General features: G+C 71.7%; 55 protein-coding genes (1 of these 55 cut by a window edge). 22 read left to right on the top strand and 33 right to left on the bottom strand.

Features of this window, described 5'->3' with window-relative positions; translation table 11 throughout:
- Positions 1-11: 11 nt before the first annotated feature.
- Positions 12-1697: a tetratricopeptide repeat protein gene (locus tag DMB42_RS43790; RefSeq protein WP_125645551.1), complete on the bottom strand. Its 1686-nt coding sequence runs from the start codon at positions 1695-1697 to the stop codon at positions 12-14.
- 457 nt (positions 1698-2154) lie between these two features.
- Here DMB42_RS43790 and DMB42_RS43785 point away from each other — a divergent pair, with 457 nt between their 5' ends.
- From DMB42_RS43785 to DMB42_RS43740, 10 genes are all read left to right on the top strand, one after another.
- On the top strand, positions 2155-2694 hold the full coding sequence (locus tag DMB42_RS43785; RefSeq protein ID WP_125645549.1) for an RDD family protein: 540 nt from the start codon (positions 2155-2157) through the stop codon (positions 2692-2694).
- Positions 2695-2810: 116 nt separating this feature from the next.
- The gene (locus DMB42_RS43780; RefSeq protein WP_125645547.1) at positions 2811-2936 is read left to right on the top strand and encodes a lasso RiPP family leader peptide-containing protein; all 126 of its coding nucleotides are present in this window, start codon (positions 2811-2813) and stop codon (positions 2934-2936) included.
- A gap of 23 nt (positions 2937-2959) precedes the next feature.
- Positions 2960-4774, top strand: a complete 1815-nt coding sequence (locus DMB42_RS43775) for an asparagine synthase-related protein (protein WP_125645545.1) — start codon at positions 2960-2962, stop codon at positions 4772-4774.
- Positions 4771-5049, top strand: coding sequence for a lasso peptide biosynthesis PqqD family chaperone (locus DMB42_RS43770; RefSeq protein ID WP_221762631.1), 279 nt, complete (start codon positions 4771-4773; stop codon positions 5047-5049). The genes DMB42_RS43775 and DMB42_RS43770 overlap by 4 nt, the downstream gene beginning before the upstream one ends.
- The gene (locus tag DMB42_RS43765; protein ID WP_125645541.1) at positions 5046-5459 is read left to right on the top strand and encodes a lasso peptide biosynthesis B2 protein; all 414 of its coding nucleotides are present in this window, start codon (positions 5046-5048) and stop codon (positions 5457-5459) included. The genes DMB42_RS43770 and DMB42_RS43765 overlap by 4 nt, the downstream gene beginning before the upstream one ends.
- A 67-nt stretch (positions 5460-5526) precedes the next feature.
- Complete coding sequence (locus DMB42_RS43760) at positions 5527-6843, top strand: hypothetical protein (protein ID WP_125645539.1); 1317 nt, start codon at positions 5527-5529, stop codon at positions 6841-6843.
- A 97-nt stretch (positions 6844-6940) separates the two neighbouring features.
- A complete protein-coding gene (locus DMB42_RS43755; protein WP_125645537.1) occupies positions 6941-8098 on the top strand; it encodes a cupin domain-containing protein in 1158 nt (385 codons plus the stop codon).
- Positions 8095-8937, top strand: a complete 843-nt coding sequence (locus DMB42_RS43750) for a fumarylacetoacetate hydrolase family protein (protein WP_125645535.1) — start codon at positions 8095-8097, stop codon at positions 8935-8937. Before DMB42_RS43755 ends, DMB42_RS43750 begins: the two co-directional genes overlap by 4 nt.
- The gene (locus DMB42_RS43745) at positions 8937-9647 is read left to right on the top strand and encodes a maleylpyruvate isomerase family mycothiol-dependent enzyme (RefSeq protein WP_125645533.1); all 711 of its coding nucleotides are present in this window, start codon (positions 8937-8939) and stop codon (positions 9645-9647) included. Before DMB42_RS43750 ends, DMB42_RS43745 begins: the two co-directional genes overlap by 1 nt.
- A gap of 26 nt (positions 9648-9673) precedes the next feature.
- The gene (locus tag DMB42_RS43740; protein ID WP_125645531.1) at positions 9674-10948 is read left to right on the top strand and encodes an FAD-dependent oxidoreductase; all 1275 of its coding nucleotides are present in this window, start codon (positions 9674-9676) and stop codon (positions 10946-10948) included.
- A gap of 13 nt (positions 10949-10961) precedes the next feature.
- On the opposite strand, the gene DMB42_RS43735 is transcribed toward DMB42_RS43740, so the two are convergent.
- The 9 genes from DMB42_RS43735 to DMB42_RS43705 form a co-directional block, all read right to left on the bottom strand.
- Positions 10962-11792 (bottom strand): CU044_5270 family protein, encoded by an 831-nt coding sequence (locus DMB42_RS43735; RefSeq protein WP_125645529.1) that lies wholly within the window; start codon positions 11790-11792, stop codon positions 10962-10964.
- Positions 11785-12357 carry an RNA polymerase sigma factor gene (locus tag DMB42_RS43730; RefSeq protein ID WP_125645527.1) on the bottom strand — a complete coding sequence of 191 codons (573 nt, stop codon included), beginning with the start codon at positions 12355-12357 and terminating at the stop codon, positions 11785-11787. The genes DMB42_RS43735 and DMB42_RS43730 overlap by 8 nt, the downstream gene beginning before the upstream one ends.
- A gap of 105 nt (positions 12358-12462) precedes the next feature.
- A complete protein-coding gene (locus DMB42_RS43725; protein WP_125645525.1) occupies positions 12463-13566 on the bottom strand; it encodes an acyltransferase family protein in 1104 nt (367 codons plus the stop codon).
- Positions 13563-13739 (bottom strand): hypothetical protein, encoded by a 177-nt coding sequence (locus tag DMB42_RS53790; protein WP_185845176.1) that lies wholly within the window; start codon positions 13737-13739, stop codon positions 13563-13565. Before DMB42_RS53790 ends, DMB42_RS43725 begins: the two co-directional genes overlap by 4 nt.
- Positions 13740-13826: 87 nt before the next feature.
- Positions 13827-14495 carry a DUF305 domain-containing protein gene (locus DMB42_RS43720; protein WP_125645523.1) on the bottom strand — a complete coding sequence of 223 codons (669 nt, stop codon included), beginning with the start codon at positions 14493-14495 and terminating at the stop codon, positions 13827-13829.
- The gene (locus tag DMB42_RS43715) at positions 14492-15103 is read right to left on the bottom strand and encodes a DUF3105 domain-containing protein (protein WP_125645521.1); all 612 of its coding nucleotides are present in this window, start codon (positions 15101-15103) and stop codon (positions 14492-14494) included. Before DMB42_RS43715 ends, DMB42_RS43720 begins: the two co-directional genes overlap by 4 nt.
- A gap of 107 nt (positions 15104-15210) precedes the next feature.
- Entirely contained in the window at positions 15211-15348 is a 138-nt protein-coding gene (locus tag DMB42_RS53785) for a hypothetical protein (protein ID WP_185845175.1), read from the bottom strand.
- 16 nt (positions 15349-15364) lie between these two features.
- Positions 15365-15721: a BlaI/MecI/CopY family transcriptional regulator gene (locus DMB42_RS43710; RefSeq protein ID WP_125645519.1), complete on the bottom strand. Its 357-nt coding sequence runs from the start codon at positions 15719-15721 to the stop codon at positions 15365-15367.
- 56 nt (positions 15722-15777) lie between these two features.
- On the bottom strand, positions 15778-16692 hold the full coding sequence (locus tag DMB42_RS43705; RefSeq protein WP_125645517.1) for a LysR family transcriptional regulator: 915 nt from the start codon (positions 16690-16692) through the stop codon (positions 15778-15780).
- Positions 16693-16857: 165 nt separating this feature from the next.
- Here DMB42_RS43705 and DMB42_RS43700 point away from each other — a divergent pair, with 165 nt between their 5' ends.
- On the top strand, positions 16858-18600 hold the full coding sequence (locus DMB42_RS43700) for an adenine deaminase C-terminal domain-containing protein (RefSeq protein ID WP_125645515.1): 1743 nt from the start codon (positions 16858-16860) through the stop codon (positions 18598-18600).
- A 33-nt stretch (positions 18601-18633) separates the two neighbouring features.
- Complete coding sequence (locus DMB42_RS43695) at positions 18634-19302, top strand: YitT family protein (protein WP_125645513.1); 669 nt, start codon at positions 18634-18636, stop codon at positions 19300-19302.
- Positions 19303-19305: 3 nt separating this feature from the next.
- On the opposite strand, the gene DMB42_RS43690 is transcribed toward DMB42_RS43695, so the two are convergent.
- The gene (locus DMB42_RS43690; protein ID WP_125645511.1) at positions 19306-19908 is read right to left on the bottom strand and encodes a hypothetical protein; all 603 of its coding nucleotides are present in this window, start codon (positions 19906-19908) and stop codon (positions 19306-19308) included.
- Positions 19909-19970: 62 nt separating this feature from the next.
- Positions 19971-20141, bottom strand: coding sequence for a hypothetical protein (locus DMB42_RS53780; RefSeq protein WP_185845174.1), 171 nt, complete (start codon positions 20139-20141; stop codon positions 19971-19973).
- 209 nt (positions 20142-20350) lie between these two features.
- On the opposite strand from DMB42_RS53780, the gene DMB42_RS43685 reads away from it, so the two are divergent.
- Together DMB42_RS43685 and DMB42_RS43680 are read left to right on the top strand one after the other, a co-directional pair.
- Complete coding sequence (locus DMB42_RS43685) at positions 20351-20911, top strand: RNA polymerase sigma factor (RefSeq protein ID WP_125645509.1); 561 nt, start codon at positions 20351-20353, stop codon at positions 20909-20911.
- Entirely contained in the window at positions 20908-21594 is a 687-nt protein-coding gene (locus DMB42_RS43680) for a hypothetical protein (RefSeq protein WP_125645507.1), read from the top strand. Before DMB42_RS43685 ends, DMB42_RS43680 begins: the two co-directional genes overlap by 4 nt.
- 287 nt (positions 21595-21881) lie before the next feature.
- Here the strand turns inward: DMB42_RS43680 and glpK are convergent, their stop codons facing one another.
- Both glpK and DMB42_RS43670 read right to left on the bottom strand, forming a co-directional pair.
- Positions 21882-23393 (bottom strand): glycerol kinase GlpK, encoded by a 1512-nt coding sequence (glpK, locus tag DMB42_RS43675; protein WP_125645506.1) that lies wholly within the window; start codon positions 23391-23393, stop codon positions 21882-21884.
- A gap of 21 nt (positions 23394-23414) precedes the next feature.
- A complete protein-coding gene (locus tag DMB42_RS43670; RefSeq protein ID WP_260478300.1) occupies positions 23415-24260 on the bottom strand; it encodes an MIP/aquaporin family protein in 846 nt (281 codons plus the stop codon).
- Positions 24261-24330: 70 nt separating this feature from the next.
- Between DMB42_RS43670 and DMB42_RS43665 the strand changes: the two genes are divergently transcribed.
- Entirely contained in the window at positions 24331-26013 is a 1683-nt protein-coding gene (locus DMB42_RS43665; RefSeq protein WP_260478299.1) for a glycerol-3-phosphate dehydrogenase/oxidase, read from the top strand.
- Positions 26014-26020: 7 nt separating this feature from the next.
- On the opposite strand, the gene DMB42_RS43660 is transcribed toward DMB42_RS43665, so the two are convergent.
- The 3 genes from DMB42_RS43660 to DMB42_RS43650 form a co-directional block, all read right to left on the bottom strand.
- Positions 26021-27007: a S66 peptidase family protein gene (locus DMB42_RS43660; protein WP_221762630.1), complete on the bottom strand. Its 987-nt coding sequence runs from the start codon at positions 27005-27007 to the stop codon at positions 26021-26023.
- Positions 27008-28165, bottom strand: a complete 1158-nt coding sequence (locus tag DMB42_RS43655; protein WP_125645502.1) for a ThiF family adenylyltransferase — start codon at positions 28163-28165, stop codon at positions 27008-27010. It lies immediately after the preceding gene.
- Between the two features lie 152 nt (positions 28166-28317).
- A complete protein-coding gene (locus tag DMB42_RS43650) occupies positions 28318-29598 on the bottom strand; it encodes an MFS transporter (protein ID WP_125645500.1) in 1281 nt (426 codons plus the stop codon).
- Positions 29599-29744: 146 nt separating this feature from the next.
- On the opposite strand from DMB42_RS43650, the gene DMB42_RS43645 reads away from it, so the two are divergent.
- Positions 29745-30263 carry a hypothetical protein gene (locus DMB42_RS43645; RefSeq protein WP_185845173.1) on the top strand — a complete coding sequence of 173 codons (519 nt, stop codon included), beginning with the start codon at positions 29745-29747 and terminating at the stop codon, positions 30261-30263.
- Positions 30264-30291: 28 nt separating this feature from the next.
- Positions 30292-31056: a cation diffusion facilitator family transporter gene (locus DMB42_RS43640; RefSeq protein WP_125645496.1), complete on the top strand. Its 765-nt coding sequence runs from the start codon at positions 30292-30294 to the stop codon at positions 31054-31056.
- Here DMB42_RS43640 and DMB42_RS43635 read toward each other — a convergent pair.
- The 5 genes from DMB42_RS43635 to DMB42_RS43615 are packed head-to-tail and all read right to left on the bottom strand — an operon-like array spanning position 31029 to position 34756.
- Entirely contained in the window at positions 31029-31757 is a 729-nt protein-coding gene (locus tag DMB42_RS43635) for a hypothetical protein (RefSeq protein ID WP_125645494.1), read from the bottom strand. The genes DMB42_RS43640 and DMB42_RS43635 overlap by 28 nt on opposite strands.
- A complete protein-coding gene (locus DMB42_RS43630) occupies positions 31754-32596 on the bottom strand; it encodes a hypothetical protein (RefSeq protein WP_125645492.1) in 843 nt (280 codons plus the stop codon). Before DMB42_RS43630 ends, DMB42_RS43635 begins: the two co-directional genes overlap by 4 nt.
- On the bottom strand, positions 32593-33432 hold the full coding sequence (locus DMB42_RS43625; protein ID WP_125645490.1) for an ABC transporter ATP-binding protein: 840 nt from the start codon (positions 33430-33432) through the stop codon (positions 32593-32595). The genes DMB42_RS43630 and DMB42_RS43625 overlap by 4 nt, the downstream gene beginning before the upstream one ends.
- Positions 33429-34232 (bottom strand): zf-HC2 domain-containing protein, encoded by an 804-nt coding sequence (locus DMB42_RS43620; RefSeq protein WP_125645488.1) that lies wholly within the window; start codon positions 34230-34232, stop codon positions 33429-33431. Before DMB42_RS43620 ends, DMB42_RS43625 begins: the two co-directional genes overlap by 4 nt.
- Positions 34229-34756 carry an RNA polymerase sigma factor gene (locus DMB42_RS43615; RefSeq protein WP_260478298.1) on the bottom strand — a complete coding sequence of 176 codons (528 nt, stop codon included), beginning with the start codon at positions 34754-34756 and terminating at the stop codon, positions 34229-34231. The genes DMB42_RS43620 and DMB42_RS43615 overlap by 4 nt, the downstream gene beginning before the upstream one ends.
- 94 nt (positions 34757-34850) lie before the next feature.
- On the opposite strand from DMB42_RS43615, the gene DMB42_RS43610 reads away from it, so the two are divergent.
- Positions 34851-35822: a nucleoside hydrolase gene (locus DMB42_RS43610; protein ID WP_260478297.1), complete on the top strand. Its 972-nt coding sequence runs from the start codon at positions 34851-34853 to the stop codon at positions 35820-35822.
- On the opposite strand, the gene DMB42_RS43605 is transcribed toward DMB42_RS43610, so the two are convergent.
- From DMB42_RS43605 to DMB42_RS43580, 6 genes are all read right to left on the bottom strand, one after another.
- A complete protein-coding gene (locus tag DMB42_RS43605) occupies positions 35773-36696 on the bottom strand; it encodes an ABC transporter ATP-binding protein (protein ID WP_125645482.1) in 924 nt (307 codons plus the stop codon). The genes DMB42_RS43610 and DMB42_RS43605 overlap by 50 nt on opposite strands.
- Positions 36696-37637, bottom strand: a complete 942-nt coding sequence (locus DMB42_RS43600; protein WP_125645480.1) for an ABC transporter ATP-binding protein — start codon at positions 37635-37637, stop codon at positions 36696-36698. The genes DMB42_RS43605 and DMB42_RS43600 overlap by 1 nt, the downstream gene beginning before the upstream one ends.
- A complete protein-coding gene (locus DMB42_RS43595; protein ID WP_125645478.1) occupies positions 37634-38599 on the bottom strand; it encodes an ABC transporter permease in 966 nt (321 codons plus the stop codon). The genes DMB42_RS43600 and DMB42_RS43595 overlap by 4 nt, the downstream gene beginning before the upstream one ends.
- A complete protein-coding gene (locus DMB42_RS43590; protein ID WP_125645476.1) occupies positions 38596-39513 on the bottom strand; it encodes an ABC transporter permease in 918 nt (305 codons plus the stop codon). Before DMB42_RS43590 ends, DMB42_RS43595 begins: the two co-directional genes overlap by 4 nt.
- Positions 39514-39547: 34 nt before the next feature.
- Positions 39548-41185 (bottom strand): ABC transporter substrate-binding protein, encoded by a 1638-nt coding sequence (locus DMB42_RS43585; RefSeq protein WP_221762629.1) that lies wholly within the window; start codon positions 41183-41185, stop codon positions 39548-39550.
- A 77-nt stretch (positions 41186-41262) separates the two neighbouring features.
- Positions 41263-43782 carry a collagenase gene (locus DMB42_RS43580; protein ID WP_260478296.1) on the bottom strand — a complete coding sequence of 840 codons (2520 nt, stop codon included), beginning with the start codon at positions 43780-43782 and terminating at the stop codon, positions 41263-41265.
- Positions 43783-43936: 154 nt separating this feature from the next.
- Here DMB42_RS43580 and DMB42_RS43575 point away from each other — a divergent pair, with 154 nt between their 5' ends.
- The gene (locus DMB42_RS43575) at positions 43937-44893 is read left to right on the top strand and encodes a LysR family transcriptional regulator (protein ID WP_125645472.1); all 957 of its coding nucleotides are present in this window, start codon (positions 43937-43939) and stop codon (positions 44891-44893) included.
- A gap of 8 nt (positions 44894-44901) precedes the next feature.
- Here the strand turns inward: DMB42_RS43575 and DMB42_RS43570 are convergent, their stop codons facing one another.
- The 4 genes from DMB42_RS43570 to DMB42_RS43555 are packed head-to-tail and all read right to left on the bottom strand — an operon-like array spanning position 44902 to position 50972.
- Positions 44902-47898: a glycoside hydrolase family 38 C-terminal domain-containing protein gene (locus DMB42_RS43570; protein WP_125645470.1), complete on the bottom strand. Its 2997-nt coding sequence runs from the start codon at positions 47896-47898 to the stop codon at positions 44902-44904.
- 24 nt (positions 47899-47922) lie between these two features.
- Positions 47923-48801, bottom strand: a complete 879-nt coding sequence (locus DMB42_RS43565) for a carbohydrate ABC transporter permease (RefSeq protein ID WP_125645468.1) — start codon at positions 48799-48801, stop codon at positions 47923-47925.
- A gap of 1 nt (position 48802) precedes the next feature.
- A complete protein-coding gene (locus DMB42_RS43560; RefSeq protein ID WP_125645466.1) occupies positions 48803-49675 on the bottom strand; it encodes a carbohydrate ABC transporter permease in 873 nt (290 codons plus the stop codon).
- Between the two features lie 7 nt (positions 49676-49682).
- Positions 49683-50972, bottom strand: coding sequence for an ABC transporter substrate-binding protein (locus DMB42_RS43555; RefSeq protein WP_125645464.1), 1290 nt, complete (start codon positions 50970-50972; stop codon positions 49683-49685).
- A 99-nt stretch (positions 50973-51071) separates the two neighbouring features.
- On the opposite strand from DMB42_RS43555, the gene DMB42_RS43550 reads away from it, so the two are divergent.
- From DMB42_RS43550 to DMB42_RS43540, 3 genes are all read left to right on the top strand, one after another.
- On the top strand, positions 51072-52097 hold the full coding sequence (locus DMB42_RS43550; protein ID WP_125645462.1) for a LacI family DNA-binding transcriptional regulator: 1026 nt from the start codon (positions 51072-51074) through the stop codon (positions 52095-52097).
- Positions 52098-52202: 105 nt separating this feature from the next.
- Entirely contained in the window at positions 52203-53438 is a 1236-nt protein-coding gene (locus tag DMB42_RS43545) for a glycosyl hydrolase (protein WP_125645460.1), read from the top strand.
- A 14-nt stretch (positions 53439-53452) separates the two neighbouring features.
- A complete protein-coding gene (locus tag DMB42_RS43540; protein WP_125645458.1) occupies positions 53453-55852 on the top strand; it encodes an endo-beta-N-acetylglucosaminidase in 2400 nt (799 codons plus the stop codon).
- 40 nt (positions 55853-55892) lie between these two features.
- Here DMB42_RS43540 and DMB42_RS55590 read toward each other — a convergent pair whose 3' ends face one another.
- Positions 55893-56064 carry the final stretch of an ABC transporter ATP-binding protein gene (locus DMB42_RS55590; RefSeq protein ID WP_125645456.1) on the bottom strand. 1820 nt of this gene lie beyond the right edge of the window, so the window shows 172 of its 1992 coding nt (coding positions 1821-1992); its start codon lies beyond the right edge, outside the window — the gene reads right to left on this strand; the stop codon is at positions 55893-55895.

Here is a 56064-nt window from a genome sequence, read left to right as displayed (position 1 = left end):
GTGCGGGTGGGTCAGCCGGAGAGGGCGCGGCGGCAGCGGGTGAGCTCGGCGCGGAGGTCGCGGCGGAGGGCCCGGTCCAGGCCGGGCTGGGCGAGCGCGTCCGTGAAGTCGCGGGCCGCCTCCTCCCAGCGGCCGAGCCGGGCCAGCGCGGTGCCCCGGTTGTAGCGGGGCTCGGGCGCCGGCGACAGGGCCACCGCCCGGTCCAGGTCGGCCACGGCGGCGGCCACCTCACCACGTTCGAAGCGGACGGCGGCGCGATTGGTCCACGCCTCGACCAGGGTCTGGTCACCCTCCAGAGCCTGCGTGAACAGGTCCTCGGCCGGTTCGCCGCGTTCGGAGCGGATCAGGCCGAGCGTGCACAGCAGCGCGGGCTCCTTGGGGGCCAGGGCGAGCCCGGCCAGCGCGTCCCGTTCGGCCGCGTCGAGCGCGCCGCGCTCCAGATGGGCGTTGACCAGGGCGATCCGGGCGTCGAGGTGGCCCGGGTCGATGGCGAGCACGTGCTCCAGGTCCTCGCGGGCCCGGTCGTCACGGCCGCGTTCCAGATGGAGGACGGCACGGTTGTAGTACGCCTCGGGCAGGTGCGGTCCGAGGCGGATGGCGGTGCCGTAGTCCTTGATCGCGGACTGGACGCGGCCGGCGGCCCGGTGCAGGGCGGCCCGGTCCACGTAGTACTCGCAGTTGCCCGGATCGTGGTCGATCACGGTGTCGAGGTCGGCCAGGGCCCGTTCCGGGTCGCCGAGGGCCAGGTGCACCTGCGCGCGGTTGTGGCGCAGGCGGGCCAGGTGCTGCGGGTGCTCGCCCGGCGCCAGCGCCGCCGTCAGCCTGGCCAGTCCGTCGTCGATCAGCCGCAACGCCTGGGCGGGCGCGCCGGACTTGGCGTCCAGCAATGCCAGGCCCTGCTCGTAGAAGACGGTGGAGATCACCTGGTGGCGTGGGTCGTCCACGTGCTCGGCCAGGCGGAGTGCCTGTTCCAGCCAGTGCCGCGCCTGGGCCGGGTCCTGGTCGGCGGCCGAGAGGTGGCGGGCGTACAACATGGCGGTGGCGTACGCGGCGGACATGTTGATCTTCGGGTCGTCGGTGGCCGCGCGTGCCTCGTCGTAGAGCTCAAGTGCCTCGCCGGCGCGGTCCAGCGCGGCCAGGGCGGTGGCCAGGCCGGTGGTGCAGGCCCACCATTGCCGCAGGTCGCCGTCGGGGGTGACGACGGTACGTCCGTGGGCGGCGACGCGGGCCGCGTGGTGGTAGAAGCCGCGGGCCAGGCTGTCGCCGATGGCGGCGCGTACGGCGTCCGGGGCCGAGGGGAGCGGCGGAGGGGCGTCGGGACCGTCGTCACGCAGGTCCAGGCTCAGCGGGGTGCCGGCGATGCGGGGAAGCAGGGTGTCCAGCAGTTCGGCGGTGGTCTCGTCGGCGTCCGCGACGTGGTCGAAGGTGACGGTGACCGGGCGGCGGAGGGTGCCGGCCCAGGAGGCCGCGAACTCGGCCGCGCCGTACGCCAGGCAGGCGGTGCGGCGGGCGGGATGGAACCTGATCGGCTCCTCCTCGGCGGCCGGCCGCGCAGTGCGGTCGAGCGAGGGGACGATCGCGTACAACTCGATCTGGTGGCGGGCGGCCAGGCGGGGGCGGTCGGCGGCGATCGCGGCGAGAAAGCCGGCGACGCCGGCGTAGGGGCCGTGCGCGCGGTGACAGTCGAAGCGGTTCATGGCCGGGACCGCAGGGGCGGGCACCCGAGAGCGCCCGCCGTCTCGGCACTTACCAGCACCACTCGATCCAGAGCCGGCGGGCACCGGACATCAGGCGCTGCGTGCTCTTGCGGCGGATGGTCATCTTCTTCATTGACGCCTCCCGGGGGGGTGATCCATTTCAGGATGACCAGAGCATAAACCGGCGTGTCCGAAATAAGTAGACCCTTCGTGATCTTAGATTTCCGGTGTCCGATGCCGGAGCTGCCTGTCCACGCGAGATCCTGCCAGCTGGAGCCGGGGATGGGCCGTGCGGGCCGCCGGTCGCCGGATCGTCGCGGGTCCGTCCGTTCGCCGGTCCGGCCGCGATTACGGTCGGAGGGCCGGGCCGTATCGGCAGGTGACGGACGACGCGGGCACGGCCCGCGGCCCCTTCTCCCCCGGGTGGAATCATTGTGCTGATCAAGGAGGCAGACGCATGGTGAACGAGCTGGAGAAGACGCGAACCGGCCGGGCGGCGTTACGGCCGAGGCTGGTGGCGGCCGGCTGGGACTATCTCGCGATCGCCGGCTGGCTGACCCTGCTGGCCGTGGTGTTCGTCCCGCTGCGCCTGGCGGGAGCGGGGGTGTTCGACGGGCTCGGTCTGGTGGCCACCGACCTGCTGATCACCGCGCTGAGCGCGCTGCCCGTCGGGGTGTACCTGGTCGCCGGGGAGGCGGGGCGGCGGCGGGCCACGTGGGGCAAGAGGCGCGCCGGGCTCGTCGTGGCCACGGTCGCGGGGGAACGCCCCGGTACGGCACGGATCGTGGTGCGTGACGTCGTGAAGCTGCTCCCGTGGCAGTGCGGCCACATGGCGGTGTCCCGGCTGGTACGCGGCCAGGAAACGGCCTTCGCCATGCCCCTTCTGGTCGCCGCGTACGTATTGGCCGGGGTCTCGATCGTGCTCCTGCTGGCGCGCCGCGACCGGGCCCCTCTGCACGACCTCGTGGCGGGCACCCGCGTCGTGCCGTCGCCGTGACGTCGCCGGGTGCCCGAGGCTGTCCGAGTGTGTCCCAACCCCTGTTGGACAGCCGGTACACGGGCCTTCACTGACCGTGACGCGGCGATCGGCCGCCCGGGAAGAAGGGACCCATCATGACCGACAACGAGCGCCACGAACCGTACGAGCCCCCGCACCTGCTCGACCTCGGCGACTTCGGCCAGCTGACCCGCGGCTACGGGATGCTCAACATGGACCACGCCTACTACTTCAAGCTCTAGCGAAGGCGCGAGGCGAGGGTCCGGTGCGTGAGCTGAGCGGCGAGGAGTTCGCGGTGCTGCCCGACAGCGCCGCCGGCGAGGCCCTCGCCGGAACGCTGAACGGCGTGGTGATCCTGGGTTACGCGTCCGGGCGGCCGTGCCTGCTGGCCGCCTCGACCGGCGGGATCGTGCACGCGGAGGCGGGTCAGGCCCGGCTGGCGGTGATCGGCACGTGCCCGGTCACCGCCGGTCGGCTCCGGCGGATGGCGGCGCGGCTGACGTGCCTGGCGGACGCCGACGCGGTGGCCGCGGCGCTGCCCGGCAGTTTCCATCTGGTCGCGGTCGTGGGCGGGCGGGTCCGGGTGCAGGGCACCGCTTCGGGCACGCGGCGGGTGTACTACGCGCGGGCCGGCGGGGCGGTGGTCGCGTCCGGCCGGGCGGCGGTGCCGGCCGCGCTGACGCGGGCCCCGGTGGACCAGCGGGCGCTGGCGGCGCGGTTGCTGATGATCGTGCCGCCGGTGCTGGCCGAACCGCTGTGGGAGGGGGTCGCCGTGGTGCCGCCCGGCGAGGCGGCCCACCTCGACGCCGACGGGGTGCGCCTGCGTTCCTGGTGGCGGGCGCCGGAGCCGGAGGTGCCGCTGGAGGAGGGCGCCCCCGCGGTACGGGCCGCCCTTGAGGAGGCCGTGGCCGCCCGGATCGGCACGGGCTCGGTGGTGGCCGCCGATCTGTCCGGCGGGCTGGATTCGACGCCGGTCAGTTTCCTCGCCGCCGCGGCGGCCGGGGAACGGTCGGCGAAGCTGATCACGTTCGTACTGGCCGTCGACGATCCCGAGCACGACGACCCCGCGTGGGCCGAACGGGCGCGGGCGCACCTTCCGGGCGAGCACGAGGTGGCCCGGCCGGACGACGTGCCCAAGTGGTTCGCCGACGCGGCTCGGGCCGTTCCCGGGCTGGACGAGCCGACGCGGTGGCTGCGCGCGCTGGCCCGCGAGCTGGCGAGCTCGGCGCTGCTCGGCGGGCGGGGAGCGGCCGTGCGCCTGACCGGGCACGGCGGTGACGAGGTCACCCTGCTGCCCGACTGCTACCTGCACGACCTGGCCCGTCGCCACCCGGCGGCCCTCTGGCCCCACCTGCGCGAGCAGCGGTCGAGGGCCCGGTGGCCGCTGCGGGCGTGCGTGCGCGCGCTGGCCGACCGGCGGCCGTACGCCGCCTGGCTGGCGGATCAGGCGGCGACGCTCGGCGCGCCGCTGCCCCGCTTCCTGCCGGACTTCGGGTGGGAGCAACCGCTGCGCCTGCCCGGCTGGACGACCGAGGCCGCGGCGGACGCGGTCCGCGAGGCGCTCGCCGGGTGCTCGGCCGAGCCGTACTCCCCGCTTCGGGCCCAGCACCAGAGCCTGTCGAGCGTCCGTTCCATCGCCGCCGCCGTCGATGGCGTACGGGTCCTGACAGGCCGTGTGGGCGCCGCCGTGCACGCCCCCTACCTGGACGACCACGTCGTCGCCGCCTGCCTGGCCGTACGGCTGGACCAGCGGGCGGCGCCCGGCGCGTACAAGCCGCTCACCAGGGCCGCGATGCGCCCGGTCATGCCGGCCGAGTGCCTGGGACGCAGCACCAAGGGCGAGTTCTCGGCCGACATCTACCAGGGGCTGCGCCGCCACCGCGACCAGTTGCTGGCGCTGCTCGACGGCTCGCTGCTGGTGGAGCGCGGTCTGGCCGACGCCGCCACCCTGCGCCGGGCCTGCGTGCGGACACCGGCCGAGGGCGGGCCCGGCGTCCTCGCGCTCGACGTCTTCATCGCCGCCGAGAACTGGCTGCGAGCCCTTCCCGCCCATCCCGTTCAGGAGGAGTCGTGCGCGTGAGTCTTCGCCCCGGCGTCACCCTCACCCCGATCGACGAGGTCGCCGTGCTCCTGGACGAGCACACCGGCCGCTACCGCCAGCTCAACGCCACCGCCGTGCTCGTCCTGCGCAGCCTGCTGGCGGGACGCGGCCCGGACGGGGCCGTCCGCGACCTCGTCCGGGCCCATCCGGCGGCGACGCCCACCGCCGAGGCGGACGTCGCCGAGCTCGTCGCCTGCCTGCGTGCCGCGAACCTGATCGTCGATGCCGGCGCCGGGCCGGAGCGGCCGCGATGAGCGTGTCCATGGTGCCCGCCGACCGGCCCCGCCTGCCCTGGCGCCGCCGCCTGCCGGCGCTGGCCGCCGTGGCCGCCGCGCACCTGATCGCCCGCCGGCCGCCGGCCCGCATCCGCGCGGTGCTCACGCTCGCCCGGCGTGGCGCCGTGCCCGCCACCGTCGAGCAGGCCAGGGCGGCACGGGACGCGGTCATCGCGGTCAGCCTGTCGTGCGCCGGGGAAGGCTGCCTGCCGCGTTCCATCGCCGCCGCCCTGTTGTGCCGGACGCGCGGATCGTGGCCCACCTGGTGCGCGGGCGTACGGGTGCACCCGTTCGGCGCCCATGCCTGGATCGAGGCCGAAGGCCGTCCCGTGGACGAGCCGCCCCATCACTACCGGGGCACGATCGTGGTCGCCCCGTATCAGGGCTGAGCCGCCGCCCCTCCGGGACAGGGCGGAGCACCCGCGTTGCACGGCGATCGAGGAGAAGAGGGCGACCATGCCGATCGACTACACCTTCGAGACATTCAACGACCTGGGCCTGCCGCAACCCCTGAACGCGGACGTCGCCGCGTCGATGGTCAAGCACAGCGGCCTCACCTCGGCGGACGTCGTGTTCGCGGCCGGTGGCGGGACCGATGCGGAACGCCACGCCCTGACCTGGCTGCTCGCCACGTACGTGCCGCAGCCGTACAAGAAGGCGACCAACCACCAGATCCTGCCCCTCACGGCCACGTCCGTCGGACAGGTGGTCCTCGCCTACGACGCGAACCGGCGCGCGACCGCGACCCTGGTCGGCCGCGGCCTGCCGGCCGGACTTGAGCCGCCGTACCGCGAGCCGGCCCAGTTGACGCAGTGGCTCAAGGACACCTACGCCCTCGCCGGGATCACCGGCCAGTGGACCGGCGAGCAGTTGGTCAAGCTCCACACGGCCCTGGGTCTGGTCCCCGAGGCCGACCGTCCGGCGCTGCGCGGCGTCCTGATCCAGCGGGTGGCCGCCCTCCAGTCCCAGGACGGTCACGACAAGGGGAAGTTCAGCTACGAAAGAGGCCCCTGGGCCGGATCCCTCGGCACGCTCAAGCTGGCGGACGCGATCTTCGCGGAGGACGGGATCGGCTTCTTCGGCGGCCTCACCTCGCGGGCCTGCCTGCCGAGCGTGCGCGGCATCCTGCACGAGGTCGGCCACGCCGTGGAGAGCGCCTCGTGCCGGACCGAGGCCAGGAACAACGCGGCCTGGGTGGTCGAGAGCACCGGCGGGCGGCAGTATCGCGCATCCGAGCACGTCCCGGACAACCTGGTGACCGAGGCCATCCAGCTCGACACGGACAACGAGGCGCTGGGCAAGCTCGGCACCGGGCTCCCCAACGCCGCCGCCCGGGCCGAGTTCGAGACCCTGTGCGACACGATCGAGAAGATCCAGTCGTGGATCACGTCCGCCGAGAACGGAACGTTCCAACAGGAAGGGGTGTTCTCGGAGGTCAAGAGCCACCTGGCGCAGGCGCTCACCCTGAACATCTGGCAGACCTACCGGCAGGAGATCGTCCGGTGGTGCGACGCGCAGATCCGCGAGGCCCGCTGGCGGACGAAGTTCGTGACGCCGCGCGGCAACAACATCACCCCGTGCCTGCGGGACTTCGTCCAGTTCGTACACGACGGCGGCGTGGGCACGAACCTCACGCCGTACGCGCAGACGTCGTACGGTGAGTTGTTCGCGGAGGCGTACTCGTTCTGGCTCGCCGACCCCGACGCCGTGGAACGGCACGACCGTCGGCTTCGCCAGTACTTCGACAAAGCCGCCTACCGGGTCGGGGACTGACTCGCCGATCGAGCAGGCCGGCGGCCTGTCCGTTGGGTAAATTCCGCAGAGCAGAATTACCGTTTCTCCAAAGCGTGACAGCCGCACCATTGACCGTATGAGCATCCCAACCTCCCCCGTACGGCTCCGCGCGGCCGACGCGCCGGACCAGCCCGCCGTCACCCCCGCGCTCGAAGAGCTCTACCGCGGTTTCGAGCAGGAACTGCTCGTACCGCTGTGGACGGAGATCGGCGACCTGATGCCGGCTCATCCGCGTTCGCGCGCGGTGCCGCACGTGTGGCGCTGGGAGAACCTGCGGCGGCTGGCCGCCCAGGCGGGCGAGCTGGTCCCGGTCGGCCGCGGCGGGGAGCGGCGGGCGATCGCGCTGGCCAACCCCGCCCTGGGCGGACGACCGTTCGCGACGCCCACGCTGTGGGCCGCGATCCAGTACCTGATGCCCGGGGAGGACGCTCCCGAGCATCGCCACACCCAGCACGCCTTCCGCTTCGTCGTCGAGGGCGAGGGCGTGTGGACGGTCGTCGGCGGCGACGCCGTGCCGATGCGGCGCGGCGACTTCCTCCCGCAGGCCGGCTGGAACTGGCATGCCCACCACAACGCGACTCTCGAACCGATGGCCTGGCTCGACGGCCTGGACATCCCCTTCCAGTACCTCACCGAGTCGCAGTTCTTCGAGTTCGGCCGCGACGAGATCAGCGACGCCGAGCGCGTCACCCCCGAGCGGTCCCGTTCCGAGCGGCTGTGGGCTCATCCCGGACTGCGCCCGGTGTCGGCCGGCGAGCTCGCCCCTGGCACGCCGCTGCTGTCCTACAAGTGGGAGTTCACCGACCGCGCCCTGGCCGACCAACTGGCCCTTGAGGCCGAGGGCCACGGCGGCGTCGTCGAGCCCGGCCACGCCGCCGTCCGCTACACCGACCCCGCCACCGGGGCCGACGTGCTGCCCACGCTGCGCGCCGAGATGCACCCCGTCGCGGGCGGCGCCGAGACCGCCCCGGTACGCGAGACCGGCTCGTCGGTCTACCAGGTCTTCGACGGCTCCGGCAGCGTGACCGTCGGCGACCGGACCTGGACGGTCACCCGCGGCGACCTGTTCAGCGTCCCGTCCTGGCAGCCCTTCTCGGCCCGGTCGGAGGCCGGCTCCACCGACTCCGACTCCGGCGCCCTGGACCTGTTCCGCTTCAGCGACAGCCCGGTCTTCGAAGCTCTCCGGCTCAACCGCACCCACCGTGACCCCCGTACCGAAGGAAACGCCCGATGAAGCTCGCCACTGTCCGCGTCAACGGCTCGACCCGCGCCGTACGGCTCGACGGCGACCGGCTGGTCGACCTCGGCGCCGCCGATCTCGGCGCGTTCCTGGCCCAGGACGACTGGGCCGCCAGGGCCGCCGCCGCCGACCCGGCCACGACCTACCCGGTCGCGGACGCCGACTTCGCGCCGGTCGTCCCGAAGCCGTCCAAGGTCGTCTGCGTGGGCCTGAACTACCGCAACCACATCCAGGAGATGGGCCGCGACCTGCCGCAACACCCGACGCTGTTCGCCAAGTTCGCCGACTGCCTCGTCGGGGCCACCGACGACATCGCCAGGCCCGAGGAGACCGCGGAGTTCGACTGGGAGGTCGAGCTGGCCGTCGTGATCGGAAAGCCGGTCCGCCGCGCCAGGGGCGCCGAGGCCGAGGCCGCGATCGCCGGGTTCACCGTGCTCAACGACATCACCTGCCGCGACTGGCAGTTCCGCACCCGCGAGTGGTTGCAGGGCAAGATGTGGGACTCCTCCACGCCCGTCGGCCCCTACCTGGTCACGCCGGACGAGCTGCCCGGCGGCGTACGTCCCGAGCTCGACGTCACGCTCAGCGTCGACGGCACGGTCATGCAGCAGGACAACACCGGCGACCTGCTCTTCGACCCGGTGGCGCTGGTCGAGTACGTCTCCACCGTCGTGCGACTCAACCCGGGCGACCTCATCGCCACCGGCACCCCCGGCGGCGTCGGCCACGCCCGTACCCCCAAGCTCTACCTGACCGGCGGCGAGCGTGTCGTCACCGAGATCCAGGGCATCGGACGGCTCGACAACACCGTGGTGAAGGACGGAGGCGCCTGATGCGCCGTACCTTCGACGACACCCTGAGCTGGACCGCGACGGGCACCGCGCTGCTGCTCGACGCCGTCGCCGGGTGGGGCGAGGAGCAGTACCTCGCCCCCTCCGGGCTGCCCGGCTGGACCCGTAAGCACCTGGTGGCGCACGTCGCGGCGAACGCCGACGCCCTGCGCAACCTGGTGCGCTGGGCGGCAACCGGCGAGCGCACCCCGATGTACTCCTCGCGCCGGCAGCGGGACGCCGACATCGAGGCCGGCTCCCGCAAGCCGGCCGCCGAGCTGGACGCCTGGCTGCGCTCGTCGGCGGAACGGCTCGGCGCGGACGTCGCGGAGCTGGACGGCGACCGCTGGAGCGCCGAGGTGGTCACCGCGCAGGGGCGGACCGTCCCCGCGACGGAGATCCTTTGGCTGCGCTCCCGCGAGGTCTGCGTCCACGCCGTGGACCTGGCCGCCGGGCTCAGCTTCGCCGACCTGCCGGCCGGGTTCCTGGCCGCCCTCGCCGACGACGTCGCCGCCAAGCGCGCCGCCGCCGCCGGGCCCGCGGTCGTCCTGTCGGCCGCCGACACCGGCGACCGCTGGGAACTGCCCGGCGAAGGCGGGCCCGCCACCGTCGAGGGCCCGCTCGCGGGCGTCGCGGCGTACCTGGCGGGCCGGCCGCACGACCTGACCGACTCCGACGGCTCGCCCGCGCCCTCTCTGCCGGCGTGGTTGTGAACGTCCCGGCTTCGAAGGAGAGCACCGTGGCCACCTCCCCCGTCTCCGCGAACCCCGCCGACCCCGCCGACGTCCTGGTCGTCGGGGGCGGCATCGGCGGCCTGAGCGCGGCCTTCGCCCTGGCCCGCGAGGGCCTGCGGGTGCGCGTGCTGGAGCAGGCCCGCGAGTTCGGCGAGGTCGGCGCCGGTCTCCAGATCGCGCCCAACTGCACCCGGATCCTGCACGACTACGGCCTGCTGGAGGAGGTCAAGAGCCTCGGCGTGCTGCCGCGGAGCATGGTGATGCGCGACGCCGTCGACGGCGGTGAGCTGACCCGCCTGGACCTGGTGGACCTGGAACGCGAGTACGGCTTCCCGTACATGGTGGTGCATCGCAGCGACCTGCACGGCGTCTTCCTGCGCGCCTGCCGGGCCGCGGGCGTCGAGCTGGTCACCGACGCCCGCGTCGACGGGTACGAGAACACCGCGTCCGGCGCCCGGGTGCTGCTGGCGGACGGCCGTACGGACGAGGCCAGGATCGTGATCGCCGCCGACGGCCTGCACTCGGTCGCGCGCCGGCTCCTGATCGAGGACGAACCGGTCAACTCCTCCTACGTCGCCTACCGGGCCGCGGTGCCCATCGGGCAGGCCGGCCGGGACGTGGACCTCAGCGAGGTCTCCGTCCACGTCGGCCCGCGCTGCCACTTCGTCCAGTACGGCCTGCGCGGCGGCCAGATGCTCAACCAGGTCGCGGTCTTCGAGTCCCCCAAGGCCCTCGCGGGCGAGGCGGACTGGGGCACCCCCGACGAGCTGGACGCCGCCTTCGACGCGACCTGCCGGGAGGTCCGGGCCGGCATCCCGCTGATGTGGCGCGACCGCTGGTGGCGGATGTTCGACCGCGACCCGATCATGACCTGGGTGGACGGCAACATCGCGCTGCTCGGCGACGCCGCCCATCCACCGCTGCAGTACATGGCACAGGGCGCGATCATGGCCATCGAGGACGGCTGGGTCCTCGCCAGGCACGTCGCCGCCCGCCGCGCCGCCGACGGCTCGATCGACTGGCGGGGAGCCCTGGCGGCCTACGATGCCGTCCGCCCCGAGCACTGCCGCCGCGTGCTGACCACGGCCCGCGCCTGGGGCGAGTTGTGGCATCTGGACGGCGTCGCCCGCCTCCGGCGCAACACGCTCCTGCGCGGCCGCGACACCTACGACTACTCCTTCACCGACTGGATCTACGGCCCCACGGCGCTGACGCCGGAGGAGGAGCCGCCGATGTTCACGCCCATCCCCCTGGACCCCGTCACGGCCCTGAACGGATGAGGCCCGGCCCGTCCTAACGAGGAGGCTCGTCCGTCCAGCCGGTGGTGACCGCGATCCATCCGTTGGAGAGGCTAAAGCTTCCGTTGCCGCCGAGGAGGAAGTTGGTACGGGTCACCCGGGCCGTCCCGGGATCGACGACCAGCTTGATCGGCCTGATCTCATCAGGGATCAGCAGTCTCTGACCGCCTTCGACCGTGCCCTCGCTCCGCACGCCGGGCATCTCGGCGAGCAGCCGGAACGCCGTCGAACGGACCTTCGGCGGCGCGGGCAGCTCGGAGATCAGCGCGATCAGCGGGAGGAGGGGATCGCCCCGCTGTTCGGACGGCAACATCGCGCGCTCGTCACCCTGGAGCCCGGCGATGCTGGCCTTCAGCTCCTCCGGATCGGTCGGCAACCCTTCGAGGTAGGCGAGGTCCACCTTCGCGCCCTTGAGCGAGAAGGCCGGCGCGACGACGGCGAGAGGGGAGCCCGGCCCGTCCTTGGACCAGCACCGTCCGTCGCGGGTGGTCCAGCTCTCCGTCACCGTCGGGTCCCGTCCCTCCATCGTGCGGCTGACGTGCCAGTACGTGCCGGAGCCTTGGGGGGTGCGTTCCGCGCTGACGGCGGCCATGAGCAGCACCTCCCTGCCGGAGGCGGCCGGTACGCCTTCGGGCGCGGCCACGCCCGTCACGAGCACGGCGGCGACCGCCGCCGCGGTGGCGGCCAGGCCGAGCCCCGGCGCGAGCCACCTGGAGCGGCGGCGGCCCCGCATCCGTTCCTGGAGCCGTCTCCTGCTGCGGCCGGCGGCCTCGGCGGACGGCTCGGGCTTGGTCAGCAGGGTGGCGAGGGCGTCCAGGTCATCCATGGGCTGTCTCCTTGTCGACGATGGCGAGGATCTTGCTGCGCGCCCGGCTGAGCCTGGATCCGACCGTGCCGGTGGCGATGCCGAGCGCGTCGGCCACCTCGTCGTAGTTGAGCTGGCCGAGTGCTACGAGAAGCAGGACGTCGCGCTCCCCGTCGGACAGCGCGGCGAGGGCCTTGGCCAGGTACGGCCGCATGCGCTGTGCGGCGACGGAGGCGACGACCCGGTTCTCGTGGCCCTCCGCGAGGGGTTCGGGAGCCAGCCGGGCCAGGGCCCGGTAGTGGCGCATCTCCTTGCGCCGGTGCCTGGCGATCAGGTTGGTGGCGATGCCGAACAACCAGGGCCGCATGCTCTCGTGTCCCGGGTCGAACCGGTCGCGCCGGTCGAAGGCCAGCAGGAACGTCTCGGCGGTGATGTCCTCGGCGATCTGGGTGTCCAGCCGGCCGGCCACGTACAGGTAGATGTCCCGGTGGTAACGGTCGTGCACGGCGGTGAACAGCTCAGGGTCGCTCCGGCAGGCGGCGGCGAGTTCGGCGTCGGTCACCTGTCCGACCGCTCGGGCGGTCACGTTGTCGTCTCCGGCATGGTCCGCCTTATCGGTGATGGGTGCGGTCACCCATACTTCGCCGCAGGGCGGAATCGCCTTCCGTGGAGCCCGGACCCCACTGGAGGGCTACTTCGAGGGGCGCCGGTAGAGCCAGGTCAGGCGGGGTTCGAGCACCCACTTGAACAGGTCGCGGGTCTGCGGCAGGCACAACACGATGGTCAGGGCGAAGCAGCTCGACAGGATGGCCAGGGCGCCGAGCGGGCCGAAGAGCCAGGGGAAGGACAACCACCCCTGCTCCTTGGCGACGAGGACGACCACGCCGTGCAGCAGGTAGCAGTACAGCGTGCGGGTGCCGAGCTCGGTGAACCAGGTCTCGCGCCTCGGCACCAGCGCCAGCACGGCCAGGCACATCGCCAGCGCGCAGACCAGGAGCGCCGCGCGCAGGCCCAGCCCGGTGTACCAGGACAGGTCGAGCGTCTTGAAGCTGGCCTTGTAGTAGAACGGGCTCAGCTTGGCGCGCGGCGCGACGTACAGGGCAACGGCAGCCGCGCCGGCCAGGACCGCGACGCCGACGGGCTTGACCCACCGCCTGCCGAGCAGGTCGAAGTGCTCCGGGCGCATCACGAGCCCGATGACGAAGAAGGGCATGAGCCCGAAGAAGCGGTCCATGCTGAAGTCACCGGAGATCTCCGAGAACCCGGCCACCAGGTAGATCACGATCGCCACCGGCGCCGGGTACTTCATCCGCTTCCACACCGGGGTGGACAACCGCCAGAACAGCAGCGCCAGCAGGTACCAGTTGAGCCAGGCCGGATCGATGATCGTCAGGCTCCACTTCTGGCCCAGTGCGTAGCGGAGCGCGGCGTAGCCGACCTCGACGATCACGTACGGCACGACGAAGGTGTCGACGAGCTTGTTGGTCTTGGCGTCGGAGTTCCAGAAGTTCCTGGACAAATAGCCGCTGACCAGCACGAACAGCGGCATGTGGAAGGTGTAGATGAAGATGTACATGGCCCGCGCCGAGTCGGCCGCCAGCGTCGGCACGAGCGCGTGGCCCGTCGGCACGAGCGCGATCACCAGGAACTTGACGTTGTCGAGGAAGGGGTCGCGCTTCTTGATCGGCACGACCCGCTCGGCCTCCGGCACCGCCTGCCGGGGGACGGCCGCGACCGGGCCGGACCGCGCGGTGAGGGCCGTCCGCTGCTCGCCCGGCGTCGCGTCGCCGGTCATGGGGTGGATCGTGCCGGGCCGTCGCCCTGGCCTTCCTCGGGACGTACGACGTCCGCGACGCGGCCCTCGGTCTCCTTGGCCCGGCTCTCGGAACGCACCAGACGGACGACCCCGGCGATGAAGGCGCCCCCGACCACGATGGGAGGCACAAGAGCGGACACGATCTCGAACACGGAGACACCTCTTTCGGGGCCCGACGATACACCAGCTTCTACGGCACGTAGAAACGGCCTCGGCCGTCACGACCAGGGTGACGGCTCTCAGCCGGAGGGGGAAGGACTCTCGGCCGCGCCGCGTGCCGCCAGCATGCCGCGCATCAGCTCGACCTCCGCCTTCTGGGCCGCCAGGATCGACCCCGCCATCCGCCGCACCTGCGGCTGGCCGCTCCCCTGCGCCGCCTGAGCCATCTGCACACCGCCCTGGTGATGCGGGATCATCAGCCGCAGGAACAGGATCTCCGCCTCCTTGCCACTCGCCTGCTCCAGCTGCTTGAGCTGCTCACGGGTGGCCATGCCGGGCATCTGCACCGACCCCTGCCCCATCTTGGACATCTGCGCGGACCCCATGCCGGGCATGTTCTGGTGGCCCTGCCGCATCCACGCCATCCGGGGCTCCGCCGACGCCTGCGGCAGACCCCATACGTCCAGCCAGGCGTACATCTGCCCGATCTGCTGCTGCTGGGTGGTCGCGATGTCATAGGCCAGCGTCCTGACCTCACGATCGGTGGTCCGGTCCCGGACGATCAGCGCCATCTGCACGGCCTGCGCGTGATGGGCCTGCATGTCCCGGGCGAACCCGGCCTCCAGCGACTCGTCCCCCGGCGGACCCGCGGACCACAACCGCACGCCGAGCCCGGACACCGCCAGCGTCAGCACGGCGATCACCGCCACCAGCACCCCGCGCCGCCACAACACCGCCGGGAACCTCATGCCGACGGCTCCCCGACCCCGCCGCTGCACGACGCGCCCGGCTCGGGCGTGCCGGGGCCGTTGATGTTGGCACGCAGGAACGCCGTCAACCGCGGGTCGTCGGCGTTGTCGAGCTTGAGCTGCCTGCCCCACGCACTGAGCACGACCGGCGCGCTCAGCCCCGTGTACGGCGACACCACCACGAAATCACGCCCCTGGGCCTGCTTGAGCAGCACGTCCAGCTGCTCCTTGGGCAACCCCGGCCGGAAGGCGATCCAGACGGCCCCGTGCTCCTGGCTGTGCACGACGTTCTCGTTCCGCAGAGGCTTGGTGTAGATGCCGCAGTTCTGCCACTCCGGCGCGTGGTCACCGCCGACCGGCGGGGCCTGCGGGTAACTGACCGCCTTGTCGGTGTGGACGCGGCTGCTCACGTTGATCGTCTGGACCGCGTCCAGTGACCGGCCGGCCCGGTCGGCCAGCACGAACGCCGTGCCCGCCGCGGCCACCCCGGCGGCCACCACCACCGAGGCGCTGATCATGACGACCCGCCGCCGGCGCTCCGCGCGCCGCTGCTCGGCCTGCAGCGCGGAGAGCCGCTCCTTGAGCGTGCCCTCGGCGTTCTTGCCCATCCGCCTACCTCCGACCACGTGCTTCTCGCGTACGTAACTTCTACAGCACGTAGAATATGGAAGCCGTAAGTACGCGTCCCATCAGCGGCCGGCTCGGTGGCGCGTGCCTAGAGCGTGACGCACACCACCGGCGCGACCAGCACCGCCAGCGGCCCGCTCAGTTGCAGGACGGCCGCCGCGTAGACCGCCGCCGGCACCCATCCGAGCCGGCCGCGACCGTCGAGCAGGCGCTGCAACCGCTCCACCAGACGAACCAGGCGATCACCGCGTGGATCCGCTCTGCCCCTCCAGCGCCTCGCGCAGGGCGGCGGCCACCTCGGGCGTCACCGTGCCGACGAACCGCTGCACGGCCGCGACCACGTCGCCCGCCTCGTCGAGCGCCGCCCGCATGGTCTCGGCGACGAGCACGTCCTTGCTCTCGGTCGCCTTGTACAGGTGGGCCCGGCCGACGCGCTCGCGGGAGACCATGCCCTTGTTCGTCAGGCGCATCAGCACGGTCAGCACCGTCGTGACAGCGGGACGGGACGGCAGACCGGCCGCCAGATCGTGCGCGAACACGCCCTGCGGCTGCCGCCACAGAGCTTCCATGATCGACCGTTCGAGGTTGCCGAGCTGCATCTCACCCTCCTCGCGCCTTCTACCCCAGGTAGAAGGCTACTGCCTGCGGACTCGGCTCAGCCGGCCGTGTCGGCGACGAGGGACTCCAGCGTCCGGACGATCTCCTCGGCGAACAGCAGGCCGGCCAGGCCGTGCCCGTGCTTCTCGCGGCGGACGAGGGAGAGGATGTTGTTGCTGAACGCGCGGTCGCGGACCGGACGGTAGGCCAGCACGTCGTTGCGGTGTTCCTCGGCGATGTCGAACCTGCTCAGGAAGGCGATGGCCTCGCCCCCGGCGGCCAGCCGTTTCATCGTCTCGATCGAATTGGTGTGGAAGGCGGGCTCGACCTTGAGCCCGGCCTCGGCGAACGTGTCGGCGATGATGCCGTGGATCACCATCGACCGGTCCGCGAAGATGAGCGGATAGGCCGCACACTGCGCCAGCGGGATCGACTCCAGGCGGGCCAGCGGGTGTTCCGGCGCGATGACCGCCCCCAGCCGGGTGTCCATCTGCCAGCAGATCTCGACCTGCGACGAGGACGGGATGTTGAACCCCAATCCGAGGTCGGCCTCGCTGTCCGCGACCGCGCGCAGGATCTCGTGGGTGGACAGCGCGCGGATCGAGATCCGGACCTCGGGGTGGCGGGCGTAGAAGCTCACGGTGGCGGCGGAGACGATACTGCTGGCCAGACCGGTCATCGTGGCGATCACCACCTCGCCGCTCGGCAGCGACTGCAGGTCGCGGATCTCCGTCACGGCCTCGCGGTAGTCCAGGAGGGTCCTGCGTACGTGCGCGAGCAGGACCTCGCCGGCCGGCGTGGGCCGCATGCCGCGCGGCAGGCGTTCGAACAGCGGCTCGCCGAGCTCCTCCTCCAGGAGCAGGATCTGCCGGTTGATGGCCGAGGGCGCGACGTGCAGCCTCGCCCCCGCGGCCCGGATGGAGCCGTAGCGCGCCACCTCGTCGATGTAGTGCAGCAGGCGTGAGTGAAGCATGGGGGCCTCCCTGGCTGGACCGTGCTCAAAAAGCGTACAGTCCGTGCGAAAACGGCTGCTTGTCAGCAACGGTGCCGTGCCATTTCATAGCCACATCGCGTACGAGCGACGCACGGCCACGACGGCCGGCTGTTCATAGCCGGCCGAGAACGAAGCGAGGAAACCATGCTCCAACAGGAGAAGACCAGCCGGGTCTCTGATCACTACGACCACGTCCGGGCGGTCTTCGACATCCTGAGCGGGGAGGGTGAGGCAGACCTGCTGCTGCGGAACCTCAACATCCTGGATGTCCACAGTGAGACGGTCTACCAGGGTTCGATCCTCGTCTACGGCGAACGCATCATCGCCCTGAACCCGGACGAGTCGATCGTCCGGGTCCGTGAGGTCTTCGACGGCAAGGGCCTCTACGCGATCCCGGGCCTGATCGACGCGCACCTGCACTTCGACGCCCAGCTCGCCCACCCCGCGGCGTTCGGCGAGGCGATCGTGCCGAGCGGCACGACCACCATCTTCGCCGAGACCCTCGACTTCGCCAGCGCCGCCGGCGACGAGGCCGTCGAGGCCGCCCGAGCGCTGTTCAAGGACCACGAGAAGCTGCCCTACCGGATCTACGCCTTCGCGCCGGGGAAGAAGACGTCGGTCGAGGTCACCGACGCCATGCTGAAGATGGACCCGGTGATCGGGCTGGGCGAGCTCGCCCACCTGTCGTACATGACCGGTGACGAGGACGACTTCCGCAAGTCCGCGCTCGGCCGCGCCAACGGCGGTTTCGTGAACAGCCACTGGGGTGTGACCGCGCTGCCGGACATGTTGCTGAACTACATGCCCGCGATCGGCGCGCACAACAATCACGATGTCTGGAACGAGGACGACATCGAGAAGAGCATCCGGTACGGCTTCCAGACCCAGATCAAGTTCGGCGTCGGCAGCCCCGAGGTGATCAGGACCATGCTGCGCGCCATCGTCAAGCGCCGCTGGCCGGCCGAGAACTTCCAGATGTGCGCCGACAACATCTCCGTGGACCGCGTCCTGACCAAGGGGCACATCGACTGGGTGATCTCCCTGGCCGTCGAGATGGGCATGAACCCGATCCAGGCCATCAAGATGGGCACGCTCTACTCCGCGCGCTCCTTCCACATGGACCACGACTTCGGCTCGCTGGCCCCGGGCCGCTTCGCCGACATCGTGCTGACCGACAGCCTGTCGAAGATCAACCCGCTGTACGTGTTCAAGGGCGGCGAGCTGGTCGCCCAGGACCGCAAGCTCCTCAAGCCGGTCGGCCTCGACTATTCGGGCATGGTGCAGCAGCCCGTGCCGGGCCTCGCCGACCTGGCCCCCGGACAGCTCGACCTCACCCCGATCGAGGTCTCGGCCGACGGCGGCCGGGCGAAGGTGCTGCTCTTCGACGTCTACGGACGCGGCCACCTCAAGTTCGCGCAGGAGGTCTGGGTCCCGTTCCGGGACGGAGTGGTCGTGCCCGAGGTGGACGGCGTCACGCTGAACCGCATCTCGGTCGTGCAGCGGTACGCGGACGGCGCCCGCCATGTCGTCAACGGCCTGTTCAAGGGGGTCTCGATCGAGCGGGGCGCGGTGTCGACGTTCTGGCCGGCGCCCTTCGCGTACTTCGTGGTGGTCGGCACCGACAGCGGCGAGATGTGCGACAACCTCAGGAAGCTGGACGCCTACGTCGGCGGCTGCCTGGTGACCGACGACCGTCAGGAGCGGGCCTCGCTGCCCCTGGACATCTACGGCGTCATGGCCGACATGAGCCTGCCGGAACTGGTGGACGCGACCCGGTCGATCGACGCCGCCCTTGAGGAGCTGGGCAATCGCAACGAGGGCGAACCGGTCGTCAACAAGCTCCTGACCCTGTTCATCTCGCTGGACCGCTTCGGGTTCATGGTCTGAGGCGAACGACGGCGAACCGCCTCGGAGGCGATTGTGCTACAGCATGAAAAGGACGCCGGAGTCGCCGACACCGGCAGTCTGGTGCGGCGCTGGGTGACGTACGGCGCCGGCATCTACCTGTTGACCCTGGGGGTGAGCCTGGCCATCAGGGCCGGCATCGGCATCTCCCCGCAGAGCAGCCTCACCCGCACGATGACCCTGGTGTTCCCCTCGGTCAGCCAGGGCACGTTCAATTTCGTCCTCGAACTCCTGATGCTGGGGCTGACGTATCTCGTCCTGCCGAAGGACTTCAAGCTCAGGAACTTCCTGGCGCTGATCCCGGCCCTGGTCCTGGCCACGTTCCTCGACCTGAACCTGATGCTGACGAGCTGGATCGTGCTCGACGCGTACGTCGCCAAGTTCCTCCTCCTGGTGCTCGCGGACGCGACCCTGGCGTTCGGCCTGTTCCTGATGATCCGGGCCAATCTGGTGCTCATGCCGATCGACATGTTCGTCAACACGGTCTTCAGGCGGACGGGCTACAAGTGGGGCAACATCAAGACGGTCTTCGACTGCACGCTGCTGGTCGTCTCGGCGGCGATCGGCCTGATCTTCCTCGGCGCCCCGAACTTCATCCGTGAGGGCACCATCATCAACGGCATCCTCGTCGGGCAGTACATCAAGCTCTACTTCTTCCTGTTCAAGAAGTTCTCCCGGAGCTGACGCTCATCCGCCGGCGGCGGGCCGCGCGAGACGTTCCAGGACCGGCCGGCGACGGTGGCCGGGGATCTGGCAGGCGTCCATCGCGCGGCCCAGCAGCGCGCGGTCGAACCCGTACGCGCCCAGGTGGGCGATGAGCGGATCGGACCGGTCCGGCCGGTCCCGCAGGAGTTCCGTGGCCAGCCGGAGCTCCAGCCGGACCGCCGGCACCTGGTGGGAGCCGCAGGCGATCAGCACGTGATGCCGCCACGGCCCGGCGCCGACGCATTCCAGGGCGTCGGAGTCGGTCTGCCGCTCGACGGTGCTGAGCTCCACCTCGACCCCGTTCACCACGTACCTGGTGAAGAACTGGGCGGATGCGGGCATCCAGGACGCGGCATGCGGGCACGGGAACGACGACAGCGCCGCGGCGAAGGCCCGCAGATCGTCCCGGCCGGCCAGCAGGATGTCGATGTCACCGGCGGGCAGCGGGACACCTTGGAGGAGCGCGGCGGCCGTGCCGCACACCCGGTAGGGCACGCGGGTGCCGGCGGCTTCGAGCGCGTCGAGCGTCGTGGCCAGCGTGGCGGTCACATCCGCCCGGTCGAGTGATCTGGTGTCGTGGCCCATGCCGGTCAACATAGTGATCGCGCGGGCGCTCGCGTCAGGGGTCGGGAGAGCCGGATCCGGCGCTAGTCCTTGTCCCGTTCGTGCAGGAACTGGGCGATGGAGACCCAGGAGTCGGCGAGGCGTTCGAGCCGTTCCATGAGCGCCAGGTCCGTGATCGTCTCCGCGTTGTAGAGGAGACGGGCGGCGTTCGCGATGGCGATGTCCACCGTGGTGGTGACGTCTGGCTGGTTCACCGTGTGTTCCGTCCGTCTTGCTGCTCGGGGGTGGCCGGCGGCTTGGCGCGGCATGAGGAGCATAAGCCACGGTCACGCCGGGTGTCCTCCCGGTTTCGGCTCCCCCTCCTCTGTACGGGCCCGCGGCCGGCCGTCCGTCCGGCGGCTCTCATAACGTTTTCCCGGCCACTTACCAAGAAGGGATGTAATCGACGAAGGGAGCACGGCCGGTGCGTCTCAGACAGGCGGGCATCGCTACGGACACGGACGCCTTCGAAGCGTTCTACCGACGCCATGTCGACGCGGTCACCTCGTTCCTCGCGCGCCGGGTCGACGACCCGCACACGGTCGCCGACCTGGTGGCCGAGGTGTTCGTCGCGGTGCTCGACTCCGCCCACACCTACCGGCCCGGCCGCGGCAGCGAGATCGCCTGGCTGTACGGCGTGGCCCGCAACGCCCTCTCGGCAGAGCGGCGGCGGGCGTTCAAGGAGACGAGACTGGCCGGTCGGGTCGGCGGACGAAGGCCGCTCGACTCCGACGACATGACCGACCTCGTGGCCCGGATCGATGCCGAGAACCTGGCCAGACGGGCCTTCCTGGCCATGGCCGGACTGCCCGACGGTGATCGCGCGATGCTCGAACTGGTCGTCATCGACCAGCTCACGATCGGCGAGGCGGCCACCGCCCTGGGCATCCGGCAGGGAGCCGCCCGCGCCAGGTTACATCGCGCCCGCCACGCGCTCAGAGACACACCGGAGATGGCTCCCTTCGTCCTGGAAGGAATCCGATGAACTTCAGGGAGAACGTGCTGATGGAACTCAAGGCCGAGATCGAGGCCCGCAACGGGGTGCGACGCCGTACCAGGCGGCGGCTGTTCATGGGAGCGGCGGTGGCCGCCGTCGCGGCCGCGGCGGCCGTCGTCACGCCGTTCCTCAACGGCTCGGACGCCCCGGCCTACGCGGCGTACGCGGTCACCAAGAACACCGACGGCACGATCACGTTGAAGATCAACGAGCTCAGGAACCCCGCCCAGGTGGAGAAGGACCTGGCGGCGGCCGGCCTGGCCGCGGACGTCTCGTACCTCAAGCCCGGCACCCGCTGCGCCCCCGACCGCAGGACCACCGACCCCGGCCCCTCCTTCACCAAGGAAGAGCTTGAGAGCAAGGACCCCGCGGTCCACAAGCGGATCAGGGAGGCGATCGAGAACTCCCCCAACGCGAAGGCGCTCCAGATGCGCGACGGCCAGGTCCGGATCAACCCGCGGCACATCAGGCCGGGTCAGACCGCCGTCATGGAGTTCATCGAGAACGGCGACCGGACCTCGGGGCCGGAGCAGCCCAGGGCCCTGTGGGAGTTCGGCGGATACCTGGTCAACGGGCCGGCCAAGCCCTGCAAGGTCGTCGACGACCCGTCCTGGGACAAGTTTCCCGACCCCAAGGAGCACCCCGAGGCGTACCCGCCGGCCGGTAGCTGAGCGATCGTGACGACGTGACCGCCATACCGCGGATGGCGGTCACGGGCCCGGTGACGGCGGGCTGAAGGGGCACGAAAGCGTATCCATAGCGGCGTCGCCTAGCGTCGTGACGGTCGCCGCGCGGTAGCCGGGGCGGCTGAACCGCCGGCCCGGGGCGGTGGACGGGGGTGCGGACGGGATGGCCGGCCACTGGGGCGCCGGCTTCTCCGAGGTGCCGAAGGACGCCGGCGACGGCTCGGCCCGGCGGCCCCTCGGTGCGCTGCGGCCCGGGGGTCCGCCGGGGGCGGTCAGGTCTCCCAGTCGAGAGTGCGGCTCACCGCGCGCTTCCAGCCCGCGTACCCCTTCTCGCGCTGCTCGTCGTTCCACTCCGGTTCCCAGCGCCGGTCCTCGGCCCAGTTGGCGCGCAGTTCGTCGGTGTCCTTCCAGTAGCCGACGGCCAGCCCGGCGGCGTACGCGGCGCCGAGCGCGGTGGTCTCGGCCACCACGGGACGGCTGACCGGCACGCCCAGGATGTCCGCCTGGAGCTGCATGCACAGGTTGTTCGAGGTGACGCCGCCGTCGACCTTCAGCACGTCCAGCACCACTCCGGAGTCCTGCTGCATGGCCTCCACGACGTCCCTGCTCTGGTAGCAGATGGCCTCCAGCGTGGCCCGCGCGAGATGGGCGTCCCGGTTGTAGCGGGACAGGCCGACGATCGCGCCGCGCGCGTCCGGCCGCCAGTACGGCGCGAACAACCCCGAGAACGCCGGGACGAAGTAGACCCCGCCGTTGTCGGCCACCTGCCTGGCCAGGTCCTCGCTCTGCGCGGAGGAGCGGATGATGTGCAACTGGTCGCGCAGCCACTGCACGGCCGACCCGGTCACGGCGATCGAGCCCTCCAGCGCGAACACGGCCGGCTGGCCGGCGAACTTGTAGGCGACGGTGGTGAGCAGGCCGCGCTCGGAGCGTACGAGCTCGGTGCCGGTGTTGAGGAGCATGAAGTTGCCGGTGCCGTAGGTGTTCTTGGCCTCGCCCGGCGAGAAGCAGACCTGGCCGACGGTGGCCGCCTGCTGGTCCCCGAGGATCCCGGTGATGGGCACCTCGCCGCCGAAGGGGCCGTACGCGGTGGTGCTGCCGTACGAGGGCGGCTCCGATGACGGGCGGATCTCCGGCAACATCTCGCGCGGGATGCCGAAGAAGGACAGCAGCTCGTCGTCCCACTCCAGCGTCTCCAGGTCCATGAGCATCGTGCGGCTGGCGTTGGTCACGTCGGTGATGTGCACGCCGCCGCGCGCGCCGCCGGTGAGGTTCCACAGGGTCCAGGTGTCGGTGTTGCCGAAGACGGCCTCGCCGCGCTCGGCCGCCTGACGTACGCCGTCGACGTTCTCCAGGATCCACTGGATCTTGCCGCCCGAGAAGTACGCGTCCGGCCGCAGGCCCGTCTTCCTGCGGATGACCTCGCCGCGACCGTCCCGCTCAAGCTGGGCGGCGATCTTGTTGCTCCTGGTGTCCTGCCACACGATGGCGTTGCAGTATGGGCGGCCGGTGCGCGGGTTCCACACGACCGTGGTCTCGCGCTGGTTGGTGATGCCCACGGCGGCCAGGTCGGTGTCGTGCAGGCCGGTGCGCTGGAGCGCGGTCTCGATCACCGCCGAGGTCCTGGTCGAGATCTCGATCGGGTTGTGCTCCACCCAGCCCGCCCTGGGGAGGATCTGCTCGTGTTCGAGCTGGAACTTGCACACCTCCAGGCCGTTGTGGTTGAAGATCATGAAACGGGTGCTGGTGGTGCCCTGGTCGACGGCCCCCACGAAATCGGGCATGGTCGTTCTCCTCCGTTCGGGTCAGACTCGGCCCGCGTCCTCGATGTCGGGCTCGGGCTCGGGGAGGAACCGGGCGATCATCAGCTGGTAGAGCCCGGCGCCGGTCAGGCCGCCGATCAGGGGGCCGATGACGGGCACCCAGAAGTACAGGTCTCCGTACTGGTCCCGCCAGGCGCCGGAGTAGCCGGTCAGGAAGCTGGCCAGGCGCGGCCCGAAGTCGCGGGCGGGGTTGATCGCGTAGCCGGCGTCGGCGCCCCAGGCCATGCCGATGGCGACGATGAGCAGGCCGATGACCACCGGGCTGAGGTTGGCGCTGGGCGCGAGGTTGTGCGAGTCGGACAGGGCGTACAGGACGAACATCAGGATGGCGGTGCCGATGATCTGGTCGCGGAACCCGCCCCACATGCCCACCGGCAGCGTGCCGTTGCCGGGCAGGGTGGAGAAGACGATCTGGGTCTTCAGGGTGTGCTCGGGGTCCGTCATGTTCAGGACCTCGGTGTAGTTCCAGCGCACCAGCAGCGCTCCGACGAACGCCCCCGCCGTCTGCGCCAGCGAGTACGGCACCACCTTCGCCCACGGGAACCCGCGGAAGGCCGCGAACGCCAGCGTGACGGCCGGGTTGAGGTGCGCGCCGGTGATCCGGCCCGCGACGTAGACGCCGAGCGCGACGCCGATGCCCCACGCCCAGGCGATGCTGTCGTGGTCGCCGACGCCGGCCGCGACCACCTGCGCGACCACGCCCACTCCGAACAGGATGAGCACCATCGTCCCGGCGAACTCGGCGATGAGCTCGCCGGTCAGTTCCAGCCGTTTGAGACGTTCGACCACTGCTGCCCCCGCTTTCATGGTGTCGGCGTTGTGTGCCATTCCCCGAACCGGGAAACGTATACGGATCGTGAGCGTTTGCACACAAAGTGTTTTCGGGGGACGAATGAACATGACCGGGGCGATGGACGCCAGGAATCGGCAGGCCGCCATCGACCGGCTGGCCGGGCAGTCCTTCCACGTACTCGTGATCGGCGGCGGCGTGACCGGGGCGGGCGCCGCGCTCGACGCCGCCTCCCGCGGGCTGCGCGTCGCGCTCGTGGAGGGCCGCGACCTGGCGGCCGGCACGTCGAGCAGGTCCAGCAAGCTGATCCACGGCGGGCTGCGCTACCTGGAGCAGTTCGACTTCAAGCTGGTCCGCGAGGCGTTGAAGGAGCGCGACCTGCTGGTCTCGCGGCTGGCGCCGCACCTGGTCAAGCCGGTCACGTTCCTGTATCCGCTGCAGCACGGGCTCATCGAGCGGCCGTACGTGGGGGCCGGGCTCACGCTGTACGACACGCTGGAGGGCATGCGCCGTCCGATGCCGCGGCACCGGTACCTGTCGGTAAAGGAGTCGCGCCGGATGGCCCCCGGGCTCCGCGCCGACGCGGTGTCCGGCAGCATGATCTACTTCGACGCGCAGGTGGACGACGCCCGTTTCACCCTCGCCCTGGCCCGTACGGCCGTCGCGCACGGCGCCGTGGTCGCGACCCGGGCGCGGGTCACCGAGATGCTGCGCGACCAGGGCAGCGAACGGGTCGTCGGCGCGCGCGTGCACGACGAGGAGACCGGCCGCGACCTCGACGTCAAGGCCGACTCCGTGGTGGTGTGCGCGGGCGTGTGGACCGACCCGGTCAACGCGCTGCCCGGCTCCGCCCCGGCCGGGTTCAAGGTCAGGATGTCGAAGGGCGTGCACGTCATGGTGCCGGGCGAGGCCATCGCCTCCTCGACCGGCATGATCATCCCGACCGAGAAGAGCGTTCTGTTCATCATCCCGTGGACGCGGCGGCGCTGGATCGTCGGCACCACCGACACCGACTACGAGGGCGACCGGGAGGAGCCGGTGGCCACCGGCGAGGACATCGACTACATCCTCGGCCACGCCAACGCGGTGCTGGCCCGGCCGCTGACCCGCGACGACGTGGTGGGCGTCTACGTGGGACTGCGCCCGCTGGTGGCGGCCGACGAGAGCTCGGCGACCACCAAGCTGTCCCGCGAGCACGTCGTGGACGTGCCGATGCCGGGACTGGCCACGATCGCCGGGGGCAAGTTCACCACGTACCGGATCATGGCCAAGGACGTGATCGACGCCGCGCTGGAGGGCTTCGACGTGCCGGAGTCGGTCACCGACCGGCTGCCGCTGATCGGCGCGGACGGGCTGCCGGCGGTGAAGGCGTCCGTACGGCGCCTGGTCCAGGACCACGATGTGGACGCCGACGTCGTGAACCATCTCGTCCACCGCTACGGCACGCTCGCGCTGGAGGTGCTGGCCCTGGTCGACGAGGACCACTCGCTCGGCGAGCCGCTGGTGGAGGGGTGCCCGTGGATCAAGGCCGAGGTCGTGTACGCCGTCACGCACGAGGGCGCCCTGCACGCCGAGGACGTCCTGTCGCGGCGGACCCGGATGCTGATCGAGGCGATCCCGCCCGCGCTCGACGCGGCCCCGGTGGTGGCGCGGCTGATGGCCGGGCTGCTCGGCTGGGACGAGGGCCGCGTGGAGGCGGAGGTGGCCCGCTGCCGGACCCTGATCGAGGCCGAGCTCAAGGCGCTGGCCGAGGCCACGGCCCCGCGCGAGGAGGCCGTGGCCGCGTCCTGACGGCTGGTCAGTGACGGAGGAGGGTCAGTGACGGTTCGGAGGTGACCGTCAGGCGGGCCCGCCCGCCGATCGGGAACGTGGCCAGCGGGTGGGTGTGGCCGACGTCCACGTTGGCCAGGACGGGGACGCCGCCGAGCGCCGGCTGGTCGGCGACGATCCGCTCCAGCAGGGCCCGGGTCATGCGGCTGGCCTGCTGGAACCGTCCGATCACCAGCCCGCGCACACCCTCCGCGCCGGGGAGCTGGAGCAGCGAGGTGAGGTTACGGGCGAAGGTCGCCGGATGCGACTCCAGGTCGTCCTCGACGATCAGCAGCGCGCCGTCGAGCGAGGGCATGTACGGCGTGCCCTGCAGCAGGTTGAGCGTGCACAGGTTGCCGCCGACGACGTGCCCCTCGGCCGCGCCGGGCCGCAGCGGCCACCACCCGTCGCCGGGGATCGGCTCACGCTTGTCCTGGTCGAGGAACCACAGGTCGTCGGTCCAGTACGCGGCCGCCGACAACTCGACCGGCGCGGTGCCGAACAACACCGAGGTGAACCACTCCAGGGTCTGCTCGAAGTGGTCCCGCATCCCGAACGTCGACCAGTGGGGCCCCGAGTACGTGACCAGCCCGGCGCGGGCGAGGGCCGCGTTCTGCAGGGCGGTGATGTCGGAGTAGCCGCACAGGATCTTCGGGTTGGCCCGGATCAGCTCCCAGTCCAGGTACGGCAGGAGCTGGTTGCAGTTGTAGCCGCCGATGACCGTCAGGACCGCCGCCACGGACGGATCGGCGAAGGCGTCGTGCAGGTCGGCGACCCGGGAGGCGATGGGGCTGGAGTCGAAGGCGTCCCTTTCGTCCACGTGGCGGCCGTAGGTGAGGGTCAGGCCGAGCTCGGCGAAGATGGCGTCGATGAGGGCGGTGTGGTCGTGCTCCATGACCATCGCGCGCGAGCAGGCCGGCGCGACCACGCGGACGGTGTCGCCCGCCCTGAGCTTCGGAGGGAAGATCACATCCATCTAGCGAAGCATAGGCGAGCCGGCCTCCGCCTCCTGCCACACCTCGAACGAGGCCAGGTCGGCGCCGTCGCCGCAGACCGGGCACCCGTCCGGGTCCCGCGGCCACTGCGACATGACCTCCAGCTCCCCGGTCTCGAAGTGCACGTCGAGCTGCCGGCCGAGGGCGATCGGCTCGGCGTGGCCGGTGACCAGCCGGACCGCCTCGCCGCTGATCAGCGACGCGACCAGGGCGATGTGCGGGGCGAACGCGATGGTCACCCGGCCGTGCTCGACCCGCAGCGCCCCGGCCAGCTGCGACAGGTAGCTCGGGTCGGCCCGCGAGTAGTACAGGTGCAGGCAGTCCATGCACCCCGTCCGGTGCGGCCGGACCGAGAACAGCCGCCCCCGCGTAACGAACGAGCCCCCGCAGACGTACGGCACGCCCTCCTTGACGCAGCCCGCGTTCACCCGCCGCTGGGCGACGAACGGCGGCTCGTCGATCGCGCAGATCGCCACGTCGGCGCCCCGTACGAGCTGGGCGACGTCCGCGGCCGACTCGATCCTGCGCTGCACGGCGGTGAACTCGACGTCGGGGTTCACCTCCTTGGCCACCCGCGCGGCGACGGCGGTCTTGTACGAGCCGAGGTCGCTCTCCCGGTAGAGGAACTGCCGGTTCAGGTTGCCCAGCTCGACCCGGTCGTAGTCCACGGCCGTGATCCTGCCGAAGCCGGCCGCGAGCAGCATGGGCAGGATGTAGGAGCCGCCGCCGCCCAGCCCGAACAGCACGCAGTGCGCCACGCGCAGCCTGTCCTGCGGCTGCTCGCGGGCGGCGGACAGGCCGGCGTAGTGGCTGAAGTAGTTGACGTTGCCCTGGTAGCGGCCCTCGTCGTAGGGGGTGGGGCGGGCGTGCTCAAGGAAACCGCGCCCGTCCAGGTCGCGTACGGCGGTGAGCACGTCGTCCACGCCGATGCCCGGGTGCGCCCGGCCGACCTCCTCGGCGACCTCGCCGAGCGGCCGGGTGCCGTCGAGCGCCTCGACGAGGGTCCAGAGTTGCCCGTACGGGTCGGTGAAGTCCACGGTGACGCCGGCCTGGGCGCCGATGCGGAAACGTGTGCCGTCCAGGCGGTACACGGGGTAAATGGGCTTGACGCGAATATGTCTGTCCAGAGAGATGGTCATCGTCGTTCGTCCTTGTTCGCCGTCGGTTCGGAAATGGCCGGACGGGCATCCGGGGAGCGGCCGTTCCCCCCGGATGCCCGGAAACTGTCTGCCGCTCAACGCGGGTCTACCGTCGGACTCAGAAAACGATCCAGCTCACCTCGACCGGCGCGTCAGTGCCCAGGTCGCTCATCTCGTACGTCATGCGATTCACCTCCCTTCGCGAATGCCCGGACCGGCCCGGAGACGAGGCCGGCCACACCCGCCGCGGCCACGAGCACGGCTCCGAGGAGGAACACCGTCCTCGGTCCGGCCGCGGAAGCCATGAGTCCCGCGAGCAGCGCGCCCACGGGGAAGATCCCGAACGAGGCCACCAGCAGCGCCCCGGACACCCGCCCGCGGACCGCCGCGGGCAGCGTGGTGTGCACGACGGTGATCAGCAGCACGTTGCCCGCCGCGTTGGCCGCGCCCGCGCCGAGGAAGAGCGCCGCGGGCCACACCTGACCCCCGACCAGGCCGACCGCGCCGAGCAGCGCGGCCTGCGGCAACATCAGCAGGACCGCCGCGCGCACCGGGTTGCGCGGGGCGCGCAGTACGCCCGCCGCGACGCTGCCCGCGAGCGCGCCGAGCCCGAAGGCGCCCAGCACGATCCCGTACGCGGTGGAGAACGTCGCCGGCGCGTTCTCGTGCAGCAGCGCCGGCAGCCCAACCTCCAGGATCCCGGCGAACCCGAGATTGCCGACGGCGGCCACCGTCAGGATGACCCTGAACAGCGGGAACCCGCGTACGACGGCCCACATCCCGGCTCCGCTGCGGCCCTGCTCCCGGCGTGCCAGGTCCGGGCGCGGGCGGACGAACCAGAGGGTCGCGACCGACACCACGAAGGAGGCCGCGTCCACGGCGAGCGCGGGCCCCGGGCCCAGCCGGGCGACGAACACGCCCGCGACCACCGGCCCGGTCAACGCGACGGCCTGCGCGGTCGCGTAGTTGCGGCTGTTGGCCGTCTGGACCCGCGACTCCTCGACGACGTCGGGGATGACGGCGAAGTTCGCCGGCAGGAAGGCGCCCCCGGCCAGGCCGAGCACCGCCGTGGCCGCGCCCAGCGCCCACAGCCGGTCCTCACCGTTCCAGGCGAGGGCGCACAGCAGGCCGGCGGCCGGGGCGCGGACGACGTCGGCCGCCAGCATGACCGGCCTGGGCGTCCAGCGGTCCGCGACCGGGCCGCCGAGCAGCAGTCCGAGCAGCCGGAAGACGCCGTAGACCGTCAGCACCGTTCCCAGGGCCGCGCTGCCGTGCCGCGGCAACACGATTCCCGGAAGGGCGACGACGAAGAACTGGTCGCCGAAACCGGAGAATCCCTGCCCGGCGACGAGCAAGGCCAAGGAGGACACCGGGGAACGGCGCCGCCCGCTGCCGCGCTCGGCGGGAATCGAGTACTTCGACGACTGGCTCACGAAATGTAGGGCGTTCCATCACGTTCCGGAGGCCGTTCCACCGAGTGTCACGGGATCGGCCCTTTGGGGGGCGCGGACGTCCGGGCGGCGCGCCGGATGTGGGGAACTCCGGGGCGGGATCCGTCCTGGCGCCTAGGGTGTTTGCCATGGTCAAGTGGCTTGTACTCCTGCTGGCTTGCGCGTTGACCGGGTGCGCCGGTCCCGTCGGGACGGCCGGGCGCACGTCCTCGCCGGCCCCGCCGGCCGCGTCCGGGCCGGCGAGCACGGCGCCCGACGGCGCGGGCGCCGCCGGGGCCCCGGACAGCGCCGCCGAGGCCCCGGACAGCGCCGACGGCGACCGGTTCAGCGCGTGCGCGGACGCGCGGTGCGAGGTCAGTCTCGCGGCGGGCGACGTGCTGCGGTTCGGGCGGCGCTACGGGATCTCCCGGTTCGCCGTCGAAAGCGTCCGGGGGGACAAGGTCACGTGGGAGGCGAACTTCACCTCCGGCGGGAACATGAGCACCCAGGGCGAGCAGGGCGGCTCGTCCAGCTGCCGGTTCGACGGCTCCCGTGGCTGCTCGGGATACATCCGGGGGGTCACCACGCTCACCCTGAACGACGTCATCCTGCGTTTCCTGTCCTTCGACGAAGGTCGCGCCGTCGTACGGGTGACGCCGAAACGATGAGCGCCGGGCGGCGTGCCCACGGTGCGGCATGAGCGCCCAGCCCGGCAGCCGGACCAGCGTGATCGTCACGATGGTGATCGTGGCGGCGCAGGCCGTCGTCCTCGGGATCCTGGCGGCGGTCACCGGCTCGGCCATCCTGTACGCCTCGGCCATGTTCAGCGTGGCCGACCTGGGCGTCGAGGTGTTCCTGCTGATCGGGCTCGTACGGGTGGCGCGCCCCGCCGACGAGCGGCACCCGCTCGGGTACGGGCAGGAGATCTTCTTCTGGTCGTTGTTCGCCGCCGTAGGGCTGTTCGTCGGCGGCGGCGTCGCCGCGATCGTGCAGGGCCTGGGCGAACCGTCGGCCTCGGGCGGCTCGTACGCGCTCGGTTACCTGGTGATCGTGCTGATCACGGTGAGCGACGGGTGGGCGCTGGCCGGCCTCGGCCTGCACCAGGCGACCGGGGACGAGCTCTACGACTCGCTGGGCAGCGTACTGATCGGGATCCTGCTGGTCGCGGTGTCGGGCCTGCTGCTGCGCCTCAATCAGAACCTCATCGCCGCGCCCAGCGTGGACCCCGCCGACCTGGCCCGCATCCGCCACGCCATCACCGAGGTGCCCGGCCTGGCCAAGGTGCGGCGGGTGATCGCGGTGATCGTCGGGCCCCACCAGGTCATGGTGGCCGCCCGGGTGACCCTTCCCCCGGCCACGGACCTCCCGGCGGCCGAGCGGGCCATGTCCGCGGTCGAGGAACGGCTGCGCCGCCGCCCGGAGATCAGCGAGGTCTACCTCACCCCCGTCGCCCCGGAGTGAACGGCACTCTCGCGGAGCTCGTCGCAGCGGGCCGGGGCACGCTCGTCGCGGCGGGGGCGGGGGACGCGGGCGGGCGGGTGCGGGTCCTGGAGCATCGCCCTGATCTCCTGGCCGATCGTGTCCATGGCGGCGCTCAGGTCGCACAGCAGCCGGTCGGCCACGGCCGGGTCGGTGCGCAGGCCGGAGGTGGCCCGGTCGACGGTCCCGGCCAGGTCGCGCAGGGCCGTGCCGAGCCCCTCGTGCAGGTCGCGGTGAAGGCGCCGGCGTTCCTCGTCGCGGATGGCCAGCACCCGTTCCCTGGTACGGCGCAGGTCGGCGGCCACCGCCACGGCGTGGGCGGCGTCGGCGACGTACGGGGTGATCGCGTCGAGCGTCCGCGGGTCGGCGGGCGGGCCGATCAGCAGGCGGCCCACCGTACGGCCGTGCCACGTCAGCGGTACGTCGTGAACCGCCGTACGCGGATCGCCCGCGGTGATCCGGGAGCCGGCCACCTCCACGGCGACGCCGTCGGCCGGCAGGCCCTCGCGTACCAGCTCGACCACGGCGGCCAGCGCTGCCTGCGGGCCGGTCGAGGAGATGGCCTCCTGAAGGCGCCGCCCCAGCGCCTCCGGCCCGCCGGCCGGGCGCCATCCGCGTACACAGGCGCCGGACAGGCGGGCGAGCAGGCGGCGCACCCGTGCCGGCGTGGTGGGGGTGCTCACGGCAGTTGCCGGAGGCCGGCAACCGTCGCGAGCGCGACCAGCGCGGCGCCGAGCCCGAGCCAGACCCAGCGCCGCCGGGAGTCGCGGGTCATCGCCAGCGCCCCGGCGCCCAGGCCGAGCGCCAGCAGGTAGAGCGCGTGCCAGGCGGGCGACCCGAAGATGAACCCCACACCCTCCAGGTACGGCGGCGGCCCCCAGAGGGCGAACTCGACGTAGAAGCCCAGCAGGGTCAGCGACGAGTCCACCGGCTCCACGACCCGGCTGACCGTGATCAGTACGAGCATCACCAGGACCGGCGCCCCCGGCCAGGGCAGCCATCGAGCGACGGCCACCCCCAGCAGGCAGGCGCCGAGCACGCACAACGGCCCCGCGCCGATCTCATAGACGCTCGGGAACCGCTCCAGCTCCACGTCCGCGAGCGTGTAGACGCCTGCCAGGATCGCCTGGACCGCGCAGGCCAGCAGGAACGGCCCCAGCCCGGCCAGGCAGGAGGCCGCCGTGCGCAGTTCGCGGCCGACGGGCGTGGCGGCCAGCATCTCGTCCGCGCCCGCACGCCTGGAGGCCGAGGCGGTGAGCGCCGCCGCGAAGAAGACCGGCACTCCCCAGGGGAGCACGAGCCCGTTGGTGAGCGCGCTGTAGGCGGGTCGCGGTGCCCATTCCAGGGTGGCGATGGTGAGCAGGTACAGGGCGAGCCCTGTGATCGCGAGCGGGTGCAGCATCAGCCGCCGGGCCTCGGCCGCCGCGAGCGCGCGCAGCGGCCGTACGGAAGCCCCGCCGCCTTCCAGCGTCTCCGGTTCCAGGGCATCGGGGTCGTGCGACGTCCGGGGGGCGAGGCTCATGGGGTCGGCTCCGTGAGGTGGTCGGCGAGCAGCAGCAGGTATCCGTCCTCCACGGTCGGGTCCGCGGGACGGGCGGTCTCCGGTACGGGGCCGACGCCTCGGTACAGCCCGTCGCCGGTACGCCGCGCGAGCCCGCCGGCCTTCTCCGCCGACACCCAGACCCGCCCCTCGGCCAGCGCCCGCAGCTCCCCCGGCGTGCCCGCGAACGCGCACCGGCCCGCCTTCAGCACGGCCACCCGGTCGCAGAGGGCGGCGACGTCCTCGGTCTGGTGGGTGGACAACACGACCGTCCGGTCCTGTCCGAGGCGGGCGATCAGCTCGCCGAACGACAACCGCTGCTCCGGGTCCAGCCCGGCGGCCGGCTCGTCCAGCAGGATCAGCTCCGGCTCGCCGAGCAGGGCCTGGGCGATGCCGAGCCGCCGCCGCATGCCGCCCGACAGGGTGCGTACGCGCCTGCCGCCGACGGCGGTGAGCCCGACCTCCTCGATCACCCGGCGCACCTCGTCGTGTCTGGACCGGCGGTGTGTCATCTCCTTCAGGATCGCGACGTAGTCGACGAACTCGAAGACGGTGAAGCCGCGCTGGAAGCCCGGCTCCTGCGGCAGGTAGCCGAGCCGCCGCCGGATCTCCAGCCGGTCGGCGCCCGGGTCGCGGCCGAGCAGCCGCAGCTCGCCGCCGTCGGGCGCGAGGACGGTCGCGAGGACCCGGATCAGCGTGCTCTTGCCCGCGCCGTTCGGGCCGAGCAGGCCGGTGACCCCCTTGCCCGCGGTGAGGGTGAGCCCGTCCAGGGCCCGGCTGCGGCCGTAGGTCTTCACCAGGCCGACTGCCTCGATCATGAGAACTCCCTGCGGCGGACGGCGAGCAGGACGACGGACACGACGGTGACGGCCAGATATCCGGCCTGTCCGGCGGAGCCGAACATGACCAGGTCCGGCGCGCGTACGTTGGTGGCGACGACCGCGGCCACCCAGGGCACGGTCACCGCGACGGCGCAGCGGCGCGGGTCGTACCGGCTGGACAGCGCCAGCGTCAGCGAGGTGAGGGCGAGCGAGGGCAGCAACCACGCGGCCGCCGTCCAGCCGCCGCCGGGCAGGCTCAGGCCGGCCGCCAGCGCCAGCACCGACGAGGACGCCAGCACGGCGGCGGCCCGCATCAACATCAGCCGGAACATGGAGTACGGCGCGGCCAGCCCGATCTCGTAGGCCGGATCGCCGTCCCGCCCGAAGGCCACGGCGACCCCGGCCACCGGCACGATCGGGGCCAGCGTGAGGAACGTCAGCAGCCCCCACCGGGTCGTCTCCCCCGAGGCCAGCGCGGCGAAGAACAGCGCCACTGCGCTGGCCGCCAGCCACGGCAGCCGCAGCGAGGCGGCGGCGCCCAGCAGCCGCGCCGTGGACTCGGGCACGCCGAGCGCCCGCAGCAGCCGTTCGACCGGACGGGGGGCGGGCGCGTCCACGGTGTCGGCGATCTCATCCCAGACCCGGTCCAGGCGGGCCTTCGGGATCTGCGTGGCCAGCAGGGCGCGGCACCGCGCGCAGGCGAGCAGGTGGGCCTCGACGGAGGCGGCCGGCGTCGCGGGCAGCTCGCCCGCGGCGTACGCGGCGGCCATGCCGTCGTCCATGTGCCAGGTGCTCACGCCAGTTCCTCCCTCAGCAGCGCGCGGGCGCGCATCATCCGGGTCTTGACCGTCCCCACCGGGATGCCGAGCAGCCGCCCGGCCTCGCGGGTGGTCAGCCCGTCCAGCACGGTCGCCTGCACCACGGCGCGCAGCTCCGGGGAGAGCTGGTTCAGCGCCCGGCCGAGCTCGCCGTACTCGATGCCGAGCAGCACCTGCTCCTCGGCGGAGACCATGACCTGCTCGTGGGCGGGCAGCACCGCCGCGGGGCGGCGGCGCAGGTGGTCGAGCAGGTCGAGCACGCCGATCCCCCAGATCCAGGCGGCGACCTCGCCGCGCCCCTTCCACGTGCGCGCGGTACGCCAGACCGCGACGAAGGTGTCCTGGACCGCCTCGTCCACCACGGCGGGGTCGGCGCAGCGGCGGGTGAGCCGGAGGATCAGCCAGGGCGCGTGCCGGGCATAGAGGACTTCCAGCGCACGCCGGTCGCCGGCGCCGACGGCCTCCAGCAACCGGGCGTCCTGCCACGTCTCGTGCTCGCTCACGGGAGCCCGTTCATCGGTGTCATGCCTCTCTGTCGCATCCTTTCGCTCCGGCGGTTCACGAACCGAGATGCGCGTTTCACCCGACAAGGGGGATATGAGAGGAAAAGTACTGGCGGCGCTGACCACTCTGGCCCTCGCGGCGGCCCTGGTCTCGTGCTCGGGGGGCACCCGGCTCGACGCACCGCCCGGCACGGGCAAGGTCATCGTGGACGCCGACATGGGCGAGCTGAACGACGACGCCCAGGCCCTGTTCCTGCTGGCCGCCGCGGAACAGGTGGACCTGCTCGGCGTCACCACGGTGGGCGGCAACACCTGGCCGGAGGAGGGCACCGCGTATGCGCTGCGCCAGCTTGAGCTGATCGGCAGGGCCGACGTCCCGGTGGTGACCGGCGAGACGAACGTGCCGGCGTCCCGGGAGGGATACGTCGGCGCCCTGGAACGGCCCCGGCCGGCGTCCCCCCGCGCCCTGGCCACCCCGCCGCACGGCGGTTACGCGGCCGGCGGGCCGACGCCGGGCGGCGCCGCCGACTTCATCGCCGGGCAGGTGAGCCGTCATCCAGGCGAGGTGACCGTGTTCGCGCTCGGCCCGGCGACCAACCTCGCCCGCGTCGTACGCGACCACCCCGAGGCGGTCCCCCTGATCAAGGAGGTGGTGTACCTCGGGGCCGCCGACGAGAGCGCGGAGTTCAACCGCTGGTTCGACCCGGCGGCCTCGGCGGCCGCGTTCGCCGCGCCGTTCCCGCGCCGGCTGGTCGTGACGCTGGAGGCGGCCGACCGGATCGGCATGGACCGCGAGACCTACGGACGGGTGGTCGCCGGCCCCGCGACACCGGTCCGCACGCTCTTCAAGGAGCTCCAGGGCCCGCTGTTCGCGAAGGACGCCGGGCACCGGCTGCCCGTCTGGGACGCTGTGGCCGCGGCGGCCTTCCTCGACCCCGGCGTCGTCGCGGACGCCGACGGCCGCACCGTACGCGAGGTGGACCAGGACCGGTTCTGGGACCTCTACGCCGGGCTGCTCACTCCTCCGGGAAGTGGCAGCTCACCTGCCGCCCCCGCACCGGCGTGAGCACCGGCGCCTCGGTGCGGCACAACGCCTGCGCCTTCGGGCAGCGGGGATGGAAGGTGCAGCCGGGCGGCGGCGCGAGCGGGCTGGGCGGGTCGCCGAGCAGGACGATACGCTCCCGCGCGGCCTCCACCTCGGGATCGGGCACCGGCACGGCCGACAGGAGCGTACGCGTGTAGGGGTGCGCGGGGTCGGAGTAGACGGTGGCCGAGGAGCCGGTCTCCACGATCCGGCCCAGGTACATGACGGCGACCGTCTCGCACATGTGCCGCACCACCGACAGGTCGTGCGCGATGAACAGGTAACCGAGCCCGAGGTCGGCCCGCAGGTCGGCGAGCAGGTTGACGATCTGGGCCTGGATGGACACGTCCAGCGCCGAGACCGGCTCGTCGCAGACGATCAGGCTCGGGCGGGAGGCGAGGGCGCGGGCGATGCCGATCCGCTGCGCCTGGCCGCCGGAGAACTCGTGGGGGTAGCGGTCGGCGTGCTCGGCGTCCAGGCCGACGAGCCTGAGCAACTCGACGACGCCGTCCCGGTCCACGGTCCGGCGCGGCCCGGCGACGATCTGCCGCACGGTGTGGCGCGGATTGAGCGACGCGAACGGGTCCTGAAAGATCATCTGTAGCCGGCCGCGCATCGGGAGCAGGGCCCGCGGGCCCAGGTGGGTGATGTCGCAGCCGTCGAAGGTGACGGTCCCGCCGGTGGGTTCGAGCAGCCGGACGATCATGCGTCCCGTGGTGGACTTGCCGCAGCCCGACTCGCCGACCAGCCCGAGGGCCTGGCCTTCCGGCACGTCGAAGCTCACGCCGTCCACCGCCCGGACCCCGTGCCCACGGCGTCCGGGGAAGGTCATCCGCAGGTCCCGTACGGAGAGCATCAGTGGTCGGCTCCTTCCAGATGGCACGCGACCCGGTGGGGATCGCCCGCGAGCGGTGGGCGCGTGGTCGCGCACGTGTCCAGGGCGGCGGGGCAGCGCGGATGGAACCGGCACCCCGGCGGCGGCGCGAGCAGCGAGGGCGGCGCCCCGGCGATCGCCCTCAGCCGGGTACGGCCCGGGTCCGCCCCCGGCACCGAGTCCAGCAGCGCCCGCGTGTACGGATGCAGCGGCCGTTTGAAGATCTCCCTGGCCGGCGCGTGCTCCACGGTGCGGCCGCCGTACATGACCAGGACGTCGTCGGCCATGCGCGCCACCACACCCAGGTCGTGGGTGATCAGGACCACCGCGAGCCCCCGCTCACGCTGGATGCGCGCGATCAGGTCGAGAATCTGTGCCTGGACGGTCACGTCGAGCGCCGTCGTCGGCTCGTCGGCGATGAGCACGCCCGGTTCGCAGGCCAGCGCCATCGCGATCATCACCCGCTGCCGCATGCCGCCGGAGAAGCGGTGCGGGTGTTCCCCGGCGCGCCGCCGCGGCTCCGGGATGCCCACCTCCGCCAGCATCTCCACCGCCCGCTCGCGCGCCACCCGCCTGCTGGTACGCCGGTGCAGCCGGTACGCCTCGGCGATCTGCTCCCCCACCGTGAAGAAGGGATGCAACGACGACAGCGGGTCCTGGAAGATCATCGAGGCCGCGCTGCCGCGCAGCCGGCGCAGGCGCTCGGCCGGGGCGCCGACGAGCTCTTCCCCGTCGAGCTCGATCGACCCCGCGACCGTGGCCCGGCGGTGCAGCCCCAGCAGCGACAGCGCGGTCACGGACTTGCCCGACCCGGACTCGCCGACGACGCCCAGCGTCCGCCCCCGCTGCACGCCGAACGACACGCCGTCCACGATCCGGACGTCGCCGAAGCTCACGGACAGGTCGCGTACGGAAAGGATCACGAGTACCTCACCCTGGGGTCGATGACCGCGTAGACCAGGTCCACGAGCAGGTTGGCCAGCACGATGAAGAAGGCCGCGAGCAGCGTCGTGCCGAGGATCACCGGCTGGTCGGACTTGACGATGCCGTCGTAGGCGAGCCGGCCGATGCCGGGCAGACCGTACACGGTCTCGGTGATCATCGCGCCGGCGAGCAGGCCGCCGAGGTCCATGCCGAAGACGGTGACGACCGGGGTCATGGCCGCGCGCATGCCGTGCTTGGCGACGACCGTCCGCTCGTGCAGGCCCTTCGCGCGGGCCGTCCTGATGTACGGCTCGGCCATCGTCTCGATCATCTGTGCCCGGGTGAGCCGGGCGTACATGGCGGCGTAGAGGGCGGCCAGCGTCACCCAGGGCAGGATCAGGTTGCCGGCCCAGGCGGCGGGGTCGTCGGTGAGCGGCACGTACGCCGGGTACGGCAGCAGCCCGGTCACCCGTACCACCAGCAGGAGCAGCACCATCGCCACGAAGTAGACCGGCAGCGACGCGCTGGTCAGCGTGGCGATCATCAGCGTCCGGTCCAGGACGCTCCCCCGTCGCAGCGCCGAGACCACACCGACCGTGACGCCCACGGCCAGCCACAACAACGCCGCGCCGATCGCCAGGGACGTGCTGGCGCCGAGCCGGTCGATCAGCAGGTCCCAGACCGGCAACGCGTTCTGGTAGGAGAAGCCGAGGCAGGGCACGTGGCAGCCGGGGCGGCCCGCGACGATGCCCACGACGTAGCCGCCGAACTGCTCCCACAGCGGCCGGTCCAGGCCCATCTGCGCGCGCACCTCGGCGACCCGCTCGGGCGTGCAGGTCTTGCCGCACGCCTGGACGGCCGGGTCGGACGGCAGCACGTAGAAGATCACGAAGGTCACCGCGCAGATCACCAGCAGCACGCCGGCGACCGCGAGGGCCCGCCTGACCAGGTACAACGTCACTGCGCCGCCCCCTTGGGGTCGATGGCGTCGCGCAGGGCGTCGCCGAGGAGGGTGAAGGCGAGCACGGTCAGGAACAGGCAGGTGCCGGGGATGAGCAGGTACATGGGGTCGACCTCGTACCAGAGCATCGCCTCCTGGATCATCTGCCCCCACGACGCGGTCGGCGGGCGCACCCCGACGCCGAGGAACGACAGCGCCGCCTCGGTGCCGATGTTGGCGGGCACCGCGAGGGTGGCGTACACGAGGATCGGCGCGGTGATGTTGGGCATGATCTCGCGGAAGACGATGACGCCGTTCAGCGCGCCGCCCACCCGGGCGGCGTCCACGTACTCGCGGTGTTTGACGGAGATCGCCTGCCCGCGCACGATCCGCCCGATGTACGGCCAGCCGAACCCGCCCATCACGCACACGAGCAGGACCATGCGGTCCCCGTCCGGCAGGACCGAGATGAGGGCGATCATGAAGATCAGGCTCGGGAACGACATGAGCAGGTCCATGGTCCGGCTGATCACCGCGTCCGCCCAGCCGCCGAGGTAGCCGGCCAGCAGGCCGAACACGGTGCCGAGCAGCACCGACACCAGGGTCGCCAGGGTGGAGATGAGCAGCGAGACGCGGGCGCCGTACACGATGCGGCTGAACACGTCGCGGCCGTTGACCGGCTCGACGCCGAGCCAGTGCTCACCGCTGACGCCGCCCAGCACCCCCTTGGGCACGCCCGCCAGCTCCTGGTCGATCGCGGCCGGGTCGAACGCGTCCGGCGGCCAGCCGTTCACCTTCGTCAGCAGCGGCGCGGCGAGCGCGACCAGCACCAGGACCGTCACCACGACCAGCCCGAACCGGGCGGCCGCGCCGCCCAGCAGGCGCTTCCTGACCAGCCGGGCGGGCGGGCTCGCGGCGACGACCGTCGCCGTCATGTCCGGATCCGCCGGTATCCGGGGTAGCCGTTGCTCACTTCTGCTTCACCTCCAGCACGGCGAAGTCGAGCTGCCCGGACCAGACGGGATGGCCGACCGCGCCGGCGATGTCCTTGCCGACCAGGATCGGCTTGCGGTCCCACGCGTACGGCACCGCGGGCGAGGACTGCATGATCTGCCGGTCGAGGTCGATCCAGGCGGTCTCGGCGGCCTTCGGGTCGCTCATCGCCTGGATCTCGTCGATGCGCTTCTGCACGGCCTCGTCCTTGAACTGCCAGACGTTGCCCGAGTTGCCCTTCTCGACGATCGTGCGCCCGTCGAACAACAACGGCAGGAACGTCGCCCCGGACGGGTAGTCGGGGCACCAGCCGTAGGTGAACAGGTCGGGCGTCTTGGCGATGTCGCCGACGGTGTCGTAGTAGACCGAGGGATCGACGGGGGTGAGCACGACCTCGATGCCGGCCCGCTTCAGCGACGCCTGCACGGCCTCGCCGAGCGCCTTGTCGCCGGTCGAGATCGTCATCTTGACGTTCAGCCCCTTGCCGCCCAGCAGGGCCTTGGCCTTCTCTACGTCCCCGCCGGGCGGGAGCCGGAACACGTCCTGTGCCGTGCCGCCCGACAGGGCCGGCGGCAGGTAGGCGGTGGCGATCGAGGTCATGGCCGGGCCGCCCGCGGCGGTCTGGAGCGCCTGCTTGTCCAGGGCGAAGTGCACCGCCTGCCGGGCCTTCAGGTCGTCGAAGGGCGGCTTGGAGGTGTTGAAGCCGATCATGTCTGTGCAGCCCGACATGGCGTTGACCAGCCGCGACTTGACGTCGGGGCGCGGCAGGATCTTGGCCAGGCTGGCGGCGCTGACGTCGGTGTAGGAGATCGAGGAGGCGTCCTCGCCCCTGCTCTCGATGAGCCGGTCGTCGATCACGCCCTGCCGCAGGCCCTGCTTGACCACGATGCGGTCGGGCGCGGCCTTGCGCACCTGGTCGGTGGCCGCCGACCAGTGCGGGTTGCGTACCAGGACCATCTCCTTGCCCCGGTCGTACCGCTCGATCTTGTACGGCCCGGAGGAGAAGGGCCGGTTGTCGTACTGCGCCCCGGCCTCCTTCGCGGCCGGCACGGGCGCGAACGTCGGCAGCGTCACCGTGTAGGAGAACTCGGCAACCGGCCGCTTGAGGCGGAAGACGATCGTCCGGTCGTCGGGGGTCTCGATCGAGTCCAGGTGCTCGCCCTTCAGCGGCCCCTTGTAGTCGGCGGCGTCGCGCAGGTAGAGCTGGGCGTAGTTGGGGCCGCCGGGCAGTTCGGGGGCGAAGGAACGCTCCACGTTGTACTTGATGTCCTTGGAGACGACGGGGGTGCCGTCCTCGTACTTCACGCCCTCCTTGAGGGTGAAGGTCCACACCTTGCCCCCGTCGGACGGGGTGCCCAGGTCGGTCGCCAGATCCGGGACGATCTCGTGGCTGCCTGCCTTGAAGGTGGTGAGGGTGCGGTAGATCAGCCGGATGCCGAAGTCCATCTGGGGCATCGTCCAGTTGCGGGCCGGGTCCAGGTGGGAGAAGTCCTGGTTGGACAGGATCGTCAGGGTCCCGCCCCCGGCCGCCGCCGGTGCGGCGGCCTTGCCGCCGCCGCCGCAGGCCGCCACGCCGAGCAGGAGCCCCGCGGTCAGCACGTTACGGAGAGTCACGGATCACTCCAGTGAGGTGAGGAGTCCCGGACCGGGACCGGCGGGAGGGGGCTCGCCGGTCCCGGCACCCGGGGGGTCTAGTACTCGGTCTTGACGGTCGCGCCGGAGAAGGCCTGCGCGGCGTGGAGGCTGATGTAGTTGTAACCGGCGGGCGGGTTGTTGATCACCAGGGTCTCGGCGTTGCCCGACGCGGTGGAGCGCTGGGTGTAGGCCGAGGTGGTGGCCCAGTTCGCGGCGTTGTAGTAGAGGTCGGCGTTCCCGGTGCCGCCGGAGGCGGTGATGGTCAGCCGGGCCGTGCCCGCGGGCAGGTAGATGTAGAAGTAGGCGTAGTTGCCCTGGGTGGCCGACAGGTTGCTGCGCTTGCAGTTCTTGTCGAGGACGCGGGTGTCGGAGGCGGTGCACTCCGGCGTCGAGCCGCCGCCGGTCGACACCGTGACCTGCCGGCTGGCCGGCGCGCCGGCGCCGCCGTTGTCGGTGACCGTCAGCGTGACCGTGTACGTGCCCTGCGCCGCGTAGGTGTGCGACGGGTTGGCCGTGGTGGAGGTGGCGCCGTCACCGAAGTCCCAGCGGCGGGAGGCGATGGTGCCGTCGGAGTCGGTGGAGGTGTCGGTGAAGGCGGCCGTGAGGCCGCTGGTCGTGGAGGTGAAGGCCGCGGTCGGCGTCTGGTTGCCGCCCCCGCCGCCCGAGCAGGCCCCGGCCGCGCAGGCGGTGAGCCAGGTGTTCCAGTCGGAGTCGTACCGGCTGCCGATGGTGCTGGTCAGGAAGGTCCTGGCGGTGCTCCACGCGCCGGTCCGGTACGAGTTCAACAGCGTCGCCACGTCGGCCGCGTGCTTTTCGAACATGTAGCGGACGGCCAGGTAGCCCCACCTGTAGATGCGGGTGGTGTCGTGGTCGTAGGTGGTGTTCCACAGCGTGCTGAGGGCGTACGTGCGCTTGCCGGCCTCGGTGATCGCGGCGTCGTAGACGACCTTGCGGTAGGAGTAGGAGACGTACTCGGCGAAGCCCTCGATCCACCAGATGGTCGGCGTGCTCACACCGGCGTTGAAGTCGCCGTACATGTCGAAGCGGCCGTCGAGGTAGTGGGTGTACTCGTGGTTGAGGTTCCAGATCTGGAAGTCGGGGCGCAGCCACTCGGCCTCGTAGGCGATGAACCTGGGCTGGTTGCCCGCGGCGGCGGGGTCGCCCTCCAGGTACATGCCGCCGTTGTTGGTGTCGATGCCGAACATGGCGCCGGCGTAGGTCTGGTAGTCGGTGCTGGAGTCGAAGACCACCACTTCGAGGGTGGTGTTGTTGTCGCCCGAGACCGGGCCGGTGTCCTTGACCAGGTTGTGGAAGAAGGCGTCCTGGTTGGCCAGGCTGGAGCAGGTCGCGGCGAGCTGGGCGGCCGTGACGTCCTGGGCGCGGACCCTGATGCTGGCGCTGCAGGTGTGGGTGATCGGCAGCACGCTGGCCGCCAGGCGGTTCGCCAGGTCGCAGGTGCCGTAGTAGGAGCAGTTGGCCTTGTCGTAGGAGTCGGTCATCTCGGCCACGCCCACCCACAGCGGCGCGGTGGCGCCGGTCATGGCGCTGCGGCCGAGCAGGTTCTTGGCCAGCGGCCGGACGGTGGCCTGCAGCGCCGCGTGCTGGAGGAAGCGGCCCAGCTCGCGCCCGGCGTTGGAGGCGAGATAGGAGCGGTCGGTGCCGAGCAGGTTCAGGTGGTTGGTGGCGAAGGAGTTGAGGCTGTCGAGGACGCTGCGGTCGGACTGCACGGCGCTGACGAACGCGGGCACCTGGTGGCCGCGGAACAGCACGGTGTAGACGTTGTTGACCGCGTTGAGCATCCACCACGACGTGTCGTAGGAGCTGTTGTAGCCGTCGAGCAGGCGCTTGACCACGAACAGGTAGCGGTCGTTCTGCTCGGCGCTGTCGATGAGGGTGACGGCCTCGGACAGCACCTCACCGTTGGCGTCGCTGACGGTCCAGGCGCGGGAGCTGCCGAAGAAGGCGTCCAGGCCGGACCGGATCGCGGTGGTGAGCGCCTGGCCGTACGTGCCGACGTCGCCGGAGTAGTACCAGTGGACGTAGTAGCCGGCGCGCAGGTAGAGGACCAGTTGCGCCGTTCCGGTGGTGTTGTCGCCGGGGTAGCTCGCGGAGTTGTCGCGCAGCGCGTAGGCGACGCTGGACATCTGCGCCTCGCGGAAGGCGTAGTAGGCGTCCGTGCCGGTCAGGTTGAACAGGGTGTTGACGCAGTCGGTCGTGCTGGCCTTGATCTGCTGGACGAGCGCGCTGCCGGTGCGGCTGGTGAAGTCGGAGACGTTGCAGGCGGCCGCCGCCGCGGCGACGCCCTTCCGCGCCGACGGCCTGGCGTGCTCCGCCTGGGTGGCCGGCTCGTCGTAGTCGCGGCGCAGGACGTCCTTGGCCGCGGGTTGCGGCGCCCGGTCACGGGTGTCGAGTGCCTTCTTGCGTACGTGGGGCGCGTCGTCGTCGGTCACCCTCGTGAGCGAGGGGGCCGGCGGGGGTTCGGCCGCCGCGTGAGCCGCCGTGGCGGCGAAGGGCGACAGGAGGGTGAGGGCGGCCAGCGGGACGATCAACCGCCAGCCTGGTAGGACCTTGCGCACTAGAACCTCCGGGGGGTATCCGCATGGATGCGAGGTCGGGTATGAGTGTGCGGTCCGTCCGGAGGGCGTGGTCATACGGCGCCGCATAAGTGTTGCCTATGGGGCATCCCGAATACGTCGCCAACAGCCATCACATGTCACATAATTCTGGGCTATGGACCTGGATCTCCGGCATCTCCGAATGGTCTGTACGATCGCCGAGGCGGGCAGCGTCACCAAGGCGGCGGCACGCCTCGGGCTGTCCCAACCGGCGATCACGACCCAGCTCCGCAAGATCGAGGAGATGGTGGGCGGCGACCTGTTCACCCGCAGCCGGAACGGCGTCGAACCCACCCCGCTCGGCCGCCAGGTCATCGCCCGCGCCCGGATCGTCCTGTCGGAGATCGACTCGCTCTTCGGCGACCTGCACGACGCCAACCCGGCCGTCTCCGGCCTCCGGCTCGGATGCAGCCATCTGGCCTGCGTGGCCAGCGTCGTGGACCGGGTCGGCGAGGCGTTACCCGGCCGGTCGATCTCCCTGCGCATCGAGCCGTCCAGCGCGCAGCTCGCCGACGCGCTCACCCACGGCCAGCTCGACGCCGCGCTCATGGGCATGATCGAGGGGTTCGACGTCACCCTCACGCCGCCGGTGGTCACCCGCACGCTGGTGCCCAGGTATCCCATCTTCGTGGCCATGGCGGCCGGCCACCCGCTGGCCGAGCACCCCGAGGTGCACCTGTCCGACCTGCGGAACGAGCGCTGGATCAGCCCGGCCGGCGCCGACGACGGCTCACTCGCCGCCCTGCGCGCCGCCTGCCGGGCGGCCGGCTTCGAGCCGGACGTACGCTACGACGCCCCCAGCGGGGCCGGCCGCCCGCTGGTCGCCGCCGGGCTCGGCGTACGCCTGGTCGATCCGACCTGGCCGGTGCCCGAGGGCACCGCCGTACGGCCGCTGGCGGGCGAGCCGCAGGTCGGGCACCTGGTCATGGCCTGGCGCAGGGACCTGATCGGCCTCGACGCGGCGGCGGCCATCTACCGCGGGCTCGCCGCCGCCTTCGAGGATCACATCGATGACAACCCCATCTTCCGCCAGTGGTGGGACGCGCACCCGGGCACCCATCCCCTCCGCTGACGGGTGCTTCAGCGCGCCAGCCGCAGGGTGACCAGCTCGAACGGCCGCAGCGTCACCCGGATCGACCGGCCGGGCCGCTCGGGCTCGGCCAGCGGGCGTTCCAGCAGGTCGGTCACGGTCACCGAGCTGACGGGGAAGCCGGCCGTGAGCGTGGCCGCGGCCCGGCCGCCGCGCGACTCGTGGAAGCGCACGACCACGTCGCCGCTGCCGTCGTCGGCCAGCTTGACCGCGGTGATCACGACCGCGTCGTCGTCCACCGTGACCAGCGGGGCCACCTCGGCGCCGCCGGTCAGCACGCGCTCGGGCAGGTTGACGAACCAGCCCTCGCGCACCGCGTCGCCGATCGTCGCCCCGGGCAGCAGGGCGTGCCGGAACGTGTGCCTGCCCTGGTCGGTCTCGGGGTCGGGGAAGCGGGGCGCGCGCAGCAACGACACCCGCAGGGTCGTGGTGGTGCCGCCGTCCTCGCGCACGGCACGGGTCACATCGTGGCCGTACGTGGAGTCGTTGACCACGGCCACGCCCCAGCCCGGCTCGTCCAGGTGCACGAACTTGTGGTTGCACGCCTCGAACTTGGCCGCCTCCCAGCTCGTGTTGGTGTGGGTGGGGCGGTAGGCGTGGCCGTACTGGCTCTCGGAGGCGTAGCGCTCGGCGCGTACGTCGAGGGGGAAGGCCAGCTTGAGGAACTTCTCCGTCTCGTGCCAGTCGACCTCGGTGGCGATGTCGACGCGCCGCTCCGCCAGGGAGATCACCTGCGTGACGGACGAACGCCCGAAGGAACGGGTGACGCGGACCGAGCCGGGCTCCGCGCCGGCCGTCACCTCGTCGGCGGCGGTGAGGTCCACGACCGTGTTGCGGTAGAACTCGTCCACGTCCCAGGCGTCCCACATGTTCGGGAAGTCCTGGTGGAGCTGGAGCAGGTTGGCGGCCTGGCCGGGCGGCAGGGTCTCGCGCCCGGCCCCGAGGTCGTAGGCGGAGACGATCAGGCCGCGCCCGTCGACCTGCACCCGCAGCAGGCCGTTGTCCAGCACGTAACCGCCGCCCTCGCGGGGCTCCCTGCTCGTCGCGGCCCCCGGTACGGCCGGGCCCGCGCCCCCGGCGGGCACGCCGTTGCGGGCGTGCGGGGAGGCGTTGAAGACCAGCTCCCGGGAGCCGTCCCCGGCCAGGGCCCGCTGGGCGTCGGCGATCAGGCCGGTCAGCTCGTCGGCCAGCGCCGCGTAGGTGTTCCTGGCCTCGCGGTGCACCCACGCGATCGACGAGCCGGGCAGGATGTCGTGGAACTGGTGCAGCAACACCGTCTTCCAGATGCGGTCGAGCCGCTCGTACGGGTAGGGCGCGCCCGCGCGTACGGCGGCCGTGGCGGCCCACAACTCGGCCTCGCGCAGCAACGACTCGCTGCGCCGGTTGCCCTGCTTGGTCTTGGCCTGACTGGTGAGCGTGGCCCGGTGCAGCTCCAGGTAGAGCTCGCCGACCCAGACCGGCGGGCTGGGGTACTCGGCCTCGGCCTTGGCGAAGAAGTCGGCCGGGGTCTCCCAGGTGACGGTGGCCGAGCCCTCCAGGTCGCGCAGCCGGGCGGCCTTGGCCACCATCTCGCGGGTGGTGCCGCCGCCGCCGTCGCCCCACCCGGTGGGGGCCAGCGAGTGGCGGGCGACGCCCTTGTCCTTGAAGTTGCGGGCGGCGTGCGCGATCTCCCTGCCGTTCATCGAGCAGTTGTAGGTGTCCACCGGCGGGAAGTGGGTGAACACCCGCGTCCCGTCGATGCCCTCCCACAGGAACGTGTGGTGCGGGAACGTGTTCGTCCGGCTCCAGGAGATCTTCTGCGTGAGCAGCCGCTTCGAGCCCGCCGCCTTGATGATCTGCGGCAGCCCGGCCGCGAAGCCGAACGTGTCCGGCAGCCACACCTCCTCGTTGTCGACGCCGAACTCCTCGATGAAGAAGCGTTTGCCGTGCACGAACTGCCGGGCCATGGCCTCGGAGCCGGGCATGTTCGTGTCGGACTCCACCCACATGCCACCGGCCGGTACGAACCGCCCGGCCGCCACCGCCTTGGTCACCTTGGCCCACACCTCGGGCCGGTGCTCCTTGATCCACGCCCACTGCTGGGCCTGCGACATGGCGAACACGAACTCCGGCTCGTCGGCCAGCAGCGCCGTCATGTTGGCCGCCGTACGGGCGACCTTGCGGACGGTCTCGCGCAGCGGCCAGAGCCAGGCCGAGTCGATGTGGGCGTGGCCGACGGCGCTGATCCGGTGGGCCGAGGGCACGGCGGGCGCGGACAGCACGCCGGTCAGCTCGGCGCGGGCCGCCTCGGCGGTGGCGTTGACGTCCTGGAGGTCGATCGTGTCCAGGGCGCGGTCGATCGCCCGCGTCAGCTCCGAGCGGCGGCCGCTGTCGGCGGGCAGCTCGTGCATCAGCTCCCCGGCCACCTCCAGGTCGAGGATCAGGTTCCAGACCGTCTCGTCGAAGACGGCCAGGTCCATACGCACCAGCCGGTACTGCGGCTCGCTGCCCGCGGTCTCCTTGTCGCCCAGCGGGGTGGGCACGAACGGCTTGTAGCCGAGCACGACCGGGTTGGAGGCCGCCTCGATCCGCAGCTCGACCTGCTCCCCGCCGGCCACCGGCGCGCCGACGCGCACCCACTGGTTGCGCGGGTTGAGCCCCTTCACGGGTGTGCCGTCGGGCAGGTAGACCAGGCCCTCGCACTGGAAGCCCGGCATGTTCTCGTCGAAGCCGAGGTCGAGCACCGCCTCGACGGTCCGGCCCGCCCATTCCCGCGGGACCGTGCCGGTGACCGTGAACCAGCTCGTGCCCCACGGCGCGCCCCACGCGGCTCCGGCCGCGATCGGCTCGGCGGGCGCGGCCAGCCCTTCGGCGACGGGTACGGGGTCGCCCGGCGCGTGCCAGACGCGCACGTCCATCGGCACGGACTCGGGGTAGACGGCCGGGCGCAGGCGTTCGTCCAGCACGCGCTTGAGACGGGCTTCGACCAGTGTGCGGTCGTCATGCATCGGAGAGCTCCCTAGAGGTGGGGGTCAACCCTTGATCGCGCCTTCCGCGACGCCCTTGAAGAAGAAGCGCTGGAGGGACGCGAACACGATCACGATCGGCAGGAAGGAGATCATCGTGCCCGCCGCGATCAGGCGGGGGTTCGCCGTGAACGTGCCATTGAGGTACTGCAGGCCCACGGTCAGCGTGTAGTGGTCGGGGTCGTTGAGCACGATGAGTGGCCACAGGAAGTCGTCCCAAGCACCGATGAACGCGAAGATCGTGATCACACTCAGCATGCCACGGACGTTCGGAAGTCCGATATGGCGCAACCGCTGCCATGCGGTCGCCCCGTCGATGATCGCGGCCTCGTCCATCTCGGGCGGGATCGAGCTGAACGCGACCCGCATCAGCAACACGTTCAGCATGCCGATCGCGCCGGGCAGCGCCACGCCCGGCAGCGTGTCGGCCAGGCCCAGGTCGCGGACGATCACGTACTTGGACACGATCGTCACCTCCTCCGGCAGCACCAGTGTGGCCAGGAACGCGCCCAGGAGCAGCTTGGCGCCCCGGAAGCGCAGCTTGGCCAGCGCGTAACCGGCCAGGGTGGCGCCGATCGCGTTGCCGGTGACCACGATGGCCGCCACGACCACGGAGTTGGCCGCGTACGACCAGACCGGGATCGTACGGGCGACCTCCACGAAGTTGTCCAGCGTGGGCCGCTCGGGCAGGAACGTCGGCGTGCTGGTGTAGATGTCCTCGCTGAGGCTCTTCAGCGACGTGGACAGCTGCCACAGGAACGGCGAGATCGTGATCGCCAGCACCAGCAGGAGCAGCGTGTACCGCAGCGCCCGCTCGCCCGGCGAGACCGTGTTGAACGAGCCCCCGCCCCGGCGGCGGCGGTGGGCCGGATCGGTCCGTGCCACGTCAGGCCGCCTTCCTGTCGAGCCGCAGCAGCAGGAGCATCGGGCCGATGGTGATCACCAGCAGCACGATGCTCAGCGCGGAGGCGTAGCCGAGGTGGCCGGAGAAGCCGCGGCTGTACATCTGGATCAGCATGACCACCGACATGTCGCGCCCGCCGGGGCCGCCGGTGCCGTTGGACAGCACGTACAGCTCGGAGAACACGCGCAGCGCCGACACCGACACCAGCACCGAGACCAGCAGCATGGTGTTGCGCACGCCGGGGACCGTGACGCTCCAGAACCTGCGGATCGCGCTCGCGCCGTCCACGGCGGCCGCCTCGTGCAGCTCGCGCCGGACGTTCCCAAGGGCCGACAGGTAGATGATCATGTAGTAGCCGAGGCCCTTCCACACGGTCAGGCTGATCGCGCTGAACAGCAGCAGCCACCGGTCGGTCAGGAACGGCACCGGCGCCGCGATCACGCCCAGCCACTGCGCGAAGCCGTTGACCAGGCCCCGGTCGTCCAGCAGCCAGCCCCAGATGAGCGCCACCACCACGGCCGAGGCCACCACCGGGGTGTAGAAGGCGGTGCGGAAGAACATGATCCCCGGCAGCCGCTTCTCCACCAGGATCGCGATCAGCAGCGGCAGCATGGTCAGCAGCGGCAGGCAGACCAGCATGAACACGACGCTGTTGACCAGCGCGTCCACGAGCTGGTCGTCGTTCAGCACCCGTTCGGCGTTGGCCAGGCCGGTGAAGTGCCCGCCGCCGAGCGGCTTGGCGTTCGTGAACGACAACACGACCGTGTTGATCGAGGGCCAGACGTTGAACGCCACCAGCCAGACGGCGGCGGGCAGCACCAGCAGCCACGGCGTGAACCAGCGGCGGTGGGTCATCCGGTGCTCAGCTCTTGAGCAGTTCGTTGCACTTCGCCACCGATTTGTCCAGCGCCTCCTTGGACCCGGTCTCGCCGCTGATCGCCGCCGCGAACTGCTGCCTGACGTACTTGCTCATGGCCTCGGTGACCTCGTACGGCTGCAACACCTTGGCCTTGGCCAGCGAGGTGAACGCGGTGACCTTGGCGTCGCCGGAGTTCGTGCCGTCGCTCTTGCTGAAGAACGGGTCGGCGGCCGACGCCTTGGTGCTGGGGAAGATGTTGACCAGGTGGGCGAAGGCGGCCTGGTTCTCGGCGTTGGTCACCCAGCGGGCCAGGGCCAGCGCGGCGGGCAGATTCGCGGTCTTCCTGGAGACCGACAGGCCCTGGACGTACAGCGGGGGCACGTCCCACACCGGCGAGGAGACCACCTTGGGGGCCAGCGTCGGGTTGTCGGTGGCCAGGCTCGTGATGTAGTTGCCGCCGCCGGTGGTCCAGGCGACCGTGCCCTCGTTGAACAGCTTGGCGTTGCCCGAGTACGTGTCGGTCAGCACGTCGCGCGGCAGCAGGCCCGCCTTGAACGCCTCCCGGTAGCGGTCGAGCACGGCGACGGCCTCGGGGGTGTTGAAGACGAAGCTCTGGCCGTCGTCGGAGAGGATCTTGACGCCCTCCTGCGTGAGGTCGCCCAGTTCGGGGCGGCGGCTCATCAGGTAGACCTTGCCGCCGGACTTCTCCTTGACGGTCCTGGCCTGCGCGATCAGCTCGTCCAGGCCGGTCGGGGGCTTGGCAGGGTCGAGGCCGTACTTCTTGAGCAGTTCGGAGTTCCAGTAGTTGACGTCGGTGTTGAGGTACCAGGGGTAGCCGTAGACGCCGGCGTGGCCGGAGAAGCGGTAGGCGTCGACGCCGCCGGGGACGTACTCGGCGGCCAGGTCGGCGTCCGCCTGGCCCACGTCGAGTAACAGGCCCTGTTTGACCAGGGGCAGTGCGAAGTCCGGCGGCAGGTTGGTGACGTCGGGCAGGGTGCCGCCGGCCGCCTGGCTCAGCACCTTCTCGGAGTAGCCCTCGCCCGGCTGGTCGAGCCATTCGACCTCGACGCCCGGGTACTTCTTCTCGAAGGCGTCGATGACGCCCTGGACGTAGTCGGTGAACTTGGGCTTCAGCGCCCAGGTCTGCAGGCTCACCTTGCCCTTCACCTCGCCGGTCAGGCTCGCGCTGGGCACGGCCCGGCCTTGGTCCGGACCCTGCTCCGCGCCGCCGAGCCCGCAGCTCGTGACGATCATCGTGGCGGCCACGGCCAGTCCTGCCCAGTACCTTCGCATGAAGCACTCCTTCTGGGAACTAAACCGCTCTAGTTGCGGGACTATCCACCGGGCTACACTGCGGTGTCAATAGTTGAGACGAACTCGTGAGGAGCCACCGTGGGTCGACCGACGATCGCCGACATCGCCGAACGGGTCGGGGTGTCCAAGGGCGCGGTGTCGTTCGCACTCAACGGCCGTCCCGGCGTCAGCGAGGCGACCAGGGCCCGCATCCTCCAGGCCGCCAAGGAGATGAACTGGCGGCCGCACAGCGCGGCCAGCACGCTCGGCGGCTCCAGGGCGGAGGCGGTGGGCCTGGTGATCGCCAGACCGGCCAGCACGCTGGGCGTGGAGCCGTTCTTCGCCCAGCTCCTGTCGGGGCTCCAGGCCCGCCTGTCGGCCCAGTCGGTGGCCATGCACCTGCTGGTGGTCGAGGACGTCGAGGCCGAGATCGAGGTTTACCGCGAGTGGGCCTCGGCCCATCGGGTCGACGGGTTCATCATGGTCGACCCGCAGGTCCGCGACCCGCGCATCGACGCGCTCCAGGAGCTTGAGGTGCCGGCCGTGGTGCTCGGCGGGCCGGGCCGGCACGGCTCGCTGTCGAGCGTGTGGGCCGACGACCGGGAGGCGATGTTGTCGGTGGTCGACTACCTGGCCGCGCTCGGCCACCGGCGCGTGGCGCACGTGGCCGGGCTGCCGCGCTTCCGGCACACGCAGCGGCGGATGCGGGCGCTGCGCGACTCCGTGCGCAGGCTGGGGCTGGTCGAGGCGGTGTCGGTGCCGACCGACTTCAGCGACGCCGAGGGCGCCGCCGCGACCAGGGCGCTGCTGTCGCGCGGGCGGCGGCCCACCGCGATCGTCTACGACAGCGACGTGATGGCGCTGGCCGGGCTGGGGGTGGCCGGGGAGATGGGGGTACGCGTGCCGGACGAGCTGTCCATCGTGGCCTTCGACGACTCGGTGCTGACCCGGGTCACGCATCCGGCGATCACGTCGTTGTCGCGGGACACGTTCGCGCTGGGCGGGCAGGTGGCCGAGGTGCTGCTGGAGCTGATCGCCGACCCGGGGCGGCCGCGCGACCTGAAGACCGCCACGCCGCGCCTGGTCGTCCGCGAGAGCACCGCGCCGCCGTCCCGCGCCGCCTGACCGCGTCCCGGGCGGGCCGCCGCGCCCTCCTTGGAGCGGTGTCTTGGCAAGCTGACTAAACCGATTTAGGGTGCGGGGAGATCGAATCGACTCCTCGGAGGACGTGTGCCCTTCCCCTTGCGTTTCGGCGCCAACTACGTGCCCGCGGAGGGCTGGTTCTACAGCTGGCTCGATTTCTCGGCCGACGCGGCCCGCCGCGACCTGGCGGACCTGGGCGGGATCGGCCTCGACCACATCCGGATATTTCCGGTCTGGCCGTGGATTCAGCCCAACCGCGCGCTCATCCGGCAGCGTGGCGTCGACGACGTGCTCGCCCTCATCGACATCGCCGCGGAGTTCGGCCTGGACGTCTGCGTCGACCTGCTCCAAGGCCACCTGTCCAGCTTCGACTTCCTGCCCTCCTGGGTGCTCACCTGGCACCGGCGCAGCCTGTTCACCGACCGCGACGTCCGCGACGGCCTGGCCGCGTACGTCGACCGTCTCGCCCGCGAGGTCGCCACCCGCGACAACGTGTTCGCCGTGACGCTGGGCAACGAGGTCGACAACCTCTTCCCGGCCAACGGGACCACCCCGGACGCGTCCTCGGCGTGGGCCGCCGAGCTGGTCGAGGTGGCCCGCGCCGCCGCCCCCCGCCTGCTCGTCCTGCACTCCCTCTACGACGCCGCCTGGTACGACCCCGGCCACCCCTTCCACCCGGCCGACACCGTCGGCCTCGGCGACCTGACCACCGTGCACTCGTGGGTGTTCAACGGCGTGTCCGCCCTCGACGGCCCGCTCGGCCCGGCGACCGTCTCCCACGCCGACTACCTGGTCGAGCTGGCCGCCGCCACCAGCGCCGACCCGGCCCGCCCGGTGTGGCTCCAGGAGGTCGGCGCACCCGCCCCGGACGTGCCGGCCGCCGACGCGCCCGCGTTCGTCCGCGGCATGCTCGACCTGGTCACCGCCAACCCGGCGCTGTACGGCGTCACCTGGTGGTGCTCGCACGACCTCGACCGCTCGCTGGCCGACTTCCCCGAACGCGAGTACGACCTCGGCCTGTTCACCGTCGACCACCGGATCAAGCCGGCCACTCGGGAGCTGGCCGCCGTGATCGCCGAGCACCGCCGTACCGGCGGGGCCCGGCAGGGGGACGGCCTCGGACGCAGGCCCGCGCTCGTCTGCGAGGCCGACCTCGCGGCCGAGCCCGGACGGCGCGGCGAGGTCGCGCCGGGCAGCCCCTTCCACGCCGAGTGGGTACGGCTGCGCCGGTCCGGGCCCGTGGCCATCGTCACCAAGGCCCGCAGCGCGGACACCGCGCATCTCGAAGCTCGGGGGATCGACACCGTCCTGACCCAGGCATGAGACAAGGAGCTCAGATGCCACGCAGGCTGTTATCCACCTTGTGCGCGGCGGCCTCATTGGCCGCGGCGCTGGTCGCGGGCCCGGCACAGGCCGCCGCGGCGCCGGGCGGCCAGCCGTACGCCTCCTACTGGTACCCGGACACCATCCTGTCCTGGGACCCGGCCGCCGACCCCGACGCCCGGTTCAACCGCTCCCGGGTGCCGCTGCGGCCCCGGATCCAGGACCCGGCGCTGAAGGCCAACACGAACGCCCGCGCCGGCGAGGGCCGCATCGCCTCGCTGGTGTCGTTCGGCCCGACCTCGAACAACCCGTCGCAGGGCTCGTCCGACCCGAACTACTACGCCTTCGGCTACTGGCAGTACGTCGACACGCTGGTCTTCTGGGGCGGCTCGGCGGGCGAGGGCCTGATCCTGGCCCCCAACCCCACGGTGATCGACGCCGCCCACCGCAACGGCGTCAAGGTGTACGGGACGGTCTTCTTCCCGCCCACCGCCTACGGCGGCCAGATCCAGTGGGTGCGCGACTTCGTCCGGAAGTCCGGCTCCTCGTACGTGGTGGCCGACAAGCTCGTCCAGGTGGCCCAGCACTACGGTTTCGACGGCTGGTTCGTCAACCAGGAGACCGGGGGCGGCGACGCGGCCCTGGCCACCGAGCTGCGGTCGCTGATGAAGTACGCGAGGGCCAAGGGCCCGGTCGAGTTCATGTGGTACGACGCCATGACCGAGAGCGGCTCGGTCTCCTGGCAGAACGCCCTGACCACGGCCAACGACGCCTTCCTGGCCGACCCGGCCAAGGTGTCCGACTCGATGTTCCTGAACTTCGGCTGGTCGGCGGGCGGCCTGGTCTCCTCCCGCGACCGGGCCAGGTCGCTCGGCCGCAGCGGGTACGAGCTGTACTCGGGCATCGACACCGAGGCGAACGGCTACGGGACGGGCGTGTCGTGGGACGCGCTGTTCCCCGCCGGGCAACCGCACGTCACCTCGCTCGGCCTCTACCGCCCGGAATGGACGTGGAAGTCCTCCTCCGGCCGGGACGACTTCCGCGCCAAGGACGCCCGCTACTGGGTCGGCGCCAACGGCGACCCGTCGAACACCTCGACGTCCTCCTCGTGGAAGGGCCTGGCCACGTACGTCGCGGAGTCCAGCGCGATCACCGCGAAGCCCTTCGTGACCGGGTTCAACGCGGGACAGGGCGACTTCTACAACGAGGGCGGCGTACGGGTCGCCACCGGCGGCTGGAACAACCTCTCGCTCCAGGACGTGCCGCCCACCTACCAATGGCTGGTCTCGTCCGCCGGGACCAGGCTCACACCCTCGATCGACTTCGGCGACGCGTACGAGGGCGGGTCGTCGTTGCGCCTGCGGGGCCGCCTGGACTCCGTCAACACCGTGCGGCTCTACCAGACGAAGTTGCCGGTGGCCGCCGACACCAAGCTGTCGGTCGTGTTCAAGGCCCCGGCGGCGGGCGCGACGAACCTGCGGGCGGCCGTCGCCTTCGCCGACGCGCCCACCACGTTCACCACGTTCGACCTGGGCTCGGCCGCGGGCGCCGGGTGGGAACGCCGGACGCTCGACCTGTCCGCGCACGCCGGGAAGACGATCGCCCAGCTCGGCCTCCAGACCACCGGCGACAAGGACGCCTACGACATCCGCGTCGGCCAGCTCGCCGTGTACGACGGCGCGGTGGACGTGCCGCCCGCGCCCACCGGCGTGACCGTGCTCGGCGCGACTGACGTGTCGGCCGGCCGCAAGTCGCTGCGCCTGTCCTGGACGGGCTCCGGACAGGTCCACCACTACGCCGTCTACCGCCGCAACCCCGACGGGACGCGTACGTACCTGGGCGGCACGCCCAACGACTCCTACTTCGTCCCGCAGCTCGACCGGGTGGGCGCCGAGACCTCGACCACGATCGACGTCGAGGCGGTCTCCCCCGAGTACGGCCGCTCCCCCGCCGCCTCCACCACGGTCACCTGGGGCGGCGGCCCCGGCGAGAGCAACCTGGCGCTCGGCCGGCCCGCCACCGCCTCCGGCCAGTGCAACGCGGACGAGGGCCCGGCCAAGGCCGTCAACGGCACCGTGAACGGCGGCAACACCGACAAATGGTGTGCCCTGACCAGTACGAAGTGGCTGGAGGTGGACCTCGGCTCGGCGAAACAGCTCACCCGGTTCGTGGTCAAGCACGCCCAGGCCGGCGGCGAGCAGGCGAGCTGGAACACCCGTGACTTCACCGTCCAGGTCCGCTCGTCCGCCTCGGACCCGTGGACCACGGCGGTCACGGTCACCGGCAACACCGCCGGGACCAGCACGCACCCGGTCTCGGTGACGGCCCGCCACGTGCGGCTGAACATCACCAGGCCCACGCAGGACTCCGACCCCGCGGCGCGGATCTACGAGTTCGAGGTCTGGGGCTCCTGACCGGAGCCGAGGTGCCGGCCCGCCTGCCCGGGCCGGCACCTCAATCCGCCGTCCGCAGCGGGAAGTGGCAGGCCACCTGGTGCGCGCCGCCGGCCAGCGGCGGTTCGGTCTCGCAGATCTCCTGAGCGAGCGGGCAGCGTGTCCTGAACCGGCAGCCCGTGGGCGGGTTCTGCGCGCTGGGCAGCTCGCCCTTGATGGCCACGCTCGTACGC

It is taken from the genome of Nonomuraea sp. WAC 01424 (assembly GCF_003947315.1).
GTDB lineage: Bacteria > Actinomycetota > Actinomycetes > Streptosporangiales > Streptosporangiaceae > Nonomuraea > Nonomuraea spiralis.
Note: the sequence above shows the minus strand (reverse complement) of the source record. Positions and strands in the feature narration are given on the sequence as shown.

Bases quoted from the DNA above. Each gene is read 5' to 3' on its own strand.
- DMB42_RS43690 (WP_125645511.1), bottom strand. From the start codon at position 19,908: ATGGGCCACGACACCAGATCACTCGACCGGGCGGATGTGACCGCCACG.
- DMB42_RS43780 (WP_125645547.1), top strand. From the start codon at position 2,811: ATGACCGACAACGAGCGCCACGAACCGTACGAGCCCCCGCACCTGCTC.
- DMB42_RS43755 (WP_125645537.1), top strand. From the start codon at position 6,941: ATGAGCATCCCAACCTCCCCCGTACGGCTCCGCGCGGCCGACGCGCCG.
- DMB42_RS43665 (WP_260478299.1), top strand. From the start codon at position 24,331: ATGACCGGGGCGATGGACGCCAGGAATCGGCAGGCCGCCATCGACCGG.
- DMB42_RS43705 (WP_125645517.1), bottom strand. From the start codon at position 16,692: ATGCTTCACTCACGCCTGCTGCACTACATCGACGAGGTGGCGCGCTAC.
- DMB42_RS43785 (WP_125645549.1), top strand. From the start codon at position 2,155: ATGGTGAACGAGCTGGAGAAGACGCGAACCGGCCGGGCGGCGTTACGG.
- DMB42_RS43610 (WP_260478297.1), top strand. From the start codon at position 34,851: ATGAGAGGAAAAGTACTGGCGGCGCTGACCACTCTGGCCCTCGCGGCG.
- DMB42_RS43720 (WP_125645523.1), bottom strand. From the start codon at position 14,495: ATGAGGTTCCCGGCGGTGTTGTGGCGGCGCGGGGTGCTGGTGGCGGTG.
- DMB42_RS43590 (WP_125645476.1), bottom strand. From the start codon at position 39,513: ATGACGGCGACGGTCGTCGCCGCGAGCCCGCCCGCCCGGCTGGTCAGG.
- glpK (WP_125645506.1), bottom strand. From the start codon at position 23,393: ATGCCCGATTTCGTGGGGGCCGTCGACCAGGGCACCACCAGCACCCGT.
- DMB42_RS43735 (WP_125645529.1), bottom strand. From the start codon at position 11,792: ATGGATGACCTGGACGCCCTCGCCACCCTGCTGACCAAGCCCGAGCCG.
- DMB42_RS43725 (WP_125645525.1), bottom strand. From the start codon at position 13,566: ATGACCGGCGACGCGACGCCGGGCGAGCAGCGGACGGCCCTCACCGCG.
- DMB42_RS43760 (WP_125645539.1), top strand. From the start codon at position 5,527: ATGCCGATCGACTACACCTTCGAGACATTCAACGACCTGGGCCTGCCG.
- DMB42_RS43700 (WP_125645515.1), top strand. From the start codon at position 16,858: ATGCTCCAACAGGAGAAGACCAGCCGGGTCTCTGATCACTACGACCAC.
- DMB42_RS43540 (WP_125645458.1), top strand. From the start codon at position 53,453: ATGCCACGCAGGCTGTTATCCACCTTGTGCGCGGCGGCCTCATTGGCC.
- DMB42_RS43645 (WP_185845173.1), top strand. From the start codon at position 29,745: ATGGTCAAGTGGCTTGTACTCCTGCTGGCTTGCGCGTTGACCGGGTGC.
- DMB42_RS43670 (WP_260478300.1), bottom strand. From the start codon at position 24,260: ATGGCACACAACGCCGACACCATGAAAGCGGGGGCAGCAGTGGTCGAA.
- DMB42_RS43680 (WP_125645507.1), top strand. From the start codon at position 20,908: ATGAACTTCAGGGAGAACGTGCTGATGGAACTCAAGGCCGAGATCGAG.
- DMB42_RS43745 (WP_125645533.1), top strand. From the start codon at position 8,937: ATGCGCCGTACCTTCGACGACACCCTGAGCTGGACCGCGACGGGCACC.
- DMB42_RS43570 (WP_125645470.1), bottom strand. From the start codon at position 47,898: ATGCATGACGACCGCACACTGGTCGAAGCCCGTCTCAAGCGCGTGCTG.
- DMB42_RS43625 (WP_125645490.1), bottom strand. From the start codon at position 33,432: ATGATCGAGGCAGTCGGCCTGGTGAAGACCTACGGCCGCAGCCGGGCC.
- DMB42_RS43555 (WP_125645464.1), bottom strand. From the start codon at position 50,972: ATGCGAAGGTACTGGGCAGGACTGGCCGTGGCCGCCACGATGATCGTC.
- DMB42_RS43655 (WP_125645502.1), bottom strand. From the start codon at position 28,165: ATGACCATCTCTCTGGACAGACATATTCGCGTCAAGCCCATTTACCCC.
- DMB42_RS43575 (WP_125645472.1), top strand. From the start codon at position 43,937: ATGGACCTGGATCTCCGGCATCTCCGAATGGTCTGTACGATCGCCGAG.
- DMB42_RS43715 (WP_125645521.1), bottom strand. From the start codon at position 15,103: ATGGGCAAGAACGCCGAGGGCACGCTCAAGGAGCGGCTCTCCGCGCTG.
- DMB42_RS43630 (WP_125645492.1), bottom strand. From the start codon at position 32,596: ATGAGCCTCGCCCCCCGGACGTCGCACGACCCCGATGCCCTGGAACCG.
- DMB42_RS43660 (WP_221762630.1), bottom strand. From the start codon at position 27,007: ATGGATGTGATCTTCCCTCCGAAGCTCAGGGCGGGCGACACCGTCCGC.
- DMB42_RS43765 (WP_125645541.1), top strand. From the start codon at position 5,046: ATGAGCGTGTCCATGGTGCCCGCCGACCGGCCCCGCCTGCCCTGGCGC.
- DMB42_RS43605 (WP_125645482.1), bottom strand. From the start codon at position 36,696: ATGCTCTCCGTACGGGACCTGCGGATGACCTTCCCCGGACGCCGTGGG.
- DMB42_RS43640 (WP_125645496.1), top strand. From the start codon at position 30,292: ATGAGCGCCCAGCCCGGCAGCCGGACCAGCGTGATCGTCACGATGGTG.
- DMB42_RS43790 (WP_125645551.1), bottom strand. From the start codon at position 1,697: ATGAACCGCTTCGACTGTCACCGCGCGCACGGCCCCTACGCCGGCGTC.
- DMB42_RS43560 (WP_125645466.1), bottom strand. From the start codon at position 49,675: ATGACCCACCGCCGCTGGTTCACGCCGTGGCTGCTGGTGCTGCCCGCC.
- DMB42_RS43710 (WP_125645519.1), bottom strand. From the start codon at position 15,721: ATGCAGCTCGGCAACCTCGAACGGTCGATCATGGAAGCTCTGTGGCGG.
- DMB42_RS43750 (WP_125645535.1), top strand. From the start codon at position 8,095: ATGAAGCTCGCCACTGTCCGCGTCAACGGCTCGACCCGCGCCGTACGG.